General features: G+C 60.1%; 36 protein-coding genes and 3 tRNA genes. 27 read left to right on the top strand and 12 right to left on the bottom strand.

From position 1 onward, the window contains the following. Positions 1–760 precede the first annotated feature (760 nt). The 7 genes from P5540_16040 (at position 761) to P5540_16010 (ending at position 13,333) form a co-directional block, all read left to right on the top strand. Positions 761–1,783, top strand: coding sequence for a uroporphyrinogen decarboxylase family protein (locus tag P5540_16040; GenBank protein ID HRT66327.1), 1,023 nt, complete (start codon positions 761–763; stop codon positions 1,781–1,783). A gap of 278 nt (positions 1,784–2,061) precedes the next feature. Further along, on the top strand, positions 2,062–5,955 hold the full coding sequence (locus P5540_16035; GenBank protein ID HRT66326.1) for a choice-of-anchor Q domain-containing protein: 3,894 nt from the start codon (positions 2,062–2,064) through the stop codon (positions 5,953–5,955). Positions 5,956–6,089: 134 nt separating this feature from the next. Then, on the top strand, positions 6,090–6,329 hold the full coding sequence (locus P5540_16030; protein HRT66325.1) for a hypothetical protein: 240 nt from the start codon (positions 6,090–6,092) through the stop codon (positions 6,327–6,329). A 156-nt stretch (positions 6,330–6,485) separates the two neighbouring features. Continuing rightward, a complete protein-coding gene (locus P5540_16025) occupies positions 6,486–8,621 on the top strand; it encodes a DUF5696 domain-containing protein (protein HRT66324.1) in 2,136 nt (711 codons plus the stop codon). Beyond that, positions 8,621–9,610, top strand: coding sequence for a methyltransferase (locus tag P5540_16020; GenBank protein HRT66323.1), 990 nt, complete (start codon positions 8,621–8,623; stop codon positions 9,608–9,610). Before P5540_16025 ends, P5540_16020 begins: the two co-directional genes overlap by 1 nt. Positions 9,611–10,049: 439 nt before the next feature. Then, entirely contained in the window at positions 10,050–12,086 is a 2,037-nt protein-coding gene (locus P5540_16015) for a glycoside hydrolase family 3 N-terminal domain-containing protein (GenBank protein ID HRT66322.1), read from the top strand. Between the two features lie 32 nt (positions 12,087–12,118). Further along, entirely contained in the window at positions 12,119–13,333 is a 1,215-nt protein-coding gene (locus tag P5540_16010) for a PmoA family protein (protein ID HRT66321.1), read from the top strand. Positions 13,334–13,549: 216 nt separating this feature from the next. Here P5540_16010 and P5540_16005 read toward each other — a convergent pair whose 3' ends face one another. From P5540_16005 to P5540_15980, 6 genes are all read right to left on the bottom strand, one after another. Continuing rightward, positions 13,550–14,599 (bottom strand): uroporphyrinogen decarboxylase family protein, encoded by a 1,050-nt coding sequence (locus P5540_16005; GenBank protein HRT66320.1) that lies wholly within the window; start codon positions 14,597–14,599, stop codon positions 13,550–13,552. Between the two features lie 41 nt (positions 14,600–14,640). After that, on the bottom strand, positions 14,641–15,270 hold the full coding sequence (locus P5540_16000) for an ATP-dependent Clp protease proteolytic subunit (protein HRT66319.1): 630 nt from the start codon (positions 15,268–15,270) through the stop codon (positions 14,641–14,643). Positions 15,271–15,279: 9 nt separating this feature from the next. Next, entirely contained in the window at positions 15,280–16,752 is a 1,473-nt protein-coding gene (tig, locus tag P5540_15995; protein HRT66318.1) for a trigger factor, read from the bottom strand. A 20-nt stretch (positions 16,753–16,772) separates the two neighbouring features. Continuing rightward, positions 16,773–16,857 (bottom strand) — tRNA-Leu (locus P5540_15990). Positions 16,858–16,970: 113 nt separating this feature from the next. Next, a tRNA-Lys gene (locus tag P5540_15985) sits at positions 16,971–17,046 on the bottom strand. Positions 17,047–17,055: 9 nt separating this feature from the next. Continuing rightward, a tRNA-Gly gene (locus tag P5540_15980) sits at positions 17,056–17,130 on the bottom strand. 469 nt (positions 17,131–17,599) lie between these two features. Between P5540_15980 and P5540_15975 the strand changes: the two genes are divergently transcribed. The 7 genes from P5540_15975 to P5540_15945 all read left to right on the top strand — a co-directional run bounded on the left by P5540_15975 (position 17,600) and on the right by P5540_15945 (position 26,272). After that, positions 17,600–18,289 carry a hypothetical protein gene (locus tag P5540_15975; protein ID HRT66317.1) on the top strand — a complete coding sequence of 230 codons (690 nt, stop codon included), beginning with the start codon at positions 17,600–17,602 and terminating at the stop codon, positions 18,287–18,289. Positions 18,290–18,450: 161 nt separating this feature from the next. Continuing rightward, complete coding sequence (locus P5540_15970) at positions 18,451–19,776, top strand: nucleotide sugar dehydrogenase (protein HRT66316.1); 1,326 nt, start codon at positions 18,451–18,453, stop codon at positions 19,774–19,776. Positions 19,777–19,786: 10 nt separating this feature from the next. Further along, positions 19,787–20,740: an SDR family oxidoreductase gene (locus P5540_15965; protein HRT66315.1), complete on the top strand. Its 954-nt coding sequence runs from the start codon at positions 19,787–19,789 to the stop codon at positions 20,738–20,740. Beyond that, positions 20,727–21,590 (top strand): glycosyltransferase family 2 protein, encoded by an 864-nt coding sequence (locus P5540_15960; protein HRT66314.1) that lies wholly within the window; start codon positions 20,727–20,729, stop codon positions 21,588–21,590. The genes P5540_15965 and P5540_15960 overlap by 14 nt, the downstream gene beginning before the upstream one ends. Beyond that, a complete protein-coding gene (locus P5540_15955) occupies positions 21,583–22,647 on the top strand; it encodes a Coenzyme F420 hydrogenase/dehydrogenase, beta subunit C-terminal domain (GenBank protein HRT66313.1) in 1,065 nt (354 codons plus the stop codon). The genes P5540_15960 and P5540_15955 overlap by 8 nt, the downstream gene beginning before the upstream one ends. 18 nt (positions 22,648–22,665) lie before the next feature. After that, positions 22,666–23,934, top strand: coding sequence for a polysaccharide pyruvyl transferase family protein (locus P5540_15950; GenBank protein HRT66312.1), 1,269 nt, complete (start codon positions 22,666–22,668; stop codon positions 23,932–23,934). Positions 23,935–24,049: 115 nt separating this feature from the next. Then, the gene (locus P5540_15945; GenBank protein ID HRT66311.1) at positions 24,050–26,272 is read left to right on the top strand and encodes a hypothetical protein; all 2,223 of its coding nucleotides are present in this window, start codon (positions 24,050–24,052) and stop codon (positions 26,270–26,272) included. Between the two features lie 26 nt (positions 26,273–26,298). On the opposite strand, the gene P5540_15940 is transcribed toward P5540_15945, so the two are convergent. From P5540_15940 to P5540_15930, 3 genes are all read right to left on the bottom strand, one after another. Beyond that, positions 26,299–27,051 (bottom strand): hypothetical protein, encoded by a 753-nt coding sequence (locus P5540_15940; protein HRT66310.1) that lies wholly within the window; start codon positions 27,049–27,051, stop codon positions 26,299–26,301. A gap of 133 nt (positions 27,052–27,184) precedes the next feature. Continuing rightward, on the bottom strand, positions 27,185–27,760 hold the full coding sequence (locus P5540_15935; protein HRT66309.1) for a hypothetical protein: 576 nt from the start codon (positions 27,758–27,760) through the stop codon (positions 27,185–27,187). After that, a complete protein-coding gene (locus P5540_15930; protein HRT66308.1) occupies positions 27,757–28,815 on the bottom strand; it encodes an exosortase/archaeosortase family protein in 1,059 nt (352 codons plus the stop codon). The genes P5540_15935 and P5540_15930 overlap by 4 nt, the downstream gene beginning before the upstream one ends. Positions 28,816–28,937: 122 nt before the next feature. Here P5540_15930 and P5540_15925 point away from each other — a divergent pair, with 122 nt between their 5' ends. Further along, entirely contained in the window at positions 28,938–30,500 is a 1,563-nt protein-coding gene (locus tag P5540_15925; protein HRT66307.1) for a glycosyltransferase family 39 protein, read from the top strand. 3 nt (positions 30,501–30,503) lie between these two features. Here P5540_15925 and P5540_15920 read toward each other — a convergent pair whose 3' ends face one another. The 3 genes from P5540_15920 to P5540_15910 are packed head-to-tail and all read right to left on the bottom strand — an operon-like array spanning position 30,504 to position 32,512. Then, positions 30,504–31,403, bottom strand: coding sequence for a hypothetical protein (locus P5540_15920; GenBank protein HRT66306.1), 900 nt, complete (start codon positions 31,401–31,403; stop codon positions 30,504–30,506). Further along, positions 31,384–31,935, bottom strand: a complete 552-nt coding sequence (locus P5540_15915; protein HRT66305.1) for a hypothetical protein — start codon at positions 31,933–31,935, stop codon at positions 31,384–31,386. The genes P5540_15920 and P5540_15915 overlap by 20 nt, the downstream gene beginning before the upstream one ends. Before the next feature lie 22 nt (positions 31,936–31,957). Beyond that, complete coding sequence (locus P5540_15910) at positions 31,958–32,512, bottom strand: sigma-70 family RNA polymerase sigma factor (GenBank protein HRT66304.1); 555 nt, start codon at positions 32,510–32,512, stop codon at positions 31,958–31,960. Between the two features lie 147 nt (positions 32,513–32,659). Here P5540_15910 and P5540_15905 point away from each other — a divergent pair, with 147 nt between their 5' ends. The 12 genes from P5540_15905 (at position 32,660) to P5540_15850 (ending at position 47,797) form a co-directional block, all read left to right on the top strand. Next, positions 32,660–33,823: a DNA repair exonuclease gene (locus tag P5540_15905; GenBank protein HRT66303.1), complete on the top strand. Its 1,164-nt coding sequence runs from the start codon at positions 32,660–32,662 to the stop codon at positions 33,821–33,823. Next, positions 33,820–36,996, top strand: a complete 3,177-nt coding sequence (locus P5540_15900; GenBank protein ID HRT66302.1) for an AAA family ATPase — start codon at positions 33,820–33,822, stop codon at positions 36,994–36,996. Before P5540_15905 ends, P5540_15900 begins: the two co-directional genes overlap by 4 nt. Positions 36,997–37,044: 48 nt before the next feature. Further along, the gene (glpK, locus tag P5540_15895; protein ID HRT66301.1) at positions 37,045–38,517 is read left to right on the top strand and encodes a glycerol kinase GlpK; all 1,473 of its coding nucleotides are present in this window, start codon (positions 37,045–37,047) and stop codon (positions 38,515–38,517) included. Positions 38,518–39,038: 521 nt separating this feature from the next. After that, the gene (gene rpsU / locus P5540_15890; GenBank protein ID HRT66300.1) at positions 39,039–39,230 is read left to right on the top strand and encodes a 30S ribosomal protein S21; all 192 of its coding nucleotides are present in this window, start codon (positions 39,039–39,041) and stop codon (positions 39,228–39,230) included. A gap of 212 nt (positions 39,231–39,442) precedes the next feature. After that, positions 39,443–40,969, top strand: coding sequence for a xylulokinase (gene xylB, locus P5540_15885; protein ID HRT66299.1), 1,527 nt, complete (start codon positions 39,443–39,445; stop codon positions 40,967–40,969). After that, a complete protein-coding gene (locus P5540_15880) occupies positions 40,950–41,957 on the top strand; it encodes an RluA family pseudouridine synthase (GenBank protein ID HRT66298.1) in 1,008 nt (335 codons plus the stop codon). The genes xylB and P5540_15880 overlap by 20 nt, the downstream gene beginning before the upstream one ends. A gap of 95 nt (positions 41,958–42,052) precedes the next feature. Continuing rightward, positions 42,053–42,700 (top strand): sigma-70 family RNA polymerase sigma factor, encoded by a 648-nt coding sequence (locus P5540_15875; protein ID HRT66297.1) that lies wholly within the window; start codon positions 42,053–42,055, stop codon positions 42,698–42,700. Continuing rightward, positions 42,693–43,139, top strand: a complete 447-nt coding sequence (locus P5540_15870; GenBank protein ID HRT66296.1) for a hypothetical protein — start codon at positions 42,693–42,695, stop codon at positions 43,137–43,139. Before P5540_15875 ends, P5540_15870 begins: the two co-directional genes overlap by 8 nt. Continuing rightward, complete coding sequence (locus tag P5540_15865; protein ID HRT66295.1) at positions 43,133–43,603, top strand: hypothetical protein; 471 nt, start codon at positions 43,133–43,135, stop codon at positions 43,601–43,603. The genes P5540_15870 and P5540_15865 overlap by 7 nt, the downstream gene beginning before the upstream one ends. Before the next feature lie 7 nt (positions 43,604–43,610). After that, entirely contained in the window at positions 43,611–44,507 is an 897-nt protein-coding gene (locus P5540_15860; GenBank protein HRT66294.1) for a TIGR01777 family oxidoreductase, read from the top strand. A gap of 340 nt (positions 44,508–44,847) precedes the next feature. After that, positions 44,848–47,028, top strand: coding sequence for a bifunctional SDR family oxidoreductase/aminotransferase class I/II-fold pyridoxal phosphate-dependent enzyme (locus tag P5540_15855; GenBank protein HRT66293.1), 2,181 nt, complete (start codon positions 44,848–44,850; stop codon positions 47,026–47,028). Positions 47,029–47,032: 4 nt separating this feature from the next. Next, entirely contained in the window at positions 47,033–47,797 is a 765-nt protein-coding gene (locus P5540_15850) for a glycosyltransferase family 2 protein (protein ID HRT66292.1), read from the top strand. The last annotated feature ends 106 nt before the right edge of the window (positions 47,798–47,903 follow it).

Genomic DNA, 47,903 nt, shown 5'->3' with positions numbered 1-47,903 from the left:
CGCCGCGAGATCCCAGGACTGGCGTCCTGGGCTATTTTCAAGGCGTCCCTACGGGACTTCGTGTCGAACACCGTCTCATTCGACCGTTCTAAAAATGTATAAACTCCAGGTTCAACCCGTTCCGGGTTGACCGCTGGCTGATCCGGTTCCGTGGGTTGCCCCCCACGGCTATTCATGTTTCGGCCCCTATCGGGGCCGGGGGCTACCGTCAATCCGGATCGTTGGAGGAATAGGGGGCTTCTCGCGTCATGAGACCGGTCCGGACACACCAGTTCAACCGGGTCGGAACAGATCGGAAAAACCGGATTAGCCAAAAAAGAGCACCCCGTGTCACCGGTCATCTTTTTGCGCTTTGCTTGCCAGCCCCGATTGAGCCTTTGTGGCTGAGCTGCCTTGGGAAATGTCGGCCAGACCCATTGGGCAAACCTTGCCGGGCTCGCTTTGTTCATGAAAGGTGATACAATAAACCAAGAATTGGAGGATGCTCGACGTAGCGGTAGCACAAAAAAAAGACATAGACGATGCGCTTTATAAAGCGTTGATGGCGCGCGCGGCGGTTCAAAGGCAACGGCGATGTGTTTATCTGATACGGATACCCCGATTTATGGAATGAAAGGCAATCCGCGCATCGTTGCGCGATATCGCGAGCACGCAACTCAACCGAAAGCCATACAGGGTGACGATATCGTCAATTGGATGACTTGAATATGCGGGGGAATCTCGACAAAGCCGATCCTGCCCGCCCAAGGAAACCACGAACATGACCGGTAGGGAACGCATTCTCAATTGCCTGGAGAAACGGCCGATCGATCGTCTGCCGTTCATGCCGATAACGATGATGTTCGCGGCGGATCACGCCGGCGTGCCGTACCGCGCTTACGCGACGGACCACCGCGTGCTCGTTGAGGCGCAACTGCGCACCGCGGAAGCGTATGGTTTCGACTATGTGTCCTGCATATCGGATCCCGCGCGCGAGGCGGCGGACTGCGGGGCCGCCGTCCATTTTTTCGACAACCAGCCGCCCGCCCTTGACGAATCGCGGGCGCGCTTGGCCGACAAGACGGAACTCGCGCGGTTGCCCATGCCCGATCCCCTTGGCGGAACGCGGATGCGCGATCGCATCGAGGCCGCCGCCTTGTTCCGCGAACGCGCGGCCCGCGAATACCTGATCGAGGGATGGGTCGAAGGTCCCTGCGCCGAAGCCGCCGATTTGCGTGGGATAAACGCGCTCATGATGGACTTCTACGAGGATCCGGCGTTCGTTGCGGACCTGTTCGAGTTCGTGCTGGAATTGGGATTGCGCTTCGCGCGCGCCCAAATCGAGGCCGGCGCGGACCTGATCGGCGTGGGAGACGCCGCCGCGTCGCTCGTAGGCCCGGACCTTTACGAAGCCTTCGTGTTCCCGTGCGAAAAGCGTCTCGTCGAGGGCATCCACGCGACGGGCGGCCGCGTCCGCCTGCACATCTGCGGTAACACCCGGCCCATACTCGACGGTATGGGACGCCTCGGCTGCGATATCGTGGACCTCGACTATATGGTTCCGATGGACGAGGCCCGCGCCGCGATGGGGCCCGCCCAGGTCCTTCTTGGAAATCTCGATCCCGTCGCCGTGGTCCGCAACGGATCGCCCGAACAGATCCGCGAAGCCGTTGCCGCCTGCCACCGTCAGGCCGGTCCGGCCTATATCGTGGGCGCCGGATGCGAGATTGTGCGCGACACCCCGCCGGACAACCTGCGGGCCATGGCCGCATACGCGCATTCATTTCCGTTGGGGGAAGCATAGCGGCCCGTGGGAAAAGCCGGGATTGCCGTGTCGCTCGTAAACTCGCTCCCCACAATGACGCGGCGGCCATGCCTGCATCGAAGTTGACAGAATGGTTCTTTCGGGGTAAAGTGAAGATAGGCCATACGGATCGAGGATGTCAGTTTTACTTTTTTGTTTGCAACATCGGCGATTGCGTGAGAATGTTGCGAAAAATCGTGCCAATGACCGTCGCATTGCGGCTTGGCTGTCTCAGGGGCATTGAATTTCCAATGGCGCGCGCAGGAAAGGACAAGAATATGTGGACGCGGCGTTTTGCAATCGTGTTGGGCGTGTTGTTTCTTGCGGGAACCGCATCGGCGGGCGTCGTTTACGTCGGCCCGCCGGGATCCTGGGCGCAAAAGGATATCGCGCCCGTGGGCACCATTCAGGCCGGCATAGACGCCGCCTACGCGCAAGGCGGGGGCGAAGTCTGGGTCGTGAAGGAAATTTACGACGAGCAACGGCCCGCGCATCCGTCCGGCGGCGTCATTTTGAAACCCGGCGTCCAGTTGTACGGCGGTTTTGCGGGCACGGAAACCGCCCGTAACGAACGCGATTGGACCAAGAACGTAACCGTCATTGACGGGGCCAAGGCGCGCGGCGGGTCGCCGGCCTATCATGTGATCATCGGCGCCACGAACAGCGTCCTGGACGGGTTTACCATCCGAAACGGAAACGCTTCCGCCTCGGATCTCGACAGCATGGGCGGCGGCCTGATTTGCGACGGCGAATCGCCCCGCATCGCAAATTGCATGTTCGTGAACAACGTGGCCGCAGCCTACGGCGGCGCCGCGGTCGTGATTGCCGCCTCGCCAACTTTCGACGCCTGCACGTTCACCGGCAATACGGGCGGCCTTGGCGGCGCCATGATCAACATGGAAGCAGCGGCGCCGATTATCGGGCAATGCGCGTTCACCCGAAACAATGCCACAAGCGGCGGCGCCATCGCGAACACGACCGCCGCCGCGCCCGTGGTGACGGATTGCACGTTCACGCAGAACGTCGGGACCAATGCCGGCGCCGTGGACAACCGCGACTCCACGCCCTCCTTTACGCGGTGTGTGTTTACGAACAATTCCGCCAACGGCGGCAACGCCGGCGCCATGATCAACCTCCGATCCAACGCGACGATTGCCGCCAGCACGTTTCTGGGCAATTCAGGCAAGTGGTCCGGATGCGTCGCCAACGTGCAATGTTCGCCGTCGCTTGTCAATTGCGTCTTCGCGAACAACTATTCGCTGCAAGGCACGGGCGGCGCGATTCGCAATGCCAATTCAGGCACGGCCAACATCGTGAATTGCTCGTTCGCCAACAACCGGGCCGTTTCGGGCGGGGCCGTGTCCTGCGAGGTTTCCTCGGCGGCGGTGCTCACCAACTGCGTGATTTGGGGCAATACGCCGGACGGCGTTGCGGATGTGGACGGCAGCCATCCCGTCCTCTCCTTCTGCATCGAACAGAACGGATTCGGCGGAAGTCCCGCCTTGGATCCCCTGTTCGTTGCGGCGCCCAACGACCTTATGCCGGGTCCGGGATCACCCTGCATTGACACGGGAACGGCCACAGGCGCGCCCGGTACGGATATTCTTGGCGTCACGCGCCCGCAAGGCGCGGGATTCGACAAGGGCGCCTACGAGGCCATCCCTGTTGGCGAAGGCGAAGGCGAAGGCGAGGGCGAAGGCGAGGGCGAAGGCGAGGGAGAAGGTGAAGGAGAAGGGGAAGGGGAAGGGGAAGGCGAAGCATTGATTACGGGTGTTGTAATCAACAGCATCACGAAAAAGCCGGTGGCGGGCGTCAAAATTGAAATCGCCAGCGCAATCAAGGCGCTCGATTCGACCAAGACCGATACACAGGGGCGCTTCGCGTTTCCCACACGGACCCGCCCGGGATCGCTTCAGTCCGGCTTCGCCTATGACCTGACCTTCGCGCTGAGCGAGTATCGTCCCAAATCGGCGGACGGCGTGATCGCGCCCAAGGTGGACATGGAAGTCGAGCTTGTGCCGTTGGGTGTGACAAGGCCCGGACGGCCCATCGCGCGCAGCGGTCCGCGGAGCGTTTATCTCGAATGGCCGTCGAATCCCGAATACAACCTCAAGGGCTACAACGTCTGGCGCGCCGTAAGCGACGCCGCGGGAACCGCGCTCGGCGATCCGATCAAGATCAACGGCAACAGCGGCGATATCTACGACGGCATCCTCACCGGAACCGAGTTCGTGGATACCACGGCGGCCCGCGGCACGTATTTCATCTACACGATCCAGGCCATCAGCGGCGCCGACCGCCCCAGCGAGCACTCAACGGCCTCGGAACCGGTCAAAGCGGAATATTTGACGCTGTACTTCCCCGATATCGCCGTGAAAGACCGAAGCCTGTACCTGTGGGAGCGCGTGCCGGGCGAGCCGTCGTGGTGCCGCATTCCGATCTCGTCGAAATGCGCATACGACATCAGCACCTCGGGCATCCAGATTGTGGCGCACCTGCCGTCCGATCTGATTGATCTCGGCGTGACCGGGGACGATTTCGTGGTTGAACCGACCGGCGTGACGGCGTCGGTGGCGGGATTGTTCGATGCGTTCATCGTGTCCAACGACAAGGATTCGGACTCTTTGTCGCTTTACATCATCAGCACGTCCATTGAAGGTGTCCCGCTGTATGGCGCGGGCGATTTGTTCAATGTATATGTCCGCCTGAAAAACGTGCCGGACGACACGTGCGGCCCGCTTGCGCTCCTGGACGAAAAAGTGTTCGGTGTCGGCAACGGCGTCCGTCTCTACGACGATTCGGTTCCGTGGCCGTTGCCGATCTCGGATTATGAACTCCTGAACGGGACGCTTTGCGTTAACGCCGGGTGCCTCCAAGGCGACGTAGACCAGGACGGCGACGTGGACATGGACGACGCCCGTCAAATTCTCAAGATTTGGACGAAGAAAGTGCCGCCGCCCGCCGAATGTTTCCCGGCCGCCGGCGACATCAACTTGGACGGCTACGCCGACGCCGCCGATTCAACGCTGATCCAGCGCTGGCTCGCGGGCATGCCCATCAATCCAACGCCGCCCTCGCCGGCGAAGACGTGGGACTTCTCGCGTGAGTCCTTCGCGGCTGCCCGCCTGACCAAGGCGATTGAAAGCGTTGACGTCGTTGTCGGGGCTGTGCAGGGCGCGCCGGGCGAACTGGTTACGGTGCCCATCATGATCGGCGGCGCGCCGCCGCTGGCTGGATTCACGGCGTCGGTGACGTTCCCGTCCGGCGACGCGGGTCTGATCTACCAGTCCGCCGAACTCGGCCCGGCGCTCGCCGGCGGATTCTCGATGGATGAGAATCACGGTGTATCTGAAGAGAATCCGGAAAACGGCTGGATCAACTTGGCCGTCAGCAGCAACAGCGCCCTTGGCAAGAGCGACCCGACCGTGCTGGTCAACCTTTCGTTCCAAATCGGCGGCAACGCAACCGGGCCGTTGCCCGTTGCCCTGAGTTCCTTCAACCAGTTCGACGAGTACGGCTACACGCCGCGCCAGGACGATCCCCTCGCGCCGAACAAGGCCAATGGAACCGTCACGGTCCCCACCGGTTCGCTGCGTGTGAGAATAACGCCGGCGGAAGCCGTCACGGCGGGCGCACAGTGGCGCATCGGCCAGGGCGACTGGTATGCCGGCCAAGACATTACGGTGGCGGATCTCCTGCCCGGCACATACACGGTCACGTTCGCGGAAGTCACGGGCTGGATCAAGCCGCAGGATCAGACGGTTCAGGTTCATGCGGATCAAACGGCTGAAATCACGGGATTGTATCTTTCGACAACTGGCTCGCTGAGAGTGACCATCGAGCCGCCCGGCGCGATTCTGGCGGGCGGATTGTGGCGGGTGGACGGCGGCTCCTGGCATCTGAGCGGCGAAACCGTCGCGGGCTTGACGCCCGGCGAACATGTCGTTTCGTTCAGGGACACCATCGTGCCGGGCTGTTTTGGGTCGGATGAACCGTGGCACACCCCGCAACCGTTTACCGTGATCGTCGAGGAGGGCGCCACAACCACCGCGACCGGTTACTATTGGCAGGGAGACAACCCGCACCCCGCTAAAAACGCCGGGGCCGATGCGGGCCTCGTGGCGGGCGTACTGACGGCGCTGTGGTTCGTGGGGAGACGAATGAAGAAGTGAGTCAGTGAGACTATGGGCTGCAGGCTCAAGGCTGGAGGGTGGCGATTCCTCCAGCCTTTGCATTTTCAAACGCATACGCCGATCGGATAAGATGGGGAAAAGCACGGAGGAACGACATTATACACACCGCACTCATGGCCACCTTGTTGACGGCATGCGTCATCGGCGCGCTCTCGCCAGATCCCCGGCACAACAACATCGGCCCGGCGGCGGCAGTTGACGAGCCGAAGACCGTAACCGGCGCAGGCGAGCGCGCCGCCGACGGCGATGCGCTCCAAATAAGCGAATCCGGCTGGCTCTACGACGCGGGCCTCAAAGGCGTGGCGGTCAAGTTACCGGTAACCGATGAAAGCCGTGCGTGTGAAATGAGATGATCGTAGGATACGCGTAAAGTGAAATGAACGGTCAATTCACCACAAAGGCACGAAGGCATAAAGGCCGCATGAGTACGCCGTCCTTTGTGTCTTTGCGGCTTTGTGGTTCCTAAGACGCATGATTGGATGAACGCAATTCATTAGAGGGAAAACACCATGCTTACGGTCCTGCTCTTGGCGACACACGTAATGGCGGTGGAGGACTTTGCTCCGCGAATGGCGGCGTTGCAGAAGTTTTGGGAACGGCTCGATGCCATCGTCGTAACAAAGGACTTTGAATCGGAGAAGGCTGCGGGGCTCGCGGAAGCGAAGAAACGCCTCGATGCGGGGGCCGCGTCCGTTGACGAGTACAACGCGATCTATCGCATGCTCGACGATTTACGGACTTCTCTTTTGGCGCATGCCGCCGAGAAGCCTTCGCGTGTGGAAGGTATGTTCGAGGAGAAGGAAGACGCCTGGCCCGTCAAGTCATCCGCGCTCGAACTGACGATCGGCAAGACGGATTTGCGCATGACGGTCAAGACGCCAAAGGCCGAATGGTTTTTCGCGCCATGCGACGGCAATGACGTTCAACTGAGAGGCAAGCATTTCAGCCTGCTCGCCGCGAAAATCGTCAAATGCGAGCCGTTCAATACCGGTTACAGCGCCGGTATGACACTGTCATTCTCGGAATTCCCCGACGCGCCCGGCCTCGACTTGCGCCTGACCGCGAACCTGATCGGAAACGAGATCGTTTTCGAGATCGCCGCGCCGGGGGACGTGTCCAACCTCGAACTCATCCTGTGGCCAAAACCGCTGGCAACGGAAAACACGGACAAGGATTTTGCCGTGATTCCGCACATGCAGGGCATGTTGCTGCCGGGAAATTGGGACCAGTCCATCAACGAGGCGGACCTCTCCAACTCGCGGTCGTTGTACATGCCGTGGTGGGGGCAGATCCGCGACGGGCGGGGCGTCCTGACGATCCTCGAAACGAGCGACGACGCCGGCGCGGCCTATCGCCACCCGAAAGGCGGGCCGACCACCATCCAGCCGCGCTGGCATGCCTCGCTTGGCCGGCTGAACTATATGCGCATCGCGCGCTATGTCTTCGACGACGAGGCCACATACGTGACCTTTGCGAAACGATACCGCCGCTTCGTGAAGGAGGGCGGGCGCTTCGTGTCGCTCGACGAGAAACGCGTGCGCACGCCGAACGTCAACGAGGTCATCGGACGGCCCGTCGTGCATCTTGGCGCGCTGTATCACTTCGTCAAGGAGTCCGCGCTGGCGAACAAGGAGAAGATCGAAGCCAATCACAGCCTGCAAACCTTCATGGAACTCGCCGAACAACTCCGGCAATTGAAGGCGAGCGGAATTGACGACGCGTATGTCCATCTCGACGGTTGGGGATTCTACGGTTATGACAACGGCCATCCCGACGTGCTGCCCGTCGGCTCCGAGCAGGGCGGCTGGGAGGGGCTTCGCCGGTTCGCCGCCACGTGCGAGGAACTCGGCTACCTGTTCGCCGTCCACGACCAGTACCGCGACTTCTACAAGAGCGCCGTGTCGTTCGATCCCGCCTTGGCGACGGTCCGCCCGGACGGTTCGATTCCGATGGAAGGCACCTGGTGTGGCGGACCGCAGAGCATCCTCAGCGCGCGATTCGCGCCCGAGTACGTCCGGCGCAACCACGACCTGTTCGCCGTGAACGGCGTGAAGGTCATGGGCGCGTACCTCGACGTGTTCAGCGTCGTTCCGCTCGAGGAAAGTTTCGCACCCGCGCATCCGATGACGCGGTCCGATTGCGCGCGTTACCGCCGCGAATGTTTCTCGATTCTTCGTGCGCGCGGGTACGTAATCAGTTCCGAAGAACCGGCCGATTACCTCGTGCCATGGCTCGACTTGGTCCATCACGGCCCCTATGCGACCATGCCCCACATCGGCGGAGGCGGTCCACGGGGCATTCCCGTGCCGTTGTTCAATCTGGTGTACCACGACTCGTTGCTGTTGCCGTGGGAGATGGGCGAAGACGGCGGCTGGGGTATTCCGAAGGACGACTCGGGCCGACTGCACTGTTTGCTGAATGCCGGGCTGCCCTACGTCGGCCCCGGCGCCGACGCGGCGGCGATTGCGCGGGTCAAGGAGGCTTGCGCTTTGTCCCAACGATGCGCCACGCTGGAAATGACCAACCACGAATTCCTCGACGCGACATGGCGCAAGCAGCGCAGCACCTTCGCGGACGGAACGCGGGTAACGATCGATCTCGACGCAAAAACGCACACGATTGAATACGGAATGGAGACGAAGTGATGGCGGCGCAACACACCCCTGAAAGCATTCTCGCCCTTGCACGGCAATTCATGGAATCACGCATCTTTTTGAGCGGCGCGGAGCTGGGCCTGTTCGATTGCCTGGCGTCCGGCGCGATGACCGCCAAAGAAATCGCCGACGCGAAGGAATGGGATCCTCGCGCATTGACCATCCTGCTCGACGCGCTGACGGCCATGGGATTGCTGGAAAAATCCAACGAACGTTATTCGTGTCCCGCGCCGATAGCGGGCATGCTCGGTTCCGCCTCGCCCGGCTCCGTGCTCCCGATGGTTCTGCACGTCGCCGGACTGTGGCATCGCTGGTCGAACATCAGCGACATCGTGCGCGGGATACCCGTGGCGCAGACGCCCGGCGTCTTCGATACGGATGCGCAACTCGCTGCGTTCATCGGCGCGATGCACGTCATCGGCGCACGCATGGCGCCGGAAGTGGTCAAGGCTGTCGCGCCCGGCGACGCCCGGGCATTGCTCGACGTGGGCGGCGCATCGGGCACCTATACCGAGGCGTTCCTCCGCGCATGTCCCGGCATGCGCGCCACCCTATTCGATCGCGCGCCCGTTGTCGAACTCGCCCGCGCGCGGCTGGAGGGCAGCGGTCTGCTGGATCGGATTGCGTTCGCCGCCGGCGACTTCTACGAGGACGACCTTCCCGGCGGCCACGACCTCGTCTTTCTTTCCGCGATCATCCATCAGAACAGTCCGAGGGAGAACGTCGAACTGTACCGAAAATGCCGGCGCGCGATGCTGCCTGGTGGACGCCTCGTGATCCGCGACCACATCATGGAGCCCGATCATGTGCATCCGGCCAGCGGCGCTCTGTTTGCCGTCAACATGCTCGCCGCAACCCCCGGCGGAAGCACCTACACTTTTGATGAAATACGCGAAACCCTGGAGGAAGCGGGTTTCTCGCGCATTCGACTGATACAGTCCGGGGACTTCATGAACGGACTTGTGGAGGCATTCAACTAACGCGGGCCAAGTACACAGAATCCGGTTTTTCTTCTTGCTCTTGCTCTTGCTCTTACTCTTGCTCTTGCTCTTGCTCTTACTCTTGCTCTTGCTCTTGCTCGTAATCGTAATCGTAATCGTAATCGTAATCGTAATCGTGCTCAAACCCCCGCGGTTTTCGCGTTCGATAAATCGTGGATTTCAATGGGTTGCGCATGTTGCCCAAGAATTTCTTGTTGTTTTTTGTGGAAACCAGCCGTTGAGGCGTCAACCCTTGCCAAAGGAAAAAGGACGTACAGGAAAACCGGGACACAAGAGACTTCATCCGCCGGGTTGCTGTCCTTGAAATCCTTTATGTCCTTGAACGAGTCGGTTTGTGGCCGTTCACGGCCGGTTGCGCCGGGTTTCCGGGCCAAGGGATATCTCTGCTACAATGCCACTTGAAAACAGGATCTTATCCATGAATGGCATTTTTCTTGGCCGGTGGCTTGCCGTTATTGTCCTTTGCTCCGCGCCGGCATGGGCACAGCAGGGCGGTTCCGGGCTTGCCGGCACGGTAAATCCGCCTCCGGGGCGCGAACCCGCGGCCCTGTCGGCGCCGTCTCCGGCCCAGCCGCCCGAAAGCCCTTCCGGTCCAAAACAGGAAGCGGCGCTTCTGCGCGGAAAAATCGCGCAATTGATGTTGGTCACCCTGAATGGACTGTACGGGCCGCGCTCGGAAGAAACGGAATTTCTGTTGCGCTATCCCCCGGCCGGCCTTGTCATTCCCATGATCGTCGAACCCCGCGATGCCGCGGAATACATCAGGCAATTGCGCGGTCTCGAATCGAGGACGGGCAGTCCTCTCCTGATTGGTACGCAGTTATACGATCTGCCGCAGCGACAGCACCTTTTCAAAAACCCGTTCGTCCAGCTGCCGACCCTGCTCTCATTGGCCGCATCTTCCGATTTGGACGCGACAGGCAAACTCGCCAAATTGACCGCCGATCACCTCAATGCCATGGGCTTCAACCTCAACTTGGGGCCGCGTCTCGATCTGGCTCCGACGCTCCCGAGCGCCGTGGGCGGCGTGGACCATCTCGGCAGCGATCCGCGTTTCGCGGCGAAGGTCGCCGGAACGATTCAGAACACGCTGGAGAGCAACGGGATCATCGCCATGCCGATGGGATTTCCCGGCGGCGGCGAAAACCGGACCGGGCAGTCCCCCGCAACCCTTCTGACGCCCAAGATCCATTTGATGGAACATGACCTGCTGCCGTTCCGGAAAGCCATTGAACAGGGCACGCCGATGCTGCACGTCGGGGACACGCTGGTTCCGACACTCGACGAGAGCAGTCCGCCCGCCTGTATTTCGCGGGCGGTCATTCACGGCCTGTTGCGCGGCGAACTCGGCTACGAGGGCGTCATCGTGGCGGGACCCGTTGATGCGCCGGACGTCCAGCGGCAGCGCGACACCGCCTCGGCGGCCATCATGGCGTTGGACGCGGGCGCGGACATCGTTTATTGGTCCGAAACGGGGCAAAAGGTCGCGCGCGCCATCGAAGCCGTCGCGGCCGCGGTCGAAAAGGGCCTCTTGGAACGCGAACGCATTGAAGAGGCCTTTGAACGGGTTGTCCGCCTGAAAACCGATCGCAAGCTGGCGGAACGCAACCGGCCGGGCGTGTACAAGGCGGCTTCCCTGGAAACGAGCGCGCGCTATCCCAAGGAAGCCTACGAGGTGGAGCGGCGGTCCATCACCGTATTGAAAAATGCCGGAAACGTGCTGCCGCTGGAATCGGGACGTTCGACGCCGGCTGGCGTCACGGGCGTGTTCGGCGTGGAGGAAATGACCAAACTGCTCAAGCGCAACCTCAAGGCGGTCGTCCAGCAGAACATCCAGACCGCGCAGCAATTGGGCGACATCGAGGATTTCGAGATTGCGCGAATTACTGGAAACATTACGGGGCTGAAAACGGTTGTGTGTGTCCTGGGAACCATGAAACGCAACCAGGGCGAAGCCCGGCTGGTCCGCAAACTCAAGGAAGCGGGCGCCCGCGTCGTGGTCGTGTGGCTCGGCCATCCGCGTCCGCTTGTGGACATGCTGGAAGCCGACGGGATTGTGGTGGCTTATTGCGACCCGACGATGTGTGGCGCCAGCATCAAGGCGGTGGCGGACGTGCTGGTCGGAAAGTGTCCGTTGGCCGTCTTGCCGGCCCTGCGCGAACTTCGGACGCGGACCGGCCGGGAGGAAGTGTTCAACGCCCCGGACGTGCTCCGGGCGCCCGCGGGCCGGCTGCCGGTTTCACTGGGCGGGGCATTTGTGGCAGGATATGGCGTGTCATACGATCCGGAGCCGTTTATCAAAAAGGTCGAATGGCGCTTCGGCGACGGACAACGCGCAAGCGAGATCCGCGCGGTGCATGCATACGAATCGCCGGGACGCTATGAGGCAATCCTGACGGTGACCGACCGGCTGGGCGCAGTGACATCGGGCGCGTTTCCGGTCGTGGTGGAATAAACGACGAAATCAAGCGAAAGGAAGGACGAACCATGCGCAAGTCTATCGGAATGGCGGTTATTCTCGTTCTCGCGGCGGGCATTGCGGCCGCGCAACCATTGGACGGGCGGAAATTGAGTGTGACGGGTGGCGATACGGCGGGGTCATTCGTCCCCGTGGCCGTGGCGTATGAAGGTCCCGCGCCGGATGGCCCCGTGCAGGTGGTGGACACGAAGAGCGGAAAGGCGTTTCCCGCGACGATTGCCGGCGGCGAACTGGTGTTTATCGTCGAGGCAATTGCGCCCGGGGAAACCATTCCGTGCCAAGTCAAGATACTCAAAGAGAAAACGGCGCCCAAGGTAAACATTGCGCGCATCGAGGGCGACAGGCTCGAAGTTACGGTCAACGGCGAACCCTTTACCGTCTACAACTATTCGAACGACAACCGCAAACCGTTCCTGTGGCCGGTATACGGGGAAGGCAAGGTGGGCATGACGCGCAACTGGCCCATGGATCCCAATGAAACCATCAGCCGCGATCACGTCCATCACAAGGGCATTTGGACGTCTTACGGCGATCTCAACGGCGTGGACTGCTGGGGCGAAACAGGCGACAAGGCCGGTTTTCAGCACAGCGACGAGGTGACCTTCGGTTCGGGCGACGCCTTCGCATGGATCAAGGCGAAGAACACATGGCAGGACAAGGATCACAAGCCGGTCATCGCCGAGGAACGGGAGTACCGTTTCTATGCAACCCCCGCCAGTGCGCGGCTTTTCGACCAGTCCATCACCTTCACGGCCGCCCATGGAACGGTCCTTTTCAAGGACACCAAGGAAGGCGGACTTGTGGCGTTCCGTATTCGGCCGGATATCACCGAAACCAGCAAAAAAGGCGTGATTACCAACGCGTCCGGTGCGCATGGCATGAAGGAATGCTGGGGCAAGCCGTCGCCGTGGACCGACTATTCGGGACCCATCGAGGGTGTGGGCACGCGCGGCATCGCCGTATTCGATTACCCGAAAAACATGCGCTACCCGACCACATGGCACATTCGCGACTACGGCCTGAACGGCGCCAACTGCTTCGGTTTGTCCTATTTCACGGAAAAGAGCGAAAAGAAGGAGAACGGCGACTTCACGCTCGAAGACGGCAAGGCCGTGACGTTCCGGTACCGCGTCATGATCCATTCCGGCGACGTCAACGAGGCCAAGGTGGCCGATCGCTGCGCCGACTTCACCAATCCACCCAAGGCCGACTGGGTACATTGAACCTGAATCCGGCAGTAAAAGCAGAAAACTTCCGGCTCATCCCAATGGACGAAGTGGACTTTGTGGACGATAGAGAATTTTCACCGTCCATGTGAAGTCCACCGGATCCACAATGTCCCTCTCTTTACGGCATGGGCGAAGGATCGGTGTTCAACCGGCGACACCCAGGCTGAAATCGCCCGGCAAGATGCGAAACGGGAAACCGCGCAGGGGAAGTTACGGTTGCGGTTCCATGCCACGGTTCCACGCGGCGCGCGCGGACTCGACGAAGGTCCGGATATTCGCCTCGGGCGTGTCGCGCGGGATCATTTCGCCCGAGTTGAGGACATGGCCGCCGTGGCGGCTGACGCGCTCGACGGTGAGTTCGACGGCGCGGCGAACGTCTTCGGGCGTGCCACGCTCCAGCACGGCCAAGGGATCGATATTGCCGGACAGGCAGATGCGGCCCTTGACAATGTCACGGGCCATTTCGATGTCAATCCCCGGGCCGACGCTGAGGATCGAAAATTCTGCATCGGCTTGAAGGTCCACCATGGCGGGGTTTTCCTCGCTGGCGTGATAGATGACCAGTCCCCCGGCTTCGCGATAACCGCATGAAACACGGCGGGCCGGCTCCATTGCGAATGTCCGGTATATGTCGGGGCTGATGAGGTGGCCGCTCGCATTGCAGTCGCCGAACCAGATGGCGTCGGCGCCCGCGCGCAGTTGATCCAAACCGAAACGAAGCTGGTAGTCCTCGAAAAACGCAATGGCCTTCCGCAGGAATCCGGGATTCTCGTACACCATCGAAAGGCATTCCATCATGCCGAAGGCCAGCGTGGCGGAACTGAACGGCGCGGCGGTTCGCCCTGTTACGCAGACGCTGTCCCCGAAATGGGCCTTGACAAGTCGAATGGCTTCGAGCAGGATTTCCATTCGTCCTTCGACGCGGTAACCGTGCTCGCGCAACGCATCAAGCGCGGCTGGAGCGGCGGGCAGGTATTTGCATGTCGCGGGAAGGATGTCGCCTTCTCCCTTGACGCCGACGCCAAGCGGTTCGAATTCGATGCAATCGTCCACTTGCAGCCACGCCCAGTCGTAATCGAATCGTTCGACGGCTTCGATCTGGACGCGCGCCATTTCCAGCGCGTCGCGGCAGTAACGATCGTACCGGCTGCCGCACACGCGCACATCGAATTCCTCGCTGCACAGGAACACGGGCAAATGGGCGGGGATCCCCAGCGTCGCCGCGCCGCGCACATCGTCCAGAACCCCGGAATAAGCCATTGGCGCGTTTCCATCCCCTCGGTCCGCGCGGGAAAAAGCGGCTAGGCTTTTTTGTCGCGCTTGAAAACCTCGTCAATCAGGCCGTACTGCTTCGCTTCTTCGGCGTCCATGTAGAAATCACGGTCGCTGTCGCGTCGAATGACTTCGATGGGCTGCCCGGTGTGCTTGACCAGAATCTCGTCCATGATCTGGCCGATTCGGAGAATCTCGCGGGCCTGGATGTCAATGTCGGCGGCTTGACCCTGCACGCCGGCGGTAAGCTGGTGCAGCAGAAAACGGCTGTACGGCAGCGCAAAGCGCTTGCCCGGCTCCCCGGCCGCCATCAACACCGCCGCCATGCTCGCCGCCTGTCCGATGCAGATGGTGCAGACCGCCGGCTTGATGTATTGCATTGTGTCGTAAATCGCCAGTCCGGCTGTCACGCTCCCGCCCGGACTGTTGATGTAAAGATTGATGTCCTTGTCGGGATCCTCGGCCTCGAGAAACATCATTTGCCCGATGACGAAATTGGCCGCCTCGTCGGTAATCGGAAAACCGAGGAAAATGATCCGGTCGGCCAGCAGGCGGGAATAGATGTCGTACAGGCGCTCGCCGCGCGCGGTTTGCTCGTATATGGTAATGTTGCGGATATCAAGCCCGCCCGTCATTTCCATGCGTCCCGGAAACGGCATGACAATCACCTATTCTCCCGCGCTTTCGCCGCCCATGCGATCGTCGGCCTTGTCAAATTCTTCTTGGGTCACTTCCTTGTCCGTAATGGTCGCGTGCTGCATGATGGCGGCGATCACCTTGTTGTGCAGTATACGGCGTTCATACGTGTTGCGATGCTGTTCCTCGCCCAGATACTTCGCGACGGCTTCCATGCTCACACCCGACCGCTTTGACAAGTTGGCGGCCTCGGCCATGAAATCCTCGTCGGTGACCTCGATGCCTTCCGCCTCCGCGATTTCGTTCAGGACCGTCCAACTCTTGATGGCGTTCAGCGCTTCTTCACGCGCCTGTGTGCGTAATTCCTCGTCCCGTTCTTCGATCTTGGCCGCCGGCACATGGCGCGTGCGCAGATTGTTCACGCTGTCCTCGTAAAACTGCAGCGACATGTGCTCGATGAGCGATTTGGGGATTTCGAAGCGGCTGGCGTCAATGATGGCCTTGACCGCGCGGCTCTCGGCGATTTCATTGCTCTCGGCCATCGTGCGTTCCCGCAACTGGTTTGCAAGGCTTTCCCGCAACGCCGCCACATTCTCAAAACCGGTCTGTTTCGCGAAATCGTCGTTCAATTCGGGTATCTGGCGCCGCTTCAATTCGTTGATGGTAATCTCAAACTGGGCCGTGTGCCCGCGCAAATGTTCGGCGGGATAACTATCCGGAAACGTCACGCGGCATGTCCGCGTTTCGCCGCTTTTCGCCCCAAGCAGAACCTCCTCGAATTCCGGAAAGAAACGTTTCGACCCCAGAATATAGGGATAATTCTCGGCGGCGCCCCCGGGAAATTCGGCTCCATCCATCGTGCCCTTGAAACTGATAATGGCCTGATCGCCCTCCTGCGCCTCGATACCCTCCGCCGATTCAAAAACGGAATATCGCGACTGAAGATTTTTGACGGCGGTCTCAATGTCTTTTTCCTGGATGGTATAGATCGGGCGTTCGACCGCGATTCCGCGGTACTTGCATAATTCGACCCGCGGATCGACCTCAAATTTCAGCGTAAACGCGATGGGATCCTCGGGATTTCGCTTGTCGTTTTTTTCGTAATCGGGCACTTCGGGCACGCCGCGGGGTTTCAGATTCTTTTCCTTGACGAGTTTCGCGACGGCGGCCTGGACCAGTTTGCCTTCGACGTCGCCGCGAACGGCCTTGGCGAATTTCCGTTCGATCAATTTTCGCGGGGCGCGACCGCGGCGGAATCCCGGCAATTCGGCCTCGTGCTGCAATTTGCCGAAGGTATCCGAAGACAACTTCGCCTCGTTGGCGGGCGGAATCGTCACCTTGATCTCGTATAGGCAATCGCCCTTGTAATCGATCTCGAACGTGGGTTCTTCAACAAATTTGAATTCTTCCTCGCCCTCTTTGTCCGATTCGGCGGTTTCGGGAGATGTCGGTTTGATTTCGTCTTCCGCGACTGCTGTTGTGTCTTTGGTCTCGTTGTTTGTCATCGTTCCATTCACCTTGGCGTTGGTGGGCGAGGCGGGACTTGAACCCGCACATCTTGCGATACTGGATCCTAAGTCCAGCGCGTCTGCCAGTTCCGCCACTCGCCCGCTTCCGCGGGATTCGGCCTCGAAGCCTGGCCTGCCACGGCACACAGCCCAAAATTATGACCGTGCCACACTTGCAACAAAAACGCACGCATCCGCACGTGCGCATGGTTCGATGGTGGGCCGCGCAGGAGTCGAACCTGCGACCTTGTGATTAAGAGTCACCTGCTCTACCAACTGAGCTAGCGGCCCCAAAAAAAATGGAGCGGGAGACGGGACTTGAACCCGCGACGTCAACCTTGGCAAGGTTGCACTCTACCACTGAGTTACTCCCGCTCAGGTGAAACGATGTTACCATACGTAAAAGGTCATGTCAAGCGGGCTGCTGCCTTCCTCAATCCGCACGTAGCGGGGCGGGTCGGCAATCTCGCCGACCCGCCTTTCTGCAAAACCCCCTGATTTAGCAGGTCAACCTGAAGCGGTGCGTTCCCAAATATCAAGCGAAGCGGTACGCGGGGACGCGCGCCCTCCCAATCATTAAGCGCCTTGTGATCATGCCTTTTCCACTGAGATGCGGCCTGTCTGGCATGAAACGCCCCCGACCGCTCTTGCGTGCGGATCGTGTTACGTTTCGTCGTGCTGTACATCCGTATGGAGGTGTTCCGAAACCAGCGCGTCGCCGCAGGATTACAAATCCGAAAATCTGAAGCCGCAGAGCCTGTTGGGCGATTGACAGCATTTACGCCGGGTGATAAAATACATTTTCAGTTTTTCATGATATATATATATTTATAGGAGATAATAAATGAGCCTCAAAATCCGGGCGGGTTTTCTTGTGGTGATGGCGCTGTGCATTGGCGGTTGTGGCGGCGCGCCGTCTGTTCCGAACGTTCCCGCGGCGCCGGCGAAGCCGTTGGCGGAGACCTCGTCCCCCGAAAAGCCCTTGCCGTCCGCAATGCCGGCGGCTGCCAAGGCGGCGCCTGTGGCCGATTTGCCGGCGGCCGAATTGAAAACGTGGCATTTTGCCGAACTTCCGCCGGATCAATGGCAGTGGAATTTTACCGGCGGTTCAAAGAATCAGCAATCCTCCGGTGCGGTCTATACGCAAAATGCGCAGGCGGAAGGCTGGCTCAATCTTCGCAACGCCGGCATTGAGGCGGACAATGTCGGTTCGATTCGCATTTCATGCCATTGGCGCGATCAGGAAGACGCCGAAAAGATGAGCAAGGAGATTCCCCCCCGGGAAGTCACCGTTTTTTGGGCCCGAACGTCTGAAATGCCGCCGGAAGGCCAATGGCCGTATGCCAACGAGCGGGCGGTGGCGCTCAACCCGGATCCAGCCAATCCGTACCTTTTTTCCGGCACGTTGCGGGGAAGAAAAAATTGGGATGGAACCATCGCGAGCATCGGGATCAAAATCGTGTTCGATCCGCCGGAATCGAAACCGGGCGCCATGGGACACACCGCCGTTCAGATGATTTCGCTCTTGAAGTAGTCCGGCGCGCCCCGTCTTGGACAATCGCGATTTTCCTTTGTCGGGCATGGAAGAGGGCCGGACATTGCATCAACAGCCCCGATGTGCGAAGATCCTTGGTAAGGTAGAGCCCGTGTGCATTGTGCGCCGTTTCCGGTGCAAGGCGTCAGGATTGGGGAATCGTGAGCGACAGTTTCGAGATATTGCAGCGCAAACTGGCGGACAAGACGGCCGTCGGCGGCGTCATCGGCCTTGGTTACGTCGGCCTTCCGCTCGTGCAGCATCTGTGCAACGCCGGGTATCGCGTCCTTGGTTTCGACATTGATCCAGTGAAGACCGAACGGATTGCCAAGGGCCAAAGTTACATCAAGCACATTGAAAGCGCCTGGATCGCGGAGACGGTCAGGCGCGGATCTTTTGAAGCGACGACTGATTTTACGCGCCTGTACGAAGCCGATTGCATCAGTATCTGCGTGCCGACCCCGCTGGACGAACACAGCGAACCGGATCTCCAATATGTCGTTGCGACGGCGGAAAGCATCGCGCGGACCCTGCGGCCGGGCCAGTTGGTCATTCTCGAAAGCACGACCTACCCCGGCACGACCGCCGAGGTCGTTTTGCCCATTCTTGAACGTTCCGGTCTGATGGTCGGGCGGGATTTCTTTCTCGTCTTTTCGCCGGAACGGGAAGATCCCGGCAACGCCCAGTATACGATTCGCACGATTCCGAAGGTCATCGGCGGCCTGACGCCCCGTTGCTCGGACTTGGCCGCGAAATATTACGGGACTATTTTCGAGCGGACGGTCATCGTGTCCACCCCCGCGGCGGCGGAACTCACCAAACTGCTCGAAAACATCTTCCGCTGCGTCAACATTGCGCTCGTGAACGAACTCAAGGTGCTTTGCGACCGGATGGGCGTGGACATCTGGGAAGTCATCGAGGCGGCTTCCACGAAACCGTTCGGATTCATGCCGTTTTATCCCGGACCGGGCCTTGGCGGCCACTGCATTCCGATCGATCCTTTCTATTTGAGTTGGAAAGCCCGCGAATTCGGATTTGCCGCGCGCTTCATTGAATTGGCGGGCGAAATCAACACCTCCATGCCCCTGTATGTGGTCATGCGCCTGATGGAAGCCTTGAACGAGCGGGGGAAACCCGTCAAAGGCTCGCGCATCCTGTTGCTCGGCGCCGCCTACAAGAAAGACGTGGACGACATCCGCGAGTCGCCGTCCATTCGCCTGATCCAGTTGCTGCGCGAACGCGGGGCGCAGGTTGACTACAACGATCCGTACATTCCGAAAATCACGCACGGGCGCCGCCATAATATTGAAATGGAAAGCGTTGAACTCACCCCGGAAAACATCCGGTCGTACGATTGCGTGCTGATTTCGACGGCGCACTCTTGCTATGACATTGCACAGATAGTCGAAAATGCGGCGCTCATCATTGACACGCGAAACGCAACCGGCCGCATGTTCGCCGGCGCGCCGAACATCGTGAAGGCATGAAAGGACGGGCATGGCCAAGTTTCTGGTAACGGGCGGCGCCGGTTTCATCGGATCGAATATCGTTGACTTTCTTCTGGAGGAGAGGCATGCCGTCCGTGTGCTGGACAATTTGGCAACGGGGCGGCGTGAGAATCTGTCGCACGTCATGGATCGCGTCGAATTCATGCAGGGCGACTTGCGCGACAAGACGGCCTGTCGGGAGGCGGTCCGCGGCATGGATTACGTGTTGCATCAGGGCGCGGTGCCTTCGGTCCCGCGCAGCGTGGCGGATCCGCTGCTCAGCAACGAAGCCAACGTGACCGGAACCGTCAACCTCCTGGTTGCGGCGCGCGACGCCGGCGTCAAGCGGCTGGTATTCGCCAGCTCGAGTTCGGTGTACGGCGATCAACAGGCGGACGTCAAGACGGAAGACCTCCCGTTGAATCCCCTGTCGCCCTACGCGGCGACCAAGGCCGCCGGCGAGTATTATCTGCGATCCTTCAGCCTTTGTTACGGTATCGAGACCGTGTCGTTGCGCTACTTCAACGTGTTCGGACCACGCCAGGATCCGAATTCGCCTTATAGCGCCGTGATTCCGCTCTTCATCACGGCCATGCTCGAAGGCCGGCGTCCCATCGTTCACGGCGATGGATTGCAGGCGCGCGACTTTACATTCGTCGGAAACAATGTTCGGGCGAACGTGCTGGCCGCGACGGCTTCCTTCGACGCCAGAGGACAGGCGTATAATATCGCCTGCGGAGATTCCATAACCCTGCTCGACCTCGTTCACGCGATCAATAAGACGCTGGGCACGGACATCCAGCCTGCATTCGCGCCCCGGCGCGTGGGCGATGTCCGAGTCTCGAAAGCGGACATTTCGCGGGCAAAGGCCGACATGGGCTACGAGGTTTCAGTGGATTTTACCGAGGGAATCAAGCGAACGATCGAATGGTACAGGCGGAACACGAAACGTGAAAGCAGATAACGTAAGCATTGTCATCCCCGCGTTCAACGAAGCGGGCGCCATCGGGCCGGTCGTCGAAAGCCTGCGGGTCCGATTGCCCGAAGCGGAACTCATCGTCGTCAACGACGGATCGTCCGATGACACCGCTTCGATCGCCGAAGCAGCGGGCGCCACGGTCGTCAGCCATCCGAAAAACCGCGGCTACGGCGCGGCCCTGCGTACGGGCACATTGCAGGCATCGCGCGCGTATGTGCTGTTCTGCGATTCGGACGGACAGCATTCCACGGACGACGTCGCGCGGCTCATCGAGGCGTGCGACGGGCACGACATGGTCGTCGGCGCACGAGGCCAAGATTCGCATGCCCCGCTGGCGCGCCGGCCCGGTAAGCGCATCCTGACGCTTTTCGCCGATTACCTCGCGGGCGAAAAAATACCGGACCTGAACTCCGGGTTGCGCATGATTCGACGCGAAGTGCTCTTGAAATACTTACACCTCATGCCGAGCGGTTTTTCCTTTTCGACGACGAGCACCTTCGCCATGCTCAAGACGAACCGGCACATCTTGTGGATTCCGATTACCGTGGCGGCGCGCGTTGGACAAAGCACGGTGCGTCAATGGAAGCACGGGCCACAAACGCTGCTGCTGCTGCTGCGCCTAACGGTCCTGTTCGAACCGCTCAAGGTATTCCTTGTTGCATCAGGCATTCTGGCTTGTTTCACGCTGGCCAGTTTCGCGATAGACGTAATGGCCAGCGGCCGGATCAACTTGGGCGATTCCACGGTGTTGCTGGGCGTGGCGTCCCTGCTGGTTTTCCTGTTCGGCCTGTTGTGCGATCAAGTCTCGGCCCTGCGGAGAGAGCTCCATGAATGAAGACCCGTCAGGCGCCGCGGACGCGCTGGCCTTGGGGGAAATGTACTGCGGTTACGCAAACGATGCCGAGGTCAGGGCGCATGCCTCCTCGGGCGGCATTGTTTCGGCCATCCTGCTCGATGCATTGGAAGCGGGCGCCATTGACGCCGCGCTCGTCTCGTGGATTGCTTCGGAAAACGGACAAATAAAGGCCGTTTCCGGGCTGGTTGAAAATCGCGGGGGCGTGCTTGCCGAGGCAGGAAGCGCCTATGTTTATACGCCCGTGATTGATGCGGTTCGCGATTTGGAAAACACAAACCGGCGCGTTGCCGTGGTCGCCCTGCCGTGCCAGGCGCGGGGCATTCGCAAACTCACCGAGAAACGGCCCAATCTGCGCCGGAACGTGGTTCTGGTTATTGGCCTGTTTTGCCGTGGCGCGGTCGGGCCGGAATTCTACGAGGACCTGTTCCGGAAGAAGGGGATCGATCCCGGCGAAGTCGAGCGCGTCAAAGTGGCGCGTGGGCATGTAGGTGGAGAAGTCCGAGTTGTCTTGCGCGACGGACGAATCGTTCCGCTGAGTTTCTTCGGAATGAATGCCTATCGGACGTCCGGCGTTCACGCCCATTCCGGTTGCCTGCATTGCACGGAACACTTGGCCGAGGACGCGGATATTTCCGTGGGCGACATTTTTACGCCGGAGTACGAACGGCGCGAAATCAAGCACTCCTGTTTTATCCCGAGGACGGAGGCCGGGCGCGCGATCATGCAACGCTTGGCGGAATCGGGCCGGATTGCGTTTGAATTTTTCGGCACGCAACGCTACAGGCAAACATTCCGCAAGATTGAAGCGTTTTCCAATGCGCTCGATGCGCGTGCGCTGGCGGCGAAACTGACCGGCGTCCGGCTGCCGCCGCATCCCGTCCGTTTTTGCCATCCCCTGCATGTATTGTCTTGGATGATTTTCTTCACATTTTTCCGGTTGTCGCGGACGTCGTGGGGCCGGCGCATGCTTTATGCCCTTCCTCCCATTACTGTAAAAAGCGCGGCGATTTTGGTGAAGGGACTGTCGAAAACATGAACCTTGAGGACGCCTGACATGCGGGACGGAAAACCGGTATTCGCGTTCTTCGCGGTTTCGCGCACGGGAAATCGCGGCGCGGTTTCGATGCTCGAAAGCGCCATTGATCATTTGACCGCAACACCGGCCGATGGCTGGGTGCACGTGTTCACCGTGTATCCGAAACAAGACGCGCGCCTTGCCAAACCGCGCCCGCGCGTGGATCTGCGCGATGGCGGTCCGATTCGGCTCGTGACATGGCTTATTCCGATGTGCATTCTCTGGCGCCTATTGAGGATGCTGCATCTTGCGCCGCCGCCCCGCTGGTGGGGAGGCGACATGCAGGCGCTGCTCGAATCGGACGTGTGCGTGATGGCGGGGGGGACCACCTTTACCGACGCGCAGAAGTTCAAGGTCATTTACAACGTCGCATGCGCCGCCCCGGCCATCTTGCTCGGCAAGCGATCGATGTTCTATTCGCAGACGATGGGACCTTTCAATCATCCCTTCAACCGATTCTGGGCCAAATGGGTGTTGAACCGTGTGGATCTCGTGGTTCCCCGCGGAAAGGGCAGTTACGATCATGTAAAGAACTTGGGAATTTCCCATGCCATGGAACTGCCGGATTCCGCCTTCACGCTGGTCGTGCCGAAAGAGGCCGAGGATGCGATTCGCGCGGAATACCGGCCGTTGCTGGAAGGCCGGACCGTCGTCGGGATTTCCGTCAACACGATCGTCCAGGGCAAGTGCAACGCGCTGGGCATAGACCACAACGGCGTCTGGGTGCGCTTCATCGGCTACTTGCAGGAACGCGGCTATTACGTTCTCCTGATTCCCCACAGCATGCGGCCCGGCAGCAAAAGCCTGCACAACAACGACCTTGTGCCCGTGCATGAAATTTACGATCGGCTTCCGTCGAAGGAAAATATCCATATCGTCGAAAAGCACTACGACTGCAAGGAACTTCGGGTCTTGGTGGGACTGGCCGATTACTATGTAGCGAGCCGGTTTCATTCGATGATTTCGGCGTTGTGTACTGAAACGCCCGTGAGCGTAATCGGCTGGGGATATCAGAAATACCGGGAAGTGCTGGCCGAGTTCGATCTGGAATCCTATTGCCGCGACGCCGCCGAATTGTCGTTCGAGGGGCTGGTCGAGGGGTTCGAGCGGATCGTGCGCGAGGCCGACAGCATCAAGGCCCGCATGCGCGAGCACCTGCCCGAAGTCCAAGCCCGTTCGCGACGGAACCACGAGGAAGCCCTGCGCTTGGCCGAGTTGGGCCGAAATGCGTCTAAACGGATGACTTGATCAGCGTTTACAAAACGATGTTTGTATACCTTACGAATGCGCGCTTGTATGCAATCCATTCGAATCGCCACGGGGGAAATCCCTGTCGGCCTTTCGAATAGTGGAGGAAAATGGAATGAAATCGTTCCATGAAGCGGAATCATGCCGGGCCTTGCCGCTTTTGCATGAGCCGGCCTGCGGGCGGGTGAAATCATTCCTGCACAGGCTGAATCTTGCGGCGGTTGTTCTCGCGTTGCTTGTAGTGGCGGGACAGAGCGCCTTTTACCGTTTCGACGGCATTACCGAACGCGGCATGGTTCATTCCGACGTTGACGCATGGAAATATCTCGATACCGCCAAAAATTGGTCCGAAGGCCGTTACACATGGATGAGCGGGAAATACAACGACCCCGATCTCTTTTATCGTCCCGGAGCGCATCTGCTTCACCGCTTTGCAATCAGATGGTGGGGATACAACGATTATTCCATAAAGGTGCTCAATGCCGTCATGGACATGGGCGTTCTGTTGCTCTTGTTCGCAATGGCGTGGCGTATTGGCGGGAACCCTTGGCTGGGCGTCGTATCTGCATGGATTTATGGTCTTCACATCCCACGTTTGCTCGTGTACATTTTCGGAGAAATCCCGCATGTGCCCAGCAGCTTCTTTGTGATGCTGGCGCTGGCGGCTTTTGTGTTCGCGATGGAATCGCCGTGGCGGCGAAGTCGTCGCACGTTTCTCTTGCTTGCGTTGACGGGCACAGCGCTAGGATGTGCGGCCAACATCCATCCCGATTTGGCGTTGCTGGGGCCAGGTTGTGTGGCGATCCTTCTGGGAACTGCGCTGGCACGGTTTGGCCCCCGGGGGGGTGCCGGACCTTTTATAGGCATGGCGGGCATCTTGACAGCCGGATTCGCGATTCCTTATGTGGCCGGCATGGTTTTTTTTGGACCGGATACCGTAATCCGTGTTTTTTCCAACGAGTTGTTTCATTCGAAGGGCGTGTATTCGGCCGGCAACGATGTGCCCGGTTTTCCGGTTATTGCGTGGAAAGTGATGCAGACAAGCATATCGAGGCTTTTCGAGCAACGCATCTGGCCTTTATGGGCTTTTGTGAGCGCGGCGGGCATCGCATGCGCCACATTGGCGCGAGGGCGAGACGCAAAGACACCGCTCTATGCCCCCCCGGTACTTGTGCTGGTTTACGCCCTACTTTACGGGATTGGAATCGGCGATTTCCCGGAACGCATGTTCCGCTTGTTTATCCCTCTCTTGCCGCTTTTTATACTCTCGATCACGACATGGCACTACCATGGCCTAGGCTGGATTGCCGGACGATACGCAACCATCCCCTTTCTCGTCTTGACGCTGCTCGCAGTCCGCTTTCTGCCTGTCGTCTCGGAGGAAACCTCGAAACTATGGCTTGCGCCAAGCGCGCATGGCATACGTCTTACCTATGACAAATTGAAAACATGGGTCAATAAAGACAACAAACTGTTGATTTTGCCGCTGGGAGCACCCCATGCGCAGTTTTTCAAGGAGGGACGCTGGGGGCTTACTCACGACATCTATTTCGGTTCCAACGCCTTGTTCTTGTCTCAGATCGAGCCTTTCCCGTTTCCGTATAACGTTCAAGCCCTCAAGAAGATCTGTGCCGATCATAAGATACGTTATGTGATCACGTTCAACAACAGGCTCTCGGAAGAACAAATTCTCGCGCGTCGCCCGGAATTCAAGAAACTCGACGAAAACAAGCCGTATACTCGTGAAGCCGAAATGGCTGTAATAAAAGAATTTCTAAAAACTTCCGGATCAAGCGTCATTGGAAATTGGGAAGGCGGCCTTCGTCAGTTGCCCCCCGCGTTTGGATCGGACGGCGGCAATCAAAGATGGATTTTCACCATGGAACAGAAGGCCGGAGGAGTCTGGCGAATGCCGGGAGACGCCAGACGTCTTACGCCGGAAGGCTCCATGTATACGGGGAAAATGGGATCGGAAAGTTTCCTCACCTTTATCGGGCGCCCGTTACCCACGGACTCCGTGGCGGTCATCCGCATTCGTTGTTCATACAAGCCGGCGGGCAATCCCCAAGCGCCGTATTCGCCCGTGGCGAACGTCAAGGCGATGTGGGCGCCTTCCCGCCCGTCCAAGCCCGGCGAATGGCCCTATTCCAATGAACGATCCGTTGTGTTCACACGAGACGACAGCGATCCCTTTGTCTTTGTCGGAATCATGAATGCCCATTCCCGCTGGAAAGGAACAGCAGGCTCCTTGACGCTGGGTATCGCGCTGCCTCCCGGATTGGGATCGGCGGAAGCGCCTGCCGACGTTGCCGTACAATTCATCGAATTTCTACAGTGATCGCGGCCATGCGACCGGAAGGCACGTTATTTCAACAGTCCACACTTGCTGAGAACGGCTTTCAACTGTTCCCCCTTGACAGGGACGTAATCTTCGGGGGCATATAACCGTAACTGAAGGTACTTTATTTCGCCATTCCATTCTTTGTGCCCGGAAAGATTGGCTGTCCACACATCCGGTTTCGACGGATCGGTCTGCTTGAGGTAAATGGCGCGGCTTTCCGCAAAGGGATGTTTCCCTTTGACAATATCCTGCGGTCGCGCCCAATACAATCGTGCCTTGGTTGTTCGAATCGGTACATCCACGCCCTTGCCCTTTTGCGCCACTACTTTGAACGTGGCGTGGAACGCCTTGACATCATCTGCCTTGACTCCAACATCCTTGTTGACCAAATCCACATGGCTCTTATTCAAAGCGATCCACATGGCTTTCTGACCCCCTGGGGTATGATTGGCGCCGGTGGCCCAGCCCAGTTTCTTGGCTTCGTTCTTGACGAAATCCCATTCCTTGACGGTCTGCAGAGCCGGCTGGGGCTTGGCGGGGGATTGGGTGTCGCTCTTGGCCGCTTTGGGGGCTTCCGGTTTCGCGGCCGGGGCCTTTTCCGGGGCTTGTTTGTTCGTGCTTTGCGCGCTGGACGCCGCCGGGGCGGCCTTTTTCACCGCGGGCGCCTTGGGTTTTGCCGATTTGGCGCTTTCCGCCGCAGGCGACGTGCACGGTGTGCACGCAGCAAGGAAAAATGCCAGCCCCACCGTGAAAATGGGTGAAAACACGTTCTTCATTCCCTTATCTCCTCGGTTATTGCGCCTTCCGAAACGGCGCGAAGACGAAACCAACTTACCACACCCGGCACGTCTCATGCAAATCGAAACTTGCCGTAAAACCCGCTTGCGCCGCGTGTTTCATCGCGGCATCCTATTTTTGAAACGTCTGGCCGCCGGTCCCGGATGACGCCTGCCCGTCGCGTTCATCCAACCCCAGATACACGGACAGTTTGTCCCAATAGGCCAGAACAATCCAGAGCAGAAACGGAAGCGTAATCGTGGCGAATCCGACCGCCGTGGGCAGGGGGGTACGGCCGGCGGAAAAACGCAACACAATCGTAAGAACGTGGAATCCGAAAAGAATCAGGATGCCGATTGCCAGCACGCGCAGCCGCCGCCACAGGCCCAGACCGCCCGTGGCGAGCACCAGCGCCACAAAAGGCGCGACATTGGTCACCAGATGGCCGACATCGTGCATCGTGGGGGCATGAGCGCCGTACCGGTAGGACAGCGCCACGTCAGTGTTCAGAATGCCTTCGCCGTCGCGGGTGATGGCCACCGACTCGATGGGTACTTTCATCGTTACCCGAATGATGGCCGCGGTCGTATGGCCCAGCGCCAGCGTATAGTGCGGCAAAACCAGCAGCCAAAGCACCAGGCAAACCGGGGCCAGTGCGATGAATTTGACGCAGAGCCAGAGGGTCGCTTTTCCGCGAAGATCGCTCATGTCCGCTTCCTCCGCACCAGCAGTTCCACCCACGCCATCCACAAGGCTACCACAAAAACGATATAAATACCCTGCCAGACGTATTCGTGCGCGAATTTGAACCGGGGGCCGCCCCCGTCCCAGGCGCCGATCACCGCGAGAAAGGCGAGCCGGAAGGCATTTACCCAATACAAAACGGGTATGCCGATCAGCAATCCGGCCAGCCGCCTCCACCACGGCGCGGGAAACGCCAGGATGGCCGCGAAAAAGATGGCCATGGACTGTATTGCGCCGCAATCGGGCACCACGATGAAGGGAAACATGAGATCCTCGCGCTGGCGCTTGTCGCGCGGCATCGAGGCGGCAGCCTGCGCTTCTTTTTCCAGCCCGGCCACGCGTTCCCGCAAAGCCAACAGCCGCCGGGCGCGATCCGATTCGTCCATATCCGTCCGGGTTTGAACGTCGGCGATTTCCTTTTGGGCGTCGGCCAGCCTGCGTTCCGGACCGGCCTTCCAGACAAATGAGACCAGGGGGCCCATTTCCTGCGATTTCATCTGCAGCAGGCGCATGCGCATATCCTCGATGCGCGCCGAACGTTCCGGTTCCGCCTGGGTCGTGTCGGCAACGGCCGCGTCGAGTTGGGCCTTGAGCTTGGCCCGTTCATGGCGCAGTTGGGCCGCCTGATATTCCCAAACTTCCCAAGCGCTGAGCGGCGACGTATTGGCGTCGGGCGGCGTCATGGCCGGTGCGTCCTCCCCGCGTTTCCACGCCGCCACCGATGCCCGGACCATTCCTTCTCGTCCCTTGAATCGTTCGACGCCTCCCACTGTGCAGGAATATCCGACGAAACGCAGCAGCCATGCCGTGCTGCGGGCTACCTGCAACAAATACCAATCATTGGCAACGCTTTGCTTTTGGGTCTCGTATCCGACCAGGAGAACAAGCACGCTTATCATGAATACGACGATGAATTTCAGCGTTTTCCCGCGGACGGCCTTTCTGCTTTGGGCCGGCGGGGAAGCGGGTTCGGCGGAAGAAGCGGGATCCGCCGGTGAATGTTCCTGGGAATCAGACATGGCTACCTCTACGAGTCAGTAAACGCATGGGTCAATCCAATGGCAGCTGGAGCATAGCAAGTCCTTCCGGGGACACGCAAGCGGATGGGGCTTTTGCGTCATCATTTACGGAATTCGGCGCATTGCCTTTTGGGGAATGGCCGCGTAAAATCGGCGGCATGGAATCCGGCGCCAAAACCATGCGGCAGGAGACGCGCGACGCGTGCGCGCTGGCCGCGCTGGCCTTTTTGATTCGCGCGGCGTTTGTATGGGGGGCGCCGCGCGCGTTGGACAGCGCCGATGCGATCCATTATATCGAGACCGCGCGTCAGTTGGCTTCGGGGGCCTTTTCGGGCATCAATCCCGGAATTCCGCCGCTCTATCCCCTGTTGGCGGCCTTGCTGCATCCGGTATTGCCCGACGGCGAAACGGCGTGCATGGCGGTCTCGTTTCTGGCCTCCATTCTGCTCGTGCCGGTCGTGTACGGGCTTGCGCGCGACCTGCACGGACCGTCCGCGGCGCGCATTGCGGGACTGACGGCCGCCCTGTGGCCGTGGCTTGTGGACTACGCCGGGCGGGTGGGTCCCGACGCCCTTGCCTGCACGCTGTGGATGGCCGCCGTCTGGGGCTTGTCGCGGGCGATTCGGCGCGGGGGAGGGGGATATATCGTGTCGGCTGCGCTGGCGTTTACCGCGTTGCACCTTGCCCGTGCCGAGGGCCTTTTGGTCTTCGTCGCTTCCCTGGTCATCGCGCCCTGTTTTCTGAAACCTTCCAATCGGGACGGATGGGCGCGTTTCGCCGCGTTTGCCGGAACCGCGATCGGGATCATTGTGTTGTGCGCGGTTGTCGCCAAGTTCACGACAGGCCATACGCTGTTCGGCGAACGCATGGCCCGTCTTTTTCAGGATTGGAGCGTGACGCCGTTCGAGGTGGCGCGGATGCGCGACTCGGCCGGCGATCCCGCCGGGGTGGTCTCGCATCATGTTCTGATTCCCTTGGCCCACACAATTGTCGCCACCTTGTTCAATGTCGTTCCGACGATGCTGGGGCCTGTGTTGATGCTTTTCATGGGCGTCGGATTATTGGCGCCGTCGAAACCGCGCGATGCGCGACTCGAGGGGTTCGTTCTTGCGTTCGCCGGCGTTCAATGGGTATTGACCCTCCCTGTGTTGTCGCCCGAACCGCGTTATCTCATGGCGCCGCTGGCCGCGCTGTCGTTATGGACGGCGCGTGGCGCCGCGGACGTTTCGGCCAACCTGCGGACACATGAGCGCGGCCGTCGGCTGGCCATGCTGCCCGTGGCCGCGATTGCGGCCACGCTTCTCCTCGGACTCGCCATGATGGCCGCCGCGGATTTCCTGAGGCCCTCGCCGGCCCGTCCGCTCGAATACAAAACAGCGGGACATTGGATGAAACAACATCTCGCGCCGGGGCTAATCTTTACGCGCAAACCGCAAATCGGCTACTACGCGGACATGCCCTCGACCGGTCCCGACGCGCAGGACACTATCGAAAAGGCCTTGGAACGCGCGCGAAACGCCGGAGCGCGGTATTTCGTTGTTGACGAACGCTACACCGCCAAGATGGCGCCGGGCCTCGCGCCGTTGCTCGATCCCGCCAATGCCCCGCCGGATCTGCAACATCTGATATCGTTCGCCCCGTTTCCGCAGGGACGTGTCGCCATTTACGAAATCAGGCGCCCCTGAGAATCAGGGTTTCGGCTCCATGGGCGGGCCGCCGTACGGCACATATTCCGGAATCACTGGACCGGGCATCGTCTGGGCCCGTTCCACCGGAACGGCCAATACCCCGTAATCCCTTGCCACAAAGCAAAAACCGCCGCCGGCCTGTTCGACAAGCGCCATCATCGCCTCGCGAATGGGCGCCTCCTTGATTGTAAACTTGACCGGACGCTGCGCATCGGACAAATTCGTGAAAAAATCGAGGCCCGATTCTTTGGAAAACAGTTGAATGATTTCCGATAGGGGCGCTTCGCCGTCGAACGAAACCGGCTTGTTCAGGCGATCGCGAAGGGGGTCGGGCAAAGGCGGGCGCGCCGGCCGGTCGCCTTGCTCCATGCCGCCAAGAAACAGTCCCGGCCGCGGCCCGCGTGGTTCGCCGGGTAGGGTAAGGCCGAGCAAGTAACGCAGGCGTGCTTCGGCGCTTGCATGCGCACCCGGATCCTTTTCCGTTGCGTCGAACGCCAGCGAGGCTTCGGTCACATCCCTGACGGCCTGTTCGCGCACCTGCATCAACGCGGCTTCTGCCTCGTGAAGCCGGGCTTCAGCCAGGCGAATATCCGGGTTTTGCATCAAGGCCGCCTCGATGCGTTCCTCCAGCCGTTCCGGAATGCGCCGGGGAGGCATCGGGCGGAACCCGCGGCCCGGCATTCCCTCGCGCGGTGGAAACATGCCCGGTTCGCCGGGACGCGGTCCTTCGGGCCGCATGCCTTCCGGCATGGGCCCCGGCCTGTCCGGCCTCATGAAGTCCGGCCCGCGTTTGTCGGACGGGGGGCCGGGATTGGCGGGAGGCTCCTGTGCATTCCCGGCCGGACCGGCCAGCGTCAGCAGTACAACACACAAACCGATGCTAAGAACGAGTGTCTTCATGGTTGCCCTCCTTCATGCGTGATTCGTTCAATGAAATCCAGAGCCACGTGTCATGTGGATCGAATGTTACGGTACGGGATGTGGGAATCAATTCGAGCGCCTGGCGGTAATAGTACAACGCGCTTGCGATGTCGCCCTCCCGCGAAAGATACGTGTTTCCGGTTTCCTTGAGCAGGCGGATTTGTTCTTCGCGGGGCGCGCCGATTACCCCGGACAGAAGCATATCCGGTTCCTCCGCCTCCGCGGCCTCGAATACGGATCGCCCGTCCGCGATGGGCGCAGGTCCGCCCGGCGCAGGCGATTCCATTTCGGGCGATCCGGGCCACAATGCCATGGTGGCGAATCCCGCCGCGTAGGCCGCGCACAAGCCCGCCGCCATCATCAATCGCCACCGGCGGCGGATACCGCGCATGGTTTCGGTCGTCTTTTCAAGCACCGCCCGCCGAAAAACCGGCGATGCCGTCGGAATTGCGGGAATTCCGGGCAATCCGGGCGCCAGCGGTTCGTCTTCGTCGAATCTGTTCTCGGCCATTTCTTCGTCTCCTGCCTTTTGTTCAACCGGTCGCCTGGCGATAAGCCGTCCGAAACGCCTGTCGTGCGCGGCTCAGCATGGACTCGACCGCTTTCGGCGTCGTGTGCCACCGCGTGGCGATTTCCACAACCGGCAGCCGCTCCTCGTATTTCGCGCGCAATACCGCCTGATACGCCGGCGGCAAACTCAACAACGTCATGGCTACACTTTCCGTCTGCTCTATCGAAGCCGAGGGCGACGGTATGCGGCCCTGCGCCTCGATTCCGGCGATCTCGGTCCATCGCCTGCGCCACCACTTGCGCCCATGATTGCGCAGCACATTGTCCGCGATGCCGATCAACCACTGGATAAAGGCGCCGCGATCCGGATCGAAACGGCGAATTCGCCGCACCGCTATCAGCCAGCAATCCTGCACGATTTCCTCGGCCTGCTGCCGGTCGCCGCGCGTGCGGTAATGGACATAGGCATACAAACGGTCGAAACTGGCTTCGTATAACGCTTTCCACGCCTGCTCGTCTCCGGCCAATACCGCTTCCCGAAGCCCGCGTTCCAGCCACCGCCGTTCGCCTGCTTCCATCCTGAATTCCTCGCGCGCCCGCGTTCACTCATCCTATTGTCGCCCCGGCCGCGAATCCTTCGCAAGACGGCATGCGCCTTTCTTGCCATAACGAAGCGCGTTGTCCTATTCTTAGTCTTGGTTGAAAAACAGAACAGGGAGCCTGTCATGCGGTTGGTCCATACGGCGGATGTACATCTCGATGCATGTTTCGCCGGCGCCGGTTTGCCGGTGCGGGTGGCAAACCGCCGCCGGCAAAGTCTTCGGGATGTCTTTCAGGCAATCGTCCGGCGCGCGGCGGAATGGCCCGCCGATGCGCTCTTGATACCGGGCGACCTTTTTGAACACGAACGTGTCACGCCGGACACCGCCGCTTTTCTCAAAGGCCTTTTCGACTCGGTGCGGCCATTGCCCGTGGTGATAGCCCCGGGCAATCACGATCCCTACATGGCCGGATCGCCCTACGTCGCCCAGTCGTGGCCCGAAAATGTCGTGATTTTCAACCGTCCGGAATGGATCGCGGTTCCGCTATGCGACGGCCGGCTCGTCGTGCATGGTTTCGCCTTTGACGGATACGAGATATCGTCGAACCCTTTCGGCGCCCTCGCGATACCCTGCGACGGCGCCGTCCATGTCGCGCTTGGACACGGTACCGAACGCGCCCATCAACCTCCCGACGGCAAATCCTATGCGCCGTTCGACGCGGAAACCGCTTTCGCGCCGGGCTTGGCTTATTTCGCGCTGGGCCATTTTCACCGCCTGACCGAGATTCCCGTGGCGGCTGGACGCTGGCGCATGATGTATTCCGGCGCGCCCGAAGGACATGGCTTCGACGAATCCGGCGAGCATGTCTTTCTGGAAATTGAAATCGAGGGGGAGGACCTTCGGGTCGTGCCCAAGACCTCCGGCCGCGTGTGCTATGCGGTTCACGATCTCGATGTGACACCGCTCGCCTCGACGCAGGATCTGGTCGCCGCCTTGCGGAAAATGGCGACGGCCTACTCCGCACCGCCAATCTTGCGCGTGACGCTCAAGGGCCTGTGCGATGCCTCATTGGTCGGCGATTTACAGGCCGTCAGGGATGCGCTGGCAAACGATTTTGAATATCTCTTGCTGGAAGACGAGACCCTTCCCGCCGAAGATTTTGATGAATTATCGCGCGATCCGACGAGTTTGGGCGCGTTTGTGCAACGGCTGAACGACGAGATACGCGACGCGCCCGATCCGGATCGCCGGCGCATGCTCATGCGCGCGCGTGCCGTGGGAGTGGCCGCGCACCGGGGCCATGCGCTGGACATTGCCGGACTGCGAGGGGGGGAGGATCGCCCGTGAGGATTCGAACCATTTCCATAGACGGATACGGACGTTTCCACAACCGGACCTTTGATCTTGCCCCAGGGCTTCAAATCATTTATGGGCCAAACGAGCAGGGTAAATCCACGTTGCGCGCATTCATCGCCGACATGCTGTACGGCCAAAAACGGAGTCCCTCGCAGCGTCTTTATCATGAGGACAACGAATTGCGCTGCCCGTGGGATTCGCCCGATTCCTACGGCGGACGCCTGATCTACGTATTGGACAACAACCGGTCGTTTGAAGTCTTTCGCCGGTTTGACCGGAAAAACGAAACCGTACAGATCTTTGACCGTACCCACGGCTGCGACATCACCATGCAGTTTCCGCAACTGCGGAACCGGGAACCCCAGTTCGCGCTTGAACATTTGGGGTTGTCGAAGGAGGTGTTTCTGGGCGCCGCGACCATTTCGCATCTGACGCTTGAAGAACTCGGCGGTGACGAAGTAATACCTTCCATTCGCGAGAAATTGCTGGCCCTCGCCGATTCCGGGGATGAATATGGATCAGCCGAGGCCACGCTCAAGCGACTCCAAGAACGCATGGTGTCCATCGGAACCGCCACAGCGCGAACGAAACCGTTGCAGGCCGCCAAGGCGCGACTGGCCGAATTGCGCCAGGAAATGGAGGAGACCGAACGCGTTCGCGGCGAAGTGTCCGACATGACCAAACGCCGTCTTGAACTTCGCAGTCGTGCCGAATCCCTGCGCGCGCAGCGGGATACGAACGAACAAGACCGGCAACTTCTGGAACGCGCCCGGCGCGCCGAACGCCTGCGGCAGGCCGAACGGCTGCAACGTCAGATTGACGAGGCCACGCGGCAATGCTTCGAGTTGAGTGGTGTGCGCGACTTTCCCTTGGACCGTACCCCCGAAATCCAGCGTGCGTACAATGTGGCCCAGACCGCCCGATCGCAGCTTGACCGGACCGTGGCGGGGCAGCAGGCGCTGGCCGCGCAATTGGAGGAGGAGCGCCGTCGGCTGGGCGAGGGGAATACCGGCGACTTTCAGGATATTCCCGAAACATACGACGAACGCCTGGCCGAATTGAGTTCGTTCCTGAAGCGGATGTCGGATCGCATGGAGGATTTGGAAACCGCGCGGGCAAACGCCGAAGACCGACGCCGGATCATCGAAAAGGAACTCGAAAACCTGCCCGATTTCAGTGAGGCCGGCGAGGAAGCCGATATATGGCTCAACCAGTTGATTCAAACCTTCCGTTCCGCTGTGCAAATCCGGAGCGAGGAACGGGAGAAACAGGCGGCCCTGCACAAGCAAATCGCCATGCTCGACCAATCGGTGAAAGAGGGTGGACGGTGGTTTGCCCATGTGCCCGATTTCGCGGCGGACGCCCGTGAATACGAGGTGCGAATCCGCCTTCGCGACGAACAGGCGGCCCAACTCGCCGCCGAGGCCGAACGACTCCAGGCGGAAATCGAGGAACACCGCGGGCGTGTTCCCGATTTCATGTGGCTTTCCCTGTTGACGGTGGCCATTCTGGCCGGCCTGATCGCCACGGCCATCGTGCTGGGTAATTCCGGCATCTTTGTGGCCGCCGTGACGGCGGGATTGGCCGTTTTCTACTTCCTGGGCAACTTCCTGTATGCCCGGGCGCGCGTCAAGATGCTTGCGCGCCGGATTGAAGAAAACGGGGCGCGCATGCGGTCGGTTCAGGAGGGAGACGATGAATTATGCCGCCGTCTCGAGCAACTTATCGTAGACGCCGGATGCGAGACAATCCGCGAACTGGAAGGCAAATTCGACACCTATCGGGAGGATCTTTTAAAACGCGATTCCCTGCGGGAAGCCGCGGAAAAACAGGATCGCAAAACGGCCGAGGCCGAACAACGCGTAACGGACCTATTCCAAAACTATGTGCGCACGTTTGCGTCCCTAGGCGAAACGCCTTCCGCCGAAGAGGATATCGAACCGGCGGCGCTCCGAGCCCTCGAGCGCTTCCGGGCCTATCGTGATGCCCGGCGGCGTCTGCATGATGTGCGCGATCTTCTGCGGCGCCACGATGCCGAACTCGAACGTTTGCACAAAGATCGCAATGCCGCACGCGATGAGGAACGCGCGCTGGCGCTTGAAGCCCGCCGTCTCATGCGTGAAAACGGCTATCCGGAAGAAAGCCGGCAGGACAACGTCTCGCTCGCGCTACGTTCCTACCGGATCCGCATGGCGCAGGTGCGAGGCAAGCGTGGCGCGATTGCGCTGCTTGAAAAACAGGCGGCCGACTTGGCCGCGCGGCACGATCAGGAACAGGCCGATTGTGCCAAACACGAGGAGGCCCTTGCCCGCTTGCTCGAAGCCGGAGGCTGCGCTTGTTTCGATGATTGGCTGCGATGCGCGGAAGACGCGCGAAAATATCAGGAACTACGCAAGAGCATGGCGTTGTTACAGGAACAACTCGGCAGTTTGCTGGAAGGCGGCTCCCTCGAAAACCTTCGCGCCGCCGTCGAGGCCGATGGCCCCCCGCCGCCCATGCCGCCGTTCACGGCGGAGTCGCTTGCGTCCGACAGGCAGAATATCGAGGCGGAATTGGACGCTGTCGAAAAGGAATCCCATGCGCTGGAAATCCGGCTTGCCGAGCGCACCGCCGCCCTCAGGCCAGTCAGTGAAATCGAAGAGGAGCGGGCCGAAATTGAAAACCGTGTGCGCGCGCTTGAGTGGGAACTCGAAGCCGCGAGCCACGCCATGGCCGTTATCGAGGAAATTGCCCGCGACAAGCATGCCCGCATGGCCCCGCGCTTGGCCGCCATTGCGGGATCCTTTTTGCGCGAAATCACCTGTGGCGCCTACGACGAAATCTTCGTCAGCCGGGAACTGCGAATCAGCGTCCGCATCCCGCATACCCGGCAGATTGTGGAAGACCCCGAGCGCCGGCTCAGCAAGGGGACCGTTGACCAGATTTATTTGGCATTGCGGCTGGCGATGGTCCAGTGCCTCGGCGAACTGGATGAGAGCATTCCGATGCTGCTCGACGATCCTTTCGCCAATTACGACGACACGCGGCTCGATCAGGCGCTGCGACTTCTGGCGCGTCTCGCGGAAAAAAACCAGATCATCCTTTTCACCTGCCGGGAAGACGTCCTCCAGGCCGCGCGAGGGGTCAATGCGCCGGTGTTGAACCTGCAAGCGGAAATCGAATGATATATTCCAGTCGTTCCAAGTACGAACTTTTGGGAAGGGCCATGTCGTATGTCTAAAAAATTCATTCTTGCATTGGACCAAGGCACGACCAGTTCGCGGAGCATCGTGTTCGACGAGGCCGGAGGCATTGTCGCCGCCGCGTCCGAACCCTTTGAGCAAATCTACCCAAGACCCGGCTGGGTCGAGCACGATCCCGAAGCCATCTGGCGGACCCAGCGGGACACCGCCGCGGCCGCCATGGCCAAGGCCGGCCTACGGCCGTCCGATGTCGCCGCCATTGGAATCACCAACCAACGGGAAACGACCGTTGCGTGGGATCGCGCTACCGGCAGGCCCCTCTGCAATGCCATCGTTTGGCAATGCCGACGCACGGCCGCGGTCTGCGATGAACTCAAGGCCGCAGGCCTTTCCGAGGATGTGCGCGCGCGGACCGGGCTGGTCATTGACGCCTATTTTTCCGGCACGAAAATGAAATGGATTCTGGACCATGTCCCCGCCGCGCGGGAAAAGGCGGTGCGCGGCGAACTCTGCTTCGGCACCATGGACAGTTGGCTTTTATATAAACTGACGGGCATTCACGCCACCGATTACTCCAACGCGTCAAGGACAATGATCTTCAACATCCATAACCTGGATTGGGACGAAACGATTTTGGCCCGGCTGGGAATCCCGCGCGAAACTTTGCCCAGCGTCATGCCATCCAGCGGTGTCATGGGTTCGACTTCGCTGTTTGGAGGAGAAATTCCCGTGGCTGCCTTGTGTGGGGATCAGCAGAGCGCCCTTTTCGGCCAGACTGCTTTCGCACCCTATGAATCGAAAAACACCTATGGCACCGGCTGTTTTCTCCTGATGAACACGGGGACGGTTCCCGTTGATTCGCGCCACGGTCTTCTTACCACCATTGCCTGGGGAGTGGACGGCAAAGTCGAATATGCCTTGGAAGGCAGCGTTTTTATCGGCGGAGCTGTCATACAATGGCTGCGCGACGAACTCGGTCTCATCGCCAGCGCCGCCGAAAGCGAAACCGTCGCCGCCCAGGTTCCGGACACCGGCGGTGTTTATCTGGTTCCGGCTTTTGTCGGTCTCGGCGCGCCCTATTGGGATATGCACGCACGCGGTCTTGTCGCCGGGCTGACCCGCGGTTCGAATCGGGCCCATATCGTCCGCGCCGCACTCGAATCCATTGCATTCCAGTCCGCCGATGTCATTGCAAGCATGGAAGCCGACACATCCACGCGAATGCCCAGACTGCGCGTGGACGGTGGCGCCTCCGCCAACAATCTTCTCATGCAGCGCCAAGCCGATTTCCTCGGCATCCCGGTCGTCCGTGGGCAAGTCATTGAGACCACGGCGCTTGGTGCGGCTTTCCTGGCGGGACTCGCCGTCGGATTTTGGCCGGATCAAAAAGCGCTGGCCGGTATTTGGCGGGAAGATCGCACCTTTTTACCCCAAATCAGCGATGCGGAACGAGTGGCAGAAATGCAAAAATGGCAAGAAGCAATCAAACGCGTAAGACTTTGAAATTCAATATGTTGTAATTTTTTTTCGCCGGATTGTTTGCGTTTTCCGGGACCTCGTGGTACAATTGGGTTGGTCAGCGCCACATGTGGCGTTTCTCCTTCCGCGGAGGCCTCGGACGCCAGTCCCGGGCCTCTAAAATAACTCGCGGTTGGAAACGACGGCGAGTGAAGATACAGGGCCGTAACTCCGGTTGCGGCCCGCCTTGTTTATCCGGGTAGACGTATCCAAGTTTTTCCAAAATCCCCGCTTGCGGCTGCATGCTTAGGGTTTGGAATTTGGGGTATGGGGTATGGGTTGTAAAGTTTGAGATTTTGCTTTCACCTACCCCCCCTTCACCTTTCACCCTTTGATCTCTGTCGTGAAATTGATTTGCACTTGGACAATATGGTACTATTTCACCCTGTGGCGTGAGTTGGCGGTCAATCCCGCTTGGGCGCGCGCTTGAAAACATCGGGTCGAAACGGGCGAAAACAAGGTTTTCGTCGTAATAGTATTTTATAATGGAGGGGAGGTTAGATCGCGTGACAAAGGTTCGTGTTAAGCCGGATGAACCCTTCGAGAAGGCGCTTCGCCGTTTCAAGAAGAAGTGCAACAAAGAGGGCATCATGCAGCGCATCAAGGAAACCAAGCATTACGAAAAGCCGAGCGAAAAGCGGCGGCGCAAGCTGGCAAAAGCCATCGCGCGCAATGCCTCGGCCGCTTCGGAAATGTAATTGCCCGCAAGGGATTTCACACTCCGGCAGGACATGTCCCCGTGTCCTGCCTTTTCTCTGTGTTCCGATTCGATTTGGGGGGCTCGTTTCGATATCCTAACGCGGCTTAGCCGAAATTCCTCAATCAAGGATATGATTTCTTTGTCCGCAACTTCTGTGTACCATGCACAGAAGTTGCGGACAAAGAAACAAGAGCAGGAGGAATCGTCGCCATGAATATTTTACTCGGTGTGGATGTCGGAACCAGCGGCACAAAGGCGCTGGCCGTGAACGAGTCCGGGGCCGTCAAGGCTTCGGTGCTGGCCGAGTATCCGCTGCACAGTCCGAAACCGGGCTGGGCCGAACAGGATCCGGCCGATTGGAAACGCGCCGCCTTCGAGGCGCTCGCCCGACTCGCCCATGCGCTGGGTCCCGAAGCGAAAGACGTCAAGGGCATCGGCTTGACCGGCCAGATGCACGGATCGGTCTTTTTGGATGCGAACAACGATGTGTTGCGCCCCGCCATTCTCTGGTGCGACCAACGCACGGCGAAGCAATGCGATGACATCACCGCGAAAGTGGGCGCGGATCGCTTGATTCAGATGGTCTGCAATCCGGCATTGACGGGTTTTACCGCGCCGAAAATCCTCTGGCTTCGTGACAATGAACCGGCCGTCTACGAGAAAGTTTGTAAAATTCTCCTGCCGAAGGATTACATCCGCCTGGAGTTGACCGGTGAATTTGCGACGGATGTGGCGGATGCGTCCGGCACGCTCCTGTTCGATGTCCGGAACCGGACATGGCATCGCGAATTGATGTCCCTGCTCGACATACCCGCCGATTTCATGCCGCGCGCCTTTGAAGGCCCGGAGATCACCGGCGCATTGAAACCGGATGTCGCATCGGCGACCGGTCTGCCTCCGGGCATTCCCGTTATCGCGGGCGGCGGCGATCAGGCGGCCGGTGGTGTCGGCTGCGGCATTGTCCGAAGCGGCGTCATTTCCTCGACGGTCGGCACGAGCGGCGTCGTGTTCGCCTTTGCGGACGAGATTAGCCTTGATCCGCAGGGGCGCGTGCATACCTTCTGCCATTCTGTACCGGGCAAGTGGCACGTCATGGGCGTGATGCTGAGCGCGGGCGGATCGCTGCGCTGGTTCCGCGATGCCCTTTGCCAAAGCGAAAAGGCCGTCGCGGCGGAAACCGGCGCCGATCCCTACGAATACATCGCCGGGGCGGCGGCGCGCGTGCCCGCCGGGGCCGAGGGGCTGACGTTCCTGCCGTATCTGACAGGGGAGCGGACCCCGCACAAGGATCCGTACGCAAGGGGGGCGTTTATCGGCCTTTCGCTGCGCCATACCCGTGCCCACATGGCCCGCGCGGTGCTTGAAGGCGTCGCGTTCGGCATGCGGGACAGTCTCGAAATCATCCGGGAAATGGGTGTGCCCATCGAAGAAGTGCGCGCTTCCGGCGGCGGCGCGCGAAGCGCGCTTTGGAGGCAAATCCAAGCCGATATCAACAACGTGCCGCTTGTGCGCATCAACGTGGACGAAGGGCCGGCCTACGGGGCCGCGTTGCTGGCCATGGCCGGAACCGGATTGTGTTCCAGCGTCGAGGAAGCGTGCGACGCCACGATCCGCGTGGTGGACATCTGCGAACCTGACGCGGAGCGTGCGCGGTTCTATGAGCGGTGCTTCAAGGAATACCAGGCCGCATACACGGCGCTTGCGCCGGGATTCCGCCGTGCAGCCGAAATCGGTTGAGAATGCGCGCACGAGCGCGTTGTTTGAGGATATCGTCGGCCCGGAATTCGAGGGGTTACGTCTCGATGTCTATCTTGCAGCGGCGATCGAAGACGCATCCCGATCGTTCCTGCAAAAATTGATCAAGGAGGGACGCGTTACGGTCAACGACGCACCGGCCGTGCGCGCCAGCAAAACCGTTTCCGCCGGTGACGCCGTCGTGGTGGAATTGCCTCCTCCGCCCGAAGAGCGGCCTGTCGCCGAAGACATTCCGTTGGTCGTCGTTTACGAAGACGACGACCTAATCGTCATTGACAAGCCCTCGGGCATGGTTGTGCATCCCGCGCCGGGCCATTCCGCCGGAACCCTCGTCAACGCGCTCATGTTTCACTGCCCTGAAATGGCCGCCGCCGGAGGCGATCCGTACCGCCCCGGCATCGTCCACCGGATCGATCGCCATACTTCCGGGCTGCTGGTCGTGGCCAAGTCATCCGCCGCTTTTCGGGGGCTTGGGAAACAGGTCCGCGAACACGCATTCGACCGGCGCTATCTCGCAATCGTCCGCGGCGAGTTCAAGGAGGATCGCGGGCGCATCAACGTGCCCGTCGGGCGGAGTCTCAGCGATCCGGGGCGCATGTCCGTGACCGGCGTGCGGGGCCGCGAGGCGATTACACGGTTTGAAACCCTTGAACGTTTCCATGTCGCGTCGCTTGTCGGACTCGTTCTTGAAACCGGCCGAACCCATCAGATCCGCGTCCATTTGCGCTATGCCGGGCGGCCCGTCCTTGGCGATCCGGTCTACGGCGTCACCGATTTCGGCAAGTGGCCGGTTTCCCAACAAGTAAAAAATGCGCTTGCCGGTCTCGACGGGCAGGCGCTTCATGCCGAACGGCTCGGTTTCGAGCACCCCGTTACCCATGAAAGGCTGTGTTTTTCCGTGCCGCCGCCCCCGGATTTTCAGGCGGCGCTCGACGCCCTGCGCAAGGAATATTCGGCGCCGCCGTCATAAACCGTCGCCTGTCCCTTCCGAATAGCCGCTTGCCAAAATCAAGGTGAATATTCCCCGTGGCGCCGCGTCTATACTCATGACATAAGGAGCCTCCGATGGGCGTGTTGCTCGACAGGGCGTTGGTGTATCATGGTTCCATGGCCGATTTGCCGGGAACTGCAAGTGTTGGAATGGGTTGCGCGCCGGATGGCGTTCTGGTAGCCCATGCGCGCCAGGGTGACGACGCGGCGTTCGAGGAACTGGTGCGAAGGCATCGGAACGATGTCTACCGGCTGGTGTGTCGCTTCCTACACGACCGTGAAGAGGCATGGGACGTTTCACAGGAAGTGTTTATCAAGGCATATCGCGCGCTGTGGCGTTTTCGTGGGGAGGCACAGTTCAAGACATGGATCATGCACATCGCCGCCAACCAATGCCGCGACCACCTACGAAGACGCCGTGCGCCGTTCGTACCGCTGGACGAAGGTATCCGGTTTGAACGCGCGGCTTCGGCGGGCGAGCCCGACCACGCCGCAGAGGCGCGTGAACTCGGCTTGGCCATCGAACGGGCGCTTGAAACGCTCCCGCACAAGCATCGGCTCGCGTTCGTGTTGCGCGAATACGAGGGAATGAGTTACGAGGAAATGGCCCGCGCGATGCGTTGCCGGATCGGCACGGTCATGAGCCGGCTGCATCACGCGCGGCGCAAATTGCAAGACAAGCTCGCCGAGGCGGGCTTCAGCGAGGATTCGAACCATGGCTGAATGTCGTTGGATGCGAAATGTGGAACGCTGGGTGGACGGGGAAGCGTCCAATCCGGTCGAGGTTGCCACACATCTGGCCTCCTGTCCGGTGTGCCGGGCGCATGAGCGCCGGTTGCGGATGCTCCGGAACGGCGTTGCGGCCGTCGCACAGGCGGAAACCATCGGCGATACGCGCTTTTCAGCCTTCATGGAAGGCATCCGCGAGCGGCGTGACCGGCGTCCGCGCTGGAACTGGGCATGGAAACTGCTCCCCGTGGCCGCAGCCATCCTGATCGTTCTCGGCGGCTCGGTGTATACCTACGAGAGACTGACCATGCCCGGGCCGCCGGTCGTCGAATCGGCTTCGACGGAAATTGAAGAGGCTGCGGTGACCACCTATGCCTCGAACAGCGGCGTGACCACCGTCTGGGTGGTTTCGCGGGACAACGATGTATGGTAGCGGCCCTGCTGGTTCTATGCGCGCTGAGCGCGCCACCCGCAATGCCCTCGACGGGCCCTCCGCCCGTCAGAGTGGACGTCGTGGCGATACACGCGCTCGACGAACCCCGCTCCGGCAAACTGTATGAAGGCGGACTCGAAAGCGTAAAGGCCGCTCTCGAGGATTTGCCCTACAACACCTATCGCCGTCTCGATGCGGCGAATATCCAGGCGCCTTTCAACGAGGATACGATCGTTCCCCTGACGGATCGGCACAGGCTGTACCTGCGGCCCCTCTCGAAAGAACCGCACGACCAAGTGCGCCTGAATGTCCGCCTGCACATGACGCGAAAACCGGAAACCGGCGGCGTTTCCGTGAATGCGATCAATACGACTGTCATTGCCGGGGCGGGACGCCAGGTGAAATTGCGCGGGGTCAAACTCGATCAGGGCGAATTGATTGTCGTCATTACAATACGAAAGTGATGAGCCTATGAAAATCATCGTATCGGGCGCGTCGGGGCTGATAGGGACCGCTCTGGTAGCAGATCAGATGGCCGCCGGTCATGAGGTGGTGCGGCTGGTGCGGGCGCATCGTCCGGAAACGTCTGGCGTCGCATGTTGGAACCCCGAAGCGGGAGAATTGGATCCGTGCATTCTCGACAAGGCCGATGCGATGGTGCATCTTTCCGGTGAGAATATCGCGCAGGGACGCTGGTCCGCCGCACGCAAAGCGCGCATCCGCGACAGCCGCGTCAAGTCAACGGAATGCGTGGTCCAGGCCCTGTTGCACGCGGCCAATCCGCCCAAGACGTTTCTGTGCGCCTCGGCCATCGGCTTTTACGGCAGCCGGGGTGACGAACGGCTGACCGAAACGAGCGGACCGGGGACGGGTTTCCTCGCCGAGGTATGCCAGGCTTGGGAAACCGCAACGCACCCTGCTTCCGATCGAGGCATCCGCGTCGTCAATCTGCGTTTCGGCATGGTATTGAGCGGCGCGGGCGGCGCATTGCGGGCGATGCTGCCCGCGTTCAGGCTGGGAATGGGCGGCATCGTTGGAAACGGCCGCCAATACATGAGCTGGATCGCCATAGATGATCTGGTCGCTGCGATTCGATTGCTCCTTCACAATGAGTCGCTTTCCGGACCCGTCAATATTGTGTCGCCGCATCCTGTTGCCAATTCAGCATTTACAAAAACTCTTGGCCGCATTCTTCACCGTCCCGCTATTATTCCTGTCCCGGCGTTTGCCATCCGGCTTGCCTTGGGTGAAATGGCCGATGCGCTTTTGCTGTCCAGCCAGCGCGTTGAACCCGCCCGTCTCTTGGGTGCGGGTTTTGCGTTTCAATATCCCGACCTTGAAGCGGCATTGAAACAGTGCCTTGCCTGAGAGCGTGTACGGAATGTCCATCGGGAGCTGAACGTAGGACAGACTGTCCAGTCTGTCATTCCCGAAAACGGAAATCTTACAAGGACCGACAGGCTGGACAGTCTGTCCTACGCCCTTTTCGTACACGCTCCGAGGCGCATGGAAAGGCCTTTTCTTTTCAGACATTCATAAGGTCTTGAGTTTGGTTGGCCGGGAAATTAAACGGGATAAAAGCGGGGTGCTATAATGACGGGACAAATGGAAAAGGCAAACGTGTGGGCACACGCGGCGCGTGTGGTGTTTTTCACGGAAGCGGTCCGGATGCGGATGACCTTATGGGTATCCGGCAAGGAGAAAGTGTATGCGCGTATTGGTGACGGGCGGAGCCGGTTACCTGGGTTCGTCGCTGGTTCCGTTGTTGCTCGGCCATGGGCATTCCGTTCGTGTGTTCGACCGGTTTTGCTTCGGGGAGGATTCGCTGGGGGCCGTCAAGGATCACCCGGCATGCGAGATCGTGCGCGGCGATATCCGGCGGCTTCAGGAGGCGCCCGGCTTGCTGGACGGAATCGAGGCCATTGTCCATTTGGCGAGTCTTTCAAACGATCCGTCCTGCGATCTCGATCACGACATGACCCACGATGTCAATGTCGAAAGCACGCGCGAACTGGCCAAGAAAGCCGTGCAGCAGGGGGTGCGGCGTTTTGTGTTCGCTTCGTCGTGCAACGTCTATGGAAAAGGCGTGTTCGACGTGCTCGACGAGGAAAGCCCGCCGAATCCCGTGTCGGCGTTCGGGGCCAGCAAACTCGAAGGCGAACGCATCGTGTTGGGCATGAAAAGCGCATTCTTCGAGCCGGTCGTGGCGCGCACGGCGACGATGTTCGGCTGTTCTCCGCGGATGCGTTTCGACGTGGCGGTCAATCACATGGTGGCGACGGCCTTGCGTACGGGCGGGATCAAGGTGCTTGGGGGCGGTGGACAATGGCGGCCGTTCATCCATGTGCGCGATGCCGCGCGTGCCGTGATCCTGCTTCTTGAAGCCTCCGGCGATGACGTTTCGGGGCAGATTTTCAACGTGGGCGCCGATGCGCTCAATTGCCGGATCCTCGATCTGGCCCGGCAGGTCGCGGAAGCCATCGGCTCCGTCGAGATTGAAGTGGCGAAAGATGACGATGATCTTCGTACGTACCGCGTGCGGTTTGGCAAAATCCGCGACGTCGTAGGATTCCATTCGGAATACAGCATTGGGGATGGCATCGGTGAATTGCGCAAGGCGATCGAGGGGGCCTCGGATGACCCGTTTGCCGAGGCATACTCAAACGTGCGCCGGATGAAAAAATTGCTGGCGACGCCCGTGGATGAAGGCGGCGAACCGATTGCGGCGCGGTTCGTCAGCGTGTTGCGGCCCTGCCTGGGCGGAGAAGAAGAGGCCGCCGTTCTCGAAGCGCTGCGCAGTGGATGGCTGACCTCCGGGCCGCAGGTTCAGGCTTTCGAGAAAGCCTTCGCGGAAACGGTGGCCGCGCCGCACGCGATAGCCGTTTCGTCGTGTACCGCGGCGCTGCACCTGTGTTTGGTTGCCTTGGGCGTGCAACCGGGCGACGAGGTGATTACATCGCCGTTGACGTGGGCCTCGACGGGCAACACGATTCTTAACATGGGCGCGAAGGTTGTGTTCGCGGATGTCCGCCCCGGGTCGTTGAATATCAATCCGGACGCCGTGGAACGCGCGATTACCCCGCGTACCCGCGTGATTATGCCCGTGGACATGGCGGGACTTCCGTGTGATCTCGACGCGATTCATGCGATTGGCCGCAGGCACGGGATTCCGGTCGTCGAGGATGCGGCCCACGCGCTGGGCGCGGCGTACAAGGGAACGCCCATCGGCGCATACAGCGAATACACCTGTTTCAGTTTCTACGCGATCAAGAACATCACGACCATGGAAGGCGGCGCCATCACCGTCAAGGATGCGAACATGGCCGCACGGCTGCGCATGCTGGCCGCGAACGGCATGGCGGATACCGCTTGGGAACGTTATGGTCGCAGCGCCGTCGCGCATCCTTCCGAGGTCGTCGAACCCGGCTACAAGTACCTGCTGGGAAACGTCGGCGCGGCGATGGGCGTCGAACAACTCAAGAAATTCGCCCAGTTCAAGGCGGCGCGGCGGCGGCTTGCCCACATGTACCGCACCGCTTTGGAAGGCGTTGACGAAATCCGGCTGCCGGAAACGTCCGACGAGTCGGATCACGCCTGGCATTTGTTCATCATCCGGTTCAGGCTCGATCGCCTGATAAAGACGCGCGACGAACTCGCCGCGGCGCTGCGGCGCGAAAACATCGGCACCGCGATCAATTTCTTCGGGCTGCACCTGCACCGTTACTATCGCGAAGCGCTCGGCATGCGCCCCGAAGATTTACCCGAAGCGACGGCGGCCTCGTACGAGGTGTTGTCGCTGCCGTTGCATCCGGGGATGACCGACAAGAACGTGCATGAAGTGGTCGAGGCCCTCAAAAAAGTGCTTGCGCACGCGCGCAAGACGGGGTAATGCGATGTTCGCGGGCAAAAAAGTGGTGGTTGTCATGCCGGCCTACAACGCCGCGGCCACGCTCCGCCGGACCTATGAGGAGGTGATGGCGCAGGGGGTCGTGGACGAGGTGGTGTTGGTGGATGATGCCAGCAAGGACGACACGGTGGCGATTGCGCAGACGCTGCCCCGGACGACCGTGCTGGCTCATCCGAAGAATCGCGGATACGGCGGCAACCAGAAATCCTGCTACAAACTGGCCCTCGAACTTGGCGCGGACATTGTCATCATGGTCCATCCCGATTACCAGTACACGCCGCAATTGATCCCCGCGATGGCCTGTCTGGTTGGAAACGGGCTGTATCCCTGCGTGCTCGGTTCGCGGATTTTGGGCGGGCACGCGCTGCAAGGAGGGATGCCCGTCTGGAAATACATCGCCAACCGGGCGTTGACGTTCGTGGAAAATGTGCTCTTAGGCGCGAAACTCAGCGAATATCACACGGGCTATCGCGCCTTTTCCCGCGAACTCCTCGAAAATCTGGATTTAAGCTGGAACTCGGACGATTTTGTGTTCGACAATCAGATGATTGCGCAAATTTTGTGGGCTGGATACGCCATCGGCGAGGTGACATGTCCTACGAAATACTTTGCGGAGGCATCGTCCATCAATCTGCGGCGCAGTATCGCCTACGGGATCGGTTGCCTGAAAACGGCGGTAACGTTTCGGCTTGCGAAAATGGGGATCATTTCCTCGAAATTGTTTCCATCCTCCGGGATTCGGCCGACGTGACGCACCCTCTTGAAAACCGAAACCGCTTCCAGGATTTTTTCGAGAACGAGGGACCCCGATCCCCGGCTAAGAAAAATCCCGTTGGCGGGATCTTGTTGGCTTCATT

Source organism: Candidatus Hydrogenedentota bacterium (assembly GCA_035450225.1).
Taxonomy (GTDB): Bacteria; Hydrogenedentota; Hydrogenedentia; order Hydrogenedentales; family SLHB01; genus DSVR01.
This window is presented reverse-complemented; position numbering and strand designations above follow the sequence as displayed.

Bases quoted from the DNA above. Each gene is read 5' to 3' on its own strand.
- P5540_16040 (HRT66327.1), top strand. From the start codon at position 761: ATGACCGGTAGGGAACGCATTCTCAATTGCCTGGAGAAACGGCCGATC.
- P5540_16035 (HRT66326.1), top strand. From the start codon at position 2,062: ATGTGGACGCGGCGTTTTGCAATCGTGTTGGGCGTGTTGTTTCTTGCG.
- P5540_16030 (HRT66325.1), top strand. From the start codon at position 6,090: ATGGCCACCTTGTTGACGGCATGCGTCATCGGCGCGCTCTCGCCAGAT.
- P5540_16025 (HRT66324.1), top strand. From the start codon at position 6,486: ATGCTTACGGTCCTGCTCTTGGCGACACACGTAATGGCGGTGGAGGAC.
- P5540_16020 (HRT66323.1), top strand. From the start codon at position 8,621: ATGGCGGCGCAACACACCCCTGAAAGCATTCTCGCCCTTGCACGGCAA.
- P5540_16015 (HRT66322.1), top strand. From the start codon at position 10,050: ATGAATGGCATTTTTCTTGGCCGGTGGCTTGCCGTTATTGTCCTTTGC.
- P5540_16010 (HRT66321.1), top strand. From the start codon at position 12,119: ATGCGCAAGTCTATCGGAATGGCGGTTATTCTCGTTCTCGCGGCGGGC.
- P5540_16005 (HRT66320.1), bottom strand. From the start codon at position 14,599: ATGGCTTATTCCGGGGTTCTGGACGATGTGCGCGGCGCGGCGACGCTG.
- P5540_16000 (HRT66319.1), bottom strand. From the start codon at position 15,270: ATGCCGTTTCCGGGACGCATGGAAATGACGGGCGGGCTTGATATCCGC.
- tig (HRT66318.1), bottom strand. From the start codon at position 16,752: ATGACAAACAACGAGACCAAAGACACAACAGCAGTCGCGGAAGACGAA.
- P5540_15975 (HRT66317.1), top strand. From the start codon at position 17,600: ATGAGCCTCAAAATCCGGGCGGGTTTTCTTGTGGTGATGGCGCTGTGC.
- P5540_15965 (HRT66315.1), top strand. From the start codon at position 19,787: ATGGCCAAGTTTCTGGTAACGGGCGGCGCCGGTTTCATCGGATCGAAT.
- P5540_15955 (HRT66313.1), top strand. From the start codon at position 21,583: ATGAATGAAGACCCGTCAGGCGCCGCGGACGCGCTGGCCTTGGGGGAA.
- P5540_15950 (HRT66312.1), top strand. From the start codon at position 22,666: ATGCGGGACGGAAAACCGGTATTCGCGTTCTTCGCGGTTTCGCGCACG.
- P5540_15945 (HRT66311.1), top strand. From the start codon at position 24,050: ATGAAATCGTTCCATGAAGCGGAATCATGCCGGGCCTTGCCGCTTTTG.
- P5540_15940 (HRT66310.1), bottom strand. From the start codon at position 27,051: ATGAAGAACGTGTTTTCACCCATTTTCACGGTGGGGCTGGCATTTTTC.
- P5540_15935 (HRT66309.1), bottom strand. From the start codon at position 27,760: ATGAGCGATCTTCGCGGAAAAGCGACCCTCTGGCTCTGCGTCAAATTC.
- P5540_15930 (HRT66308.1), bottom strand. From the start codon at position 28,815: ATGTCTGATTCCCAGGAACATTCACCGGCGGATCCCGCTTCTTCCGCC.
- P5540_15920 (HRT66306.1), bottom strand. From the start codon at position 31,403: ATGAAGACACTCGTTCTTAGCATCGGTTTGTGTGTTGTACTGCTGACG.
- P5540_15915 (HRT66305.1), bottom strand. From the start codon at position 31,935: ATGGCCGAGAACAGATTCGACGAAGACGAACCGCTGGCGCCCGGATTG.
- P5540_15910 (HRT66304.1), bottom strand. From the start codon at position 32,512: ATGGAAGCAGGCGAACGGCGGTGGCTGGAACGCGGGCTTCGGGAAGCG.
- P5540_15905 (HRT66303.1), top strand. From the start codon at position 32,660: ATGCGGTTGGTCCATACGGCGGATGTACATCTCGATGCATGTTTCGCC.
- glpK (HRT66301.1), top strand. From the start codon at position 37,045: ATGTCTAAAAAATTCATTCTTGCATTGGACCAAGGCACGACCAGTTCG.
- xylB (HRT66299.1), top strand. From the start codon at position 39,443: ATGAATATTTTACTCGGTGTGGATGTCGGAACCAGCGGCACAAAGGCG.
- P5540_15875 (HRT66297.1), top strand. From the start codon at position 42,053: ATGGGCGTGTTGCTCGACAGGGCGTTGGTGTATCATGGTTCCATGGCC.
- P5540_15870 (HRT66296.1), top strand. From the start codon at position 42,693: ATGGCTGAATGTCGTTGGATGCGAAATGTGGAACGCTGGGTGGACGGG.
- P5540_15865 (HRT66295.1), top strand. From the start codon at position 43,133: ATGGTAGCGGCCCTGCTGGTTCTATGCGCGCTGAGCGCGCCACCCGCA.
- P5540_15860 (HRT66294.1), top strand. From the start codon at position 43,611: ATGAAAATCATCGTATCGGGCGCGTCGGGGCTGATAGGGACCGCTCTG.
- P5540_15855 (HRT66293.1), top strand. From the start codon at position 44,848: ATGCGCGTATTGGTGACGGGCGGAGCCGGTTACCTGGGTTCGTCGCTG.
- P5540_15850 (HRT66292.1), top strand. From the start codon at position 47,033: ATGTTCGCGGGCAAAAAAGTGGTGGTTGTCATGCCGGCCTACAACGCC.